Annotated in this window: 48 protein-coding genes (1 of these 48 running past the window's edge); 33 read left to right on the forward strand and 15 right to left on the reverse strand. The window is 43.0% G+C overall.

The genetic code is table 11. From position 1 onward, the window contains the following. Positions 1–9: 9 nt before the first annotated feature. From ACOSVQ_RS06585 to coxB, 4 genes are read right to left on the reverse strand one after another with little or no spacing between them, the layout of a single operon-like run. Positions 10–894 carry a cytochrome c oxidase subunit 3 gene (locus ACOSVQ_RS06585; protein ID WP_165313624.1) on the reverse strand — a complete coding sequence of 295 codons (885 nt, stop codon included), beginning with the start codon at positions 892–894 and terminating at the stop codon, positions 10–12. Further along, a complete protein-coding gene (locus tag ACOSVQ_RS06590) occupies positions 891–1502 on the reverse strand; it encodes a cytochrome c oxidase assembly protein (protein WP_491981734.1) in 612 nt (203 codons plus the stop codon). Before ACOSVQ_RS06590 ends, ACOSVQ_RS06585 begins: the two co-directional genes overlap by 4 nt. Before the next feature lie 19 nt (positions 1503–1521). Then, complete coding sequence (gene ctaD / locus ACOSVQ_RS06595; protein WP_491981735.1) at positions 1522–3180, reverse strand: cytochrome c oxidase subunit I; 1659 nt, start codon at positions 3178–3180, stop codon at positions 1522–1524. Continuing rightward, entirely contained in the window at positions 3177–4343 is a 1167-nt protein-coding gene (gene coxB, locus ACOSVQ_RS06600) for a cytochrome c oxidase subunit II (protein ID WP_491981736.1), read from the reverse strand. Before coxB ends, ctaD begins: the two co-directional genes overlap by 4 nt. A gap of 366 nt (positions 4344–4709) precedes the next feature. Between coxB and ACOSVQ_RS06605 the strand changes: the two genes are divergently transcribed. Further along, positions 4710–6416 (forward strand): phospho-sugar mutase, encoded by a 1707-nt coding sequence (locus ACOSVQ_RS06605; RefSeq protein ID WP_491981737.1) that lies wholly within the window; start codon positions 4710–4712, stop codon positions 6414–6416. 119 nt (positions 6417–6535) lie between these two features. Here the strand turns inward: ACOSVQ_RS06605 and ACOSVQ_RS06610 are convergent, their stop codons facing one another. Continuing rightward, a complete protein-coding gene (locus ACOSVQ_RS06610) occupies positions 6536–7012 on the reverse strand; it encodes a GNAT family N-acetyltransferase (protein ID WP_491981952.1) in 477 nt (158 codons plus the stop codon). A gap of 276 nt (positions 7013–7288) precedes the next feature. Here ACOSVQ_RS06610 and ACOSVQ_RS06615 point away from each other — a divergent pair, with 276 nt between their 5' ends. Beyond that, complete coding sequence (locus tag ACOSVQ_RS06615) at positions 7289–8605, forward strand: methyl-accepting chemotaxis protein (protein ID WP_491981738.1); 1317 nt, start codon at positions 7289–7291, stop codon at positions 8603–8605. Between the two features lie 107 nt (positions 8606–8712). Here the strand turns inward: ACOSVQ_RS06615 and ACOSVQ_RS06620 are convergent, their stop codons facing one another. Both ACOSVQ_RS06620 and ACOSVQ_RS06625 read right to left on the reverse strand, forming a co-directional pair. Next, a complete protein-coding gene (locus ACOSVQ_RS06620; RefSeq protein WP_491981739.1) occupies positions 8713–8913 on the reverse strand; it encodes a restriction endonuclease subunit S in 201 nt (66 codons plus the stop codon). A 73-nt stretch (positions 8914–8986) separates the two neighbouring features. After that, on the reverse strand, positions 8987–10903 hold the full coding sequence (locus ACOSVQ_RS06625; protein ID WP_491981740.1) for a methyl-accepting chemotaxis protein: 1917 nt from the start codon (positions 10901–10903) through the stop codon (positions 8987–8989). A gap of 313 nt (positions 10904–11216) precedes the next feature. Between ACOSVQ_RS06625 and ACOSVQ_RS06630 the strand changes: the two genes are divergently transcribed. The 11 genes from ACOSVQ_RS06630 (at position 11217) to ACOSVQ_RS06680 (ending at position 23799) form a co-directional block, all read left to right on the forward strand. Then, positions 11217–12173, forward strand: a complete 957-nt coding sequence (locus tag ACOSVQ_RS06630) for an AAA family ATPase (protein WP_491981741.1) — start codon at positions 11217–11219, stop codon at positions 12171–12173. 6 nt (positions 12174–12179) lie between these two features. Beyond that, positions 12180–13106, forward strand: coding sequence for a DUF58 domain-containing protein (locus tag ACOSVQ_RS06635; protein WP_491981742.1), 927 nt, complete (start codon positions 12180–12182; stop codon positions 13104–13106). Between the two features lie 10 nt (positions 13107–13116). Then, on the forward strand, positions 13117–13602 hold the full coding sequence (locus tag ACOSVQ_RS06640) for a DUF4381 domain-containing protein (protein WP_491981743.1): 486 nt from the start codon (positions 13117–13119) through the stop codon (positions 13600–13602). Next, a complete protein-coding gene (locus tag ACOSVQ_RS06645; protein WP_491981744.1) occupies positions 13589–14557 on the forward strand; it encodes a vWA domain-containing protein in 969 nt (322 codons plus the stop codon). The genes ACOSVQ_RS06640 and ACOSVQ_RS06645 overlap by 14 nt, the downstream gene beginning before the upstream one ends. Then, positions 14550–16400, forward strand: a complete 1851-nt coding sequence (locus tag ACOSVQ_RS06650) for a VWA domain-containing protein (RefSeq protein ID WP_491981745.1) — start codon at positions 14550–14552, stop codon at positions 16398–16400. Before ACOSVQ_RS06645 ends, ACOSVQ_RS06650 begins: the two co-directional genes overlap by 8 nt. 2 nt (positions 16401–16402) lie before the next feature. After that, the gene (locus tag ACOSVQ_RS06655; RefSeq protein ID WP_491981746.1) at positions 16403–18118 is read left to right on the forward strand and encodes a BatD family protein; all 1716 of its coding nucleotides are present in this window, start codon (positions 16403–16405) and stop codon (positions 18116–18118) included. Between the two features lie 111 nt (positions 18119–18229). Next, positions 18230–18445 (forward strand): DUF3820 family protein, encoded by a 216-nt coding sequence (locus ACOSVQ_RS06660; protein ID WP_491981747.1) that lies wholly within the window; start codon positions 18230–18232, stop codon positions 18443–18445. A 262-nt stretch (positions 18446–18707) separates the two neighbouring features. After that, positions 18708–20111, forward strand: coding sequence for an HD-GYP domain-containing protein (locus ACOSVQ_RS06665; RefSeq protein WP_491981748.1), 1404 nt, complete (start codon positions 18708–18710; stop codon positions 20109–20111). Positions 20112–20313: 202 nt separating this feature from the next. After that, on the forward strand, positions 20314–22710 hold the full coding sequence (locus ACOSVQ_RS06670; protein WP_491981749.1) for a putative bifunctional diguanylate cyclase/phosphodiesterase: 2397 nt from the start codon (positions 20314–20316) through the stop codon (positions 22708–22710). Between the two features lie 176 nt (positions 22711–22886). Then, on the forward strand, positions 22887–23306 hold the full coding sequence (locus tag ACOSVQ_RS06675; protein WP_491981750.1) for a GFA family protein: 420 nt from the start codon (positions 22887–22889) through the stop codon (positions 23304–23306). A gap of 148 nt (positions 23307–23454) precedes the next feature. Beyond that, entirely contained in the window at positions 23455–23799 is a 345-nt protein-coding gene (locus ACOSVQ_RS06680) for a YajD family HNH nuclease (RefSeq protein ID WP_491981751.1), read from the forward strand. Positions 23800–23936: 137 nt separating this feature from the next. Here ACOSVQ_RS06680 and ACOSVQ_RS06685 read toward each other — a convergent pair whose 3' ends face one another. After that, positions 23937–24269 carry a PBPRA1643 family SWIM/SEC-C metal-binding motif protein gene (locus ACOSVQ_RS06685; RefSeq protein ID WP_491981752.1) on the reverse strand — a complete coding sequence of 111 codons (333 nt, stop codon included), beginning with the start codon at positions 24267–24269 and terminating at the stop codon, positions 23937–23939. Between the two features lie 307 nt (positions 24270–24576). Continuing rightward, on the reverse strand, positions 24577–25800 hold the full coding sequence (gene trpB / locus ACOSVQ_RS06690; protein ID WP_491981753.1) for a tryptophan synthase subunit beta: 1224 nt from the start codon (positions 25798–25800) through the stop codon (positions 24577–24579). A gap of 313 nt (positions 25801–26113) precedes the next feature. On the opposite strand from trpB, the gene ACOSVQ_RS06695 reads away from it, so the two are divergent. Beyond that, positions 26114–26428: a hypothetical protein gene (locus ACOSVQ_RS06695; protein ID WP_491981754.1), complete on the forward strand. Its 315-nt coding sequence runs from the start codon at positions 26114–26116 to the stop codon at positions 26426–26428. 70 nt (positions 26429–26498) lie between these two features. Here the strand turns inward: ACOSVQ_RS06695 and ACOSVQ_RS06700 are convergent, their stop codons facing one another. Further along, positions 26499–28196 carry a GGDEF domain-containing protein gene (locus ACOSVQ_RS06700; RefSeq protein ID WP_491981755.1) on the reverse strand — a complete coding sequence of 566 codons (1698 nt, stop codon included), beginning with the start codon at positions 28194–28196 and terminating at the stop codon, positions 26499–26501. Between the two features lie 310 nt (positions 28197–28506). Between ACOSVQ_RS06700 and ACOSVQ_RS06705 the strand changes: the two genes are divergently transcribed. Further along, complete coding sequence (locus ACOSVQ_RS06705; RefSeq protein WP_491981756.1) at positions 28507–30438, forward strand: diguanylate cyclase; 1932 nt, start codon at positions 28507–28509, stop codon at positions 30436–30438. Positions 30439–30462: 24 nt separating this feature from the next. Here ACOSVQ_RS06705 and ACOSVQ_RS06710 read toward each other — a convergent pair whose 3' ends face one another. After that, positions 30463–31413, reverse strand: a complete 951-nt coding sequence (locus ACOSVQ_RS06710) for a LysR family transcriptional regulator (protein ID WP_491981757.1) — start codon at positions 31411–31413, stop codon at positions 30463–30465. A 141-nt stretch (positions 31414–31554) separates the two neighbouring features. Here ACOSVQ_RS06710 and ACOSVQ_RS06715 point away from each other — a divergent pair, with 141 nt between their 5' ends. The 18 genes from ACOSVQ_RS06715 to ACOSVQ_RS06800 all read left to right on the forward strand — a co-directional run bounded on the left by ACOSVQ_RS06715 (position 31555) and on the right by ACOSVQ_RS06800 (position 54452). Then, entirely contained in the window at positions 31555–32334 is a 780-nt protein-coding gene (locus tag ACOSVQ_RS06715; protein ID WP_491981758.1) for a transporter substrate-binding domain-containing protein, read from the forward strand. Positions 32335–32437: 103 nt separating this feature from the next. Beyond that, complete coding sequence (locus tag ACOSVQ_RS06720) at positions 32438–33154, forward strand: ABC transporter permease (protein ID WP_491981759.1); 717 nt, start codon at positions 32438–32440, stop codon at positions 33152–33154. Positions 33155–33164: 10 nt separating this feature from the next. Next, complete coding sequence (locus tag ACOSVQ_RS06725; protein ID WP_491981760.1) at positions 33165–33917, forward strand: ABC transporter permease; 753 nt, start codon at positions 33165–33167, stop codon at positions 33915–33917. Positions 33918–33994: 77 nt separating this feature from the next. Beyond that, a complete protein-coding gene (gene dgcN, locus ACOSVQ_RS06730) occupies positions 33995–35017 on the forward strand; it encodes an N-acetyltransferase DgcN (RefSeq protein WP_491981761.1) in 1023 nt (340 codons plus the stop codon). After that, positions 35010–35993, forward strand: coding sequence for an N-acetyl-D-Glu racemase DgcA (gene dgcA / locus ACOSVQ_RS06735; RefSeq protein WP_491981762.1), 984 nt, complete (start codon positions 35010–35012; stop codon positions 35991–35993). Before dgcN ends, dgcA begins: the two co-directional genes overlap by 8 nt. A gap of 542 nt (positions 35994–36535) precedes the next feature. After that, on the forward strand, positions 36536–37564 hold the full coding sequence (locus ACOSVQ_RS06740) for a GlxA family transcriptional regulator (RefSeq protein ID WP_491981763.1): 1029 nt from the start codon (positions 36536–36538) through the stop codon (positions 37562–37564). Between the two features lie 128 nt (positions 37565–37692). Then, a complete protein-coding gene (locus ACOSVQ_RS06745; protein ID WP_491981953.1) occupies positions 37693–38907 on the forward strand; it encodes a bifunctional succinylornithine transaminase/acetylornithine transaminase in 1215 nt (404 codons plus the stop codon). A gap of 10 nt (positions 38908–38917) precedes the next feature. Then, positions 38918–39931, forward strand: coding sequence for an arginine N-succinyltransferase (locus ACOSVQ_RS06750; RefSeq protein ID WP_491981764.1), 1014 nt, complete (start codon positions 38918–38920; stop codon positions 39929–39931). Between the two features lie 42 nt (positions 39932–39973). Then, positions 39974–41029, forward strand: a complete 1056-nt coding sequence (astA, locus tag ACOSVQ_RS06755; protein WP_491981766.1) for an arginine N-succinyltransferase — start codon at positions 39974–39976, stop codon at positions 41027–41029. Between the two features lie 158 nt (positions 41030–41187). Continuing rightward, complete coding sequence (gene astB / locus ACOSVQ_RS06760) at positions 41188–42528, forward strand: N-succinylarginine dihydrolase (protein WP_491981767.1); 1341 nt, start codon at positions 41188–41190, stop codon at positions 42526–42528. Between the two features lie 17 nt (positions 42529–42545). Continuing rightward, complete coding sequence (astE, locus tag ACOSVQ_RS06765; RefSeq protein WP_491981768.1) at positions 42546–43547, forward strand: succinylglutamate desuccinylase; 1002 nt, start codon at positions 42546–42548, stop codon at positions 43545–43547. Between the two features lie 848 nt (positions 43548–44395). Beyond that, the gene (locus ACOSVQ_RS06770; protein WP_491981769.1) at positions 44396–46345 is read left to right on the forward strand and encodes a methyl-accepting chemotaxis protein; all 1950 of its coding nucleotides are present in this window, start codon (positions 44396–44398) and stop codon (positions 46343–46345) included. A 113-nt stretch (positions 46346–46458) separates the two neighbouring features. Continuing rightward, complete coding sequence (locus ACOSVQ_RS06775; protein ID WP_491981770.1) at positions 46459–48267, forward strand: sensor domain-containing protein; 1809 nt, start codon at positions 46459–46461, stop codon at positions 48265–48267. 329 nt (positions 48268–48596) lie between these two features. Continuing rightward, entirely contained in the window at positions 48597–50501 is a 1905-nt protein-coding gene (locus ACOSVQ_RS06780; protein WP_491981771.1) for a putative bifunctional diguanylate cyclase/phosphodiesterase, read from the forward strand. 58 nt (positions 50502–50559) lie between these two features. Beyond that, the gene (locus ACOSVQ_RS06785; protein ID WP_491981773.1) at positions 50560–50913 is read left to right on the forward strand and encodes a hypothetical protein; all 354 of its coding nucleotides are present in this window, start codon (positions 50560–50562) and stop codon (positions 50911–50913) included. A 490-nt stretch (positions 50914–51403) separates the two neighbouring features. After that, on the forward strand, positions 51404–51883 hold the full coding sequence (locus ACOSVQ_RS06790; RefSeq protein ID WP_491981774.1) for a putative pterin-binding protein: 480 nt from the start codon (positions 51404–51406) through the stop codon (positions 51881–51883). Positions 51884–51914: 31 nt separating this feature from the next. Further along, the gene (locus tag ACOSVQ_RS06795) at positions 51915–53828 is read left to right on the forward strand and encodes a putative bifunctional diguanylate cyclase/phosphodiesterase (RefSeq protein ID WP_491981775.1); all 1914 of its coding nucleotides are present in this window, start codon (positions 51915–51917) and stop codon (positions 53826–53828) included. A 249-nt stretch (positions 53829–54077) separates the two neighbouring features. Then, a complete protein-coding gene (locus ACOSVQ_RS06800; protein ID WP_491981776.1) occupies positions 54078–54452 on the forward strand; it encodes a hypothetical protein in 375 nt (124 codons plus the stop codon). Between the two features lie 93 nt (positions 54453–54545). On the opposite strand, the gene ACOSVQ_RS06805 is transcribed toward ACOSVQ_RS06800, so the two are convergent. The 4 genes from ACOSVQ_RS06805 to ACOSVQ_RS06820 form a co-directional block, all read right to left on the reverse strand. Beyond that, positions 54546–55160 carry a 3'-5' exonuclease gene (locus ACOSVQ_RS06805; RefSeq protein ID WP_491981778.1) on the reverse strand — a complete coding sequence of 205 codons (615 nt, stop codon included), beginning with the start codon at positions 55158–55160 and terminating at the stop codon, positions 54546–54548. A 151-nt stretch (positions 55161–55311) separates the two neighbouring features. Further along, positions 55312–55737, reverse strand: a complete 426-nt coding sequence (locus tag ACOSVQ_RS06810) for a L,D-transpeptidase family protein (protein WP_491981954.1) — start codon at positions 55735–55737, stop codon at positions 55312–55314. Between the two features lie 293 nt (positions 55738–56030). Further along, positions 56031–57164, reverse strand: a complete 1134-nt coding sequence (gene rlmC / locus ACOSVQ_RS06815; protein WP_491981779.1) for a 23S rRNA (uracil(747)-C(5))-methyltransferase RlmC — start codon at positions 57162–57164, stop codon at positions 56031–56033. 143 nt (positions 57165–57307) lie between these two features. Next, on the reverse strand, positions 57308–57671 hold the 3' end of the coding sequence (locus ACOSVQ_RS06820; protein ID WP_491981780.1) for a DUF808 domain-containing protein. The gene runs 545 nt beyond the window's last position; only the last 364 of its 909 coding nucleotides appear in the window; its start codon lies off the right edge, out of view — the gene reads right to left on this strand; its stop codon occupies positions 57308–57310.

A 57671-nucleotide genomic window follows, 5' to 3' on the forward strand; every position in this document is an offset into this window, starting at 1 on the left:
AAGCCTTCGCTACAAGACATAGACAAAGACAAACAAGCACAACCACACCACGTCTACAAAGTGCCAATACCAACTGCCTGCTTGAAATGCGAAGTGGTCTTTGGGCGTGAAATGATCTTTCGCGATTCGAGCCAGTAATACGGTCAAGAACAAAGTTCCGAGGCAAACATGCAGCCCATGGAAACCCGTCAACATAAAGAAGGTGTTGCCGTACACGCCAGATTGAAGCGTTAACCCCATTTCGTGGTAGGCGTGTGCGTATTCAACCCCTTGGAAATACAAGAAGAAGCCAGCAAGCACTATGGTAATTTCCAACCAGACGATGAGCGCCATTCGTTGGTTTTTCTCTAGGCTAAGATGTGCCATGTGCAAGGTTATAGAAGACAACAAAAGAATAACCGTGTTCTTAAGTGGGATACCTTGCCAAGGCATCGCTTGAACCGTTTCTCCAGCAGGAGTCGTTAGCAAAGGCCAAATAGCTTCAAATCCCGGCCAAAGCAGTTCGTTGGTCATAGCATTATTGCTAGCGCCGCCCAGCCAAGGCACGGCTACCATGCGTGCGTAAAACAGCGCGCCGAAAAATGCCCCGAAGAACATGACTTCTGAAAAGATAAACCAGCTCATTCCCTGACGAAATGAACGTGCTATCTGTTTGGAGTACAGCCCTGCCAGTGATTCACCAATTACGTTACTAAACCAGCCCGCTAACATGCTGAGCAAAACGATAAAACCAATAATCAAAATGGCTTTGCCAAAAACACTTCCCGCGCCACCAGTACCAACATGCTGCACTGTTAAACCTGCACCTACCGCCACCAAAAACAGAGCTACCGCGCCAATAATTGGCCAACGGCTTTGAGCAGGAACATAGTAAGAATCGTGTTTGGTACTCATAGGTTTGCTCCTTGCGTTGGCTCATCCTTCACATGAGCACTTGAGCTAGTTTTCACCAATTGGGGCTCAGCTTTATCCGTGATGTTATATAGGGTATAAGAGAGCGTCAGCGTATGAATGGAGTCCGGAATGTCCGGTTCAATGTAGAAAATCAAAGGCATTTCAGCATCCGCTTGGGCAGATAAAGGTTGCTGATGAAAACAGAAGCACTCAATCTTGTTAAAGTAAGTGGCTCCCTGCCCCGGAGAAACCGAAGGCACCGCCTGCCCAACCAGTGCATCACTGGAAAAATTGTTGGCTAAAAAAGCAGTCTGAATAATCTGCCCAGGATGCACGTCCATGTGCGAAACTTTGGGAGCAAATTTCCACGGCATACCGTTACTGACATGCGCCATAAACTGCACGCGAATGGTGCGGGATTCATCAACTTTCATGGTCGTCGGCTGAACAGCTGCCACATCATTGGTTTTACCGTTAATACCTAATGTGTTGCACATCACGTCATATAACGGCACTAACGCAAAGCCGAAACCAAACATCAACACCGTACCAATCAAGAGCTTGGCAATCAGTTGGCGATTCTTGGTTTTAAGTGATTCATCTTCCATCTCACGCTCCTAATCCACCCTAATCTTCTACTTTTGGTGGTGTTGAGAATGTGTGGTGCGGCGCTGGGCTTGGAACTGTCCATTCCAAACCTTCGGCTCGTTCCCATGGTTTAGCGGGCGCAGGTTTTCCTCCTCGCACGCACTTAATCACTACCCATAGGAAAATCAGTTGCGACAAACCAAACGCAAAACCGCCTATGGAAACAATTTGGTTCACGTCAGCAAACTGTATCGCGTAATCCGGAATACGCCTTGGCATGCCCGCTAACCCTAAAAAGTGCATCGGGAAGAACAGTACGTTGACCGAGATGACTGAACACCAGAAGTGCCACAGGCTGAGCCTTTCGTCGTACATATGCCCAGTCCACTTAGGCAGCCAGTAATAGGCTGCGGCCATAATTGAGAACACGGCACCAGAAACCAAAACATAGTGAAAGTGCGCCACCACAAAGTAGGTATCGTGGTACTGAAAATCGGCAGGAACGATAGCTAACATCAACCCCGAGAAACCGCCTATGGTAAACAGCACGATAAAGGCAATCGCAAACAACATCGGCGTTTCAAAGGTGAGTGAGCCTCGCCACATGGTCGCAACCCAGTTAAACACTTTTACGCCTGTAGGTACGGCAATCAGCATGGTGCAATACATAAAGAACAGTTCGGCAAACACTGGCATGCCAGTGGTAAACATGTGGTGCGCCCAAACCAAGAACGAGAGCAGCGCGATACTACTGGTGGCGTACACCATCGAATGATAGCCAAACAGTTTTTTGCCACTGAAAGCAGGAACAATGGCAGAGATGATGCCAAAAGACGGCAGGATCATGATGTACACTTCCGGATGTCCGAAGAACCAGAAAATATGCTGGAACATAACAGGGTCACCACCACCAGCAGCATCAAAGAAGCTCGTACCGAAATACTTGTCGGTCAATACCATAGTGACCGCACCAGCTAGGACAGGCATCACCGCAATCAAGAGGAATGCTGTAATCAGCCACGTCCAGACAAAAAGCGGGAGCTTAAACCACGTCATGCCCGGTGCGCGCATGTTCACTATAGTTACAATCACGTTGATTGCGCCCATGATGGAGCTAATACCCATAATGTGAACCGAGAAGACAAACAGCGCTGTGCTGTCAGGTCCATAAGTAGTTGATAGAGGTGCGTAGAATGTCCAACCAAAGTTTGGACCACCACCCTCGGTAAACAAAGAAGCAAGAAGAATGAGAAAAGCGAAAGGCAGAATCCAGAAACTGAGGTTATTCATCCTTGGCAGAGCCATGTCTGGCGCACCAATCATTAATGGCACCATCCAGTTGGCAAGACCTGTGAATGCGGGCATTACCGCACCAAACACCATAATCAAACCATGAACCGTGGTCATTTGATTAAAGAATTCTGGCTCGACTAACTGTAATCCCGGTTGGAACAATTCCGCACGAATCACCATTGCCATTGCGCCACCAATTAAGAACATGGTGAAGCTAAACCAAAGATATAAGGTTCCTATGTCTTTGTGGTTAGTGGAATAGATCCATCTTGCGATGCCAGTAGGGACATGATGCTCATGATCGTTGTCTTTGTAGCTGTCATCAACGCTGCCGGATTCAGGATTTGAAACATCTGCATCCACCATCGGAGCCGATTTCACGCTATGAACGTTGGAAGATTTCATTGTCCCTCCCCGCTTTTTCCATTGCTTGCCTTGAATGCAAAGATATCCGATGCCTGAACCGCATCTCCTGTGTTATTGCCCCAAGCATTACGCTGATAGCTAATCACAGCAGCCAATTCTTGGTCACTCAACTGGTTACCAAACGCCTGCATTGCCGTACCAGAGCGACCATTAACAACGACCGCCAAATGCGCGCTAACTTCACCTGTTGCAACAGGGCTACCTTTAATGGCCGGAAACGCACCCGGAATACCTAACCCCGTGGGTTGATGGCAAACCGCGCAGCGCTCCATGTAAATTTTCTCCCCCATTACCATCAGTTCATCCAGAGACATTGAACTTAGGCGGGCTTTTTCTGCCTCTTGCTTAGCAACCGCAATTTCAGCTTTTTTATCCGCGAGCCATTGGTCGTATTGTTCGGGTTCCATCGCTTGAACAACAATCGGCATAAAGCCATGAGCACGACCACACAACTCAGCACATTGACCACGATATACTCCCGGCTCATCAATACGCGTCCAAGCCTCATTGATATATCCGGGAATCGTATCTTTTTTCACGGCAAACGCAGGCACCCACCAAGAGTGAATCACATCGTCTGAAGTCAGCAAAAATCGGACTTTGCGATCAGTTGGCAATACCAAAGGTTGGTCAACCTCAAGAAGGTAATGCGCCCCCTTGACCTCTTCACCATCAATCTGCTTTTGTGAGGTGGCTAAGAGGCTGTAAAATTCCACGCCTTGCTCGAAATAGCTGTAATGCCATTTCCATTGTGAACCCGTGATCTTAATTGTGAGGTCTGATTGAGAAGTATCTTCCATCGCAACCAAGGTTTTCGTTGCGGGTATGGCCATTGCGACCAAGATGACAATAGGAATAATTGTCCAAATGATTTCAACTTTGGTGCTTTCGTGAAAATGAGCCGCTACCGCGCCCTTCGACTTGCGATGCTTAAAAATGGCATAGAACATGGCACCAAACACCACCAGTGCTATCGCTACACAGATATAGAAAATAAGCATGTGCAGCTGATACACCTTACCACTGATTTCGGTAACACCCGGTGTCATGTTTAATACTCGTTCTGCAGAAAAAACCTGTGGAGATAAGCTGATTAACAGCCCAACTGCTGGCAGCCACAGATTGGTTACACATCTTCTCAAGAGTTCTCTCCTCTGCTTCGCTGTACTTCAACACCTCTCTGTACTTCAGTACCTTCTGTACTTAAACACAAAGAACGTGAATCGACACAAACAGCAAATTTGACTCAATTGTTATGTTTGTTAAATTTTTGTTATTTAAAATATTAACTAAAGGCTAGTTAGGGTTTTGGGTTTGTTCAAGGAATAATCAAAACAGATTTATAAAAGTGGTTCATAACAAAACTGTTCTAGAATAGTTTTGAATCTAGTGAAGACATTTGAATGTAACGGACGACGCTTAATACATGTTTTAGCGATTGCGCACTCATAAATGAGAATACATATCAATTATGCTGCGTACTCAAATCCATACACAAGGTGGCAATCATGATGGAAAAAGTCACACAATGGTTATCGGCAGACCCTGATCCTAAAACTCGGGAAGAACTGCAATATCTGATTGACCATAAGAAATATGAAGAATTAGAAGACCGCTTTAAATGCCGACTCGAGTTTGGTACTGCCGGTCTTCGCGGAAAAGTCGGTTGCGGTCCAAACCGCATGAACCGTTTAGTGATTCAACAAACCGCATTAGGTCTTGGTGAATACCTAGTGAAACAAGTCGACAATGCTAAACAGCGTGGAGTCGTGATCGGCTATGATGGTCGAACCGATTCTAAATCATTTGCACACGACACGGCTGCGGTGCTAACAGCTTTAGGCATTAAGGTTTATTTGACTCATAAAGTCGCCGCAACCCCAATAGCCGCATTTGGTGTCAAACACTTCAATGCTGCTGCGGCTGTAGTAGTAACAGCGAGTCACAATCCGCCAGAATACAATGGATTCAAAGTTTACTGGGAAAACGGCGCGCAAATCATTCCACCGCACGATTCTGGCATTGCAAAAGAAATTGATATCGCGGCCACTCGCATGATTCCACTGATGCCTCATGCCGATGCTGAACGTCAAGGTCTGCTGGTTTGGTTACGTGATGATTACTATCAAACCTATCGCAGCGCGATTAACAGCAACCCACTACTTTCAAATCACACCGACCCAAGCAGCATCTCTATTGCTTACACAGCAATGCATGGCGTTGGCGCAAACATGGCAGAAGACTTACTCCATGATGCGGGCTTTAAGAAAGTAATGAGCGTAAAAGAACAGCGCGAACCAGACGGTACTTTCCCAACGGTTAACTTCCCTAACCCGGAAGAAGCTGGCGCAATGGATATGGTCATTGAGCTTGCCGATTCTATCGAAGCGGAACTGGCTTGTGCCAATGACCCAGATGCCGACCGCTTTGCCGTTGCTGTACGTAAACCCGATGGAAGTTACCAGATGCTCTCGGGCGACCAAGTGGGTACTCTTTTCGGTAACTACTTACTGAGTAAAACCGATGCGAAATCTCAGTTAGTGGGTAATACCATTGTCTCTTCCAGTCTACTGAGCAAAGTAGCAAAAGCGCACGGCGCGAAGTATTACCAAACGCTAACGGGCTTTAAATGGCTAACCAACATTGCGATGCAAGAGCAAAGCGATGAACACAAGTTCCTGTTTGCTTATGAAGAAGCACTTGGTTACACAGTGGGTAACACGGTTTGGGACAAAGATGGTCTGTCTGCTTTGGTCGCGTTTGCTCAACTTGCAGCAGAACTGTACAGCCAAGGTAGAACCATTTGGGATCAACTGGAAGAGATCTACCGTGAACATGGCATGTACATTAATGCTCAACGTAGTATCGCGCTTGACCCAGATTACCCGCCAGTAGGTGAACTTTTACGTGCTGAACCACCGACTAAAATCGCGGGTAAAAACATCTTAGTTACTGAAGACTTAAAACTCTCTGTTCGCACGGATAACCATGGCAACAAAGAAACCATCAACCTACCAAGCAGTGATGTACTCATTTATCACTTAGAAGGCGGTTCTCGCGTGATTGTTCGACCTTCTGGCACAGAACCAAAACTGAAATGCTATTACGAAGTGGTAGGCAGTTTTGCTAACAATGAGAGCTTTAAAAGCGCTCAGGAACGAGCTGAAGAACAGATGGCTCTGCTGATTAGTGAACACCAACACAGCTTGAGATAAGCATTGAAGCTAACTCGGTATCATCCAGTTCTAGGAAGATAGCAGGATCAAAAAGAGACAAAAGCACTGTGTTTTGTCTCTTTTTATTTATCACTTTCACTGATGCACAAATAGCAGGTCTAGATTCTGTCTCCCACATTTCTGGCAATCATCAACACTTCATCTGCTGAATACAGATTCGAGATCGTACTCTCCACTTGCGCACCCAAAGTGTCTCGATATAACTGCTGAGCGAAGTTGTCTGCTCTTGTTGTGACCATAACATGCTTGAGCACTGAATCTTGCTGAGCAAGTTGTTGTTTGACCAAAGGTAAAGACTCAATAATTAGAGCTTTGCCAAACCCTTTGCCCTGGTATTCGGGCAACACAGCAAGTTGTTCTAGTTCTAAAACCGCTTCTGGTCTAAAACCACTTTTTTGTACCCAGATGATATAACCCGCTATGGTCAATTTTTCCTGTTCTTCAATCTCAGCGACATAAATTAAGTAGCGAGGAAATGCATTAAAATTACATTGCAACCATTCCAGTGAATGGCGCTGTCTGAGAAACGCAGACTGGTGCACTAACGCAGCTTTAGGTAAGTCACTTTCCTGCATCAAACGTACAATCAAAACTCTATCCTCATACCTAACAAACGACACCTAGTTGTAACATTAATGCCGTTATATTGCTGGTTTCAACTAACATAAACTTATGTCAATAAACCCAAATAATGAAAAACACCTAAGACCAGTAAATCGAAAATTAACTTTGACATACTCTAGTTTTAGACAAAATAATTAAATTTAATGATAACTATAATAATTATTCACCCAGCCGATAACTAGGTTATTCACATAATAAAACGGTGCTAAAACACAGCTAAGGTTACTATGTTTTTTAATCAGTCACTTAAGAAAGAAAATCAGCAATTAAAAGAGCAAATCTACTCACATGAACAGATACGTGAAAGCCTAGATCAAGACATGCTGAGGTTAACCATCGATCCTCAGGGCAAAATTGTATCCGCAAACGAAAACTTTGAAAAAGAACTAGGTCTTAAATCCGACGTAATTGCAGGTACTCATTTAACGTCATTAGTTCCGGAAAAAGCCAGACAGTCCAAACACTTCCAGCGAATGAAAAGCGCACTTGAGCAGAAGAAACACTGGAATGGCGCTTTACAAATTTCCAAAGCTAACCGACAGGAAGCTTGGCTGCGTATTATTCTTCAGCCCATTTTTGATGCTCAAAACAAACTGCTCAGATTTACGCTTCATGCAACCGAACTGACCAGAACAATCTCTGCATCACGTGAACACGAAGATATGCTTAAAGCCATAAACCGTTCTATGGCAGTGATTGAGTTCTCTCTAGATGGAACCATACTTCGTGCTAACGACAACTTTCTAAAAACCATGGGTTACAGCAGTAACGAACAGATTGCAGGTAAACATCACCGAATTTTCTGTGAATCAAGTGAAGTTAATTCACCAGCATACACTGAATTCTGGAAGAAACTGGGAAGAGGTCAATTCGTCTCAGAGCGCTTTAAGCGAATTGATAAACATGGACATGTTGTATGGCTAGAAGCTTCTTACAACCCTATTCATAACGATACTGGTGAGCTTTACAAAGTCGTGAAGTTTGCAACAGTGATTACTGATCAAGTGCAACAAGAACTTGCGGCTCAAGAGGCAGCGCAAATCGCTTTTAACGTATCAGAAGAAACCGGACGTCAAACGACTCAAGGACAAGAAGTCGTTACTGATATCATAAAGAAAATGGAAAATTTGGTGCGCCAAATGAAACAAGCAAGTGCTGATATCGAAGCACTCAATGCACACTCTAAAAGTATCAGTGATTTGGTTGGCAACATCAGTGGTATCGCAGACCAAACCAATCTACTCGCACTCAACGCAGCCATTGAAGCAGCTCGTGCAGGAGAACAGGGCCGTGGTTTTGCTGTGGTTGCCGATGAGGTAAGACAGCTGGCTTCGAGAACCAACAACACTACCGAAGAGATCGTTACAGTCGTTGCTGAAAACATGAAACTCACAGCCAAAGCCGTTGAACTTATCGCGGTGTGTCAGTCTCAAGCGGGCGATGCACTAGATCTTTCCACACAGGCAGGTCAAGTGATTGAACAAGTTGAACAAGGTGCAATTCGAGTCGTTGAAGCCGTCCGCCAGTTTAATCAGCAGTTGTAACTTGACTCAGTAACTGTAACTCAAACGCCTAGAAAAAAGGTCTAGCAACTTGCTAGACCTTTTATTTGGAATCTTTGACTCATCAATCAAGGATGAGAGGAAGCTTATTAGTGAATAGGCGCTTCGTTTTTCGCATTGAACTTACCAAAGTACTGCTCCAGAATTTCTGGTGTCAGCTTGCCTTCTGCTTCCAAACGCTTCAGCTCTGCAACTATCGCTTTTTGTTCATCAATACTTGGTAATGCAACCTCTGCTTCATTACCTGCTTCTTGAGTCATCTGCTCTAGTTCTTTTTCAAAATCGCTCATTACTCTTACCTAAACTTCAAAGTTCAAAATATCAAATTCTGGGGAGAAGTTTACCCAACTCCCCAGCAGGATACTAGAGTTTAAAGCTACCAACCATCTTATCCAAACGACCAGAAAGCTCACGAAGTTCTTGGCTAGCGCCTGCAAGCTCTTCAGCCGTACCCGTTGTGATTTCGTTGATAGCGTTAATTTCTTCAATGTTCATGTTGATAGTATGAACCACTGTCGACTGTTCTTCTGTCGCGGTTGCCACTTGAGTATTTCGGTCTGAAATATCATGGATACGTTCCGATATACCAATCAACACTTGAACCGCTTCGTCAGAGGAAGAAACACCCTCCAACGTCACTGATTTACCCGCTTCCATTGCCGACACAGCATCTTTTGCATCACTTTGTAGCTGGTTAATCATCTTCTGAATTTGCTCAGTCGAAGCTGCGGTACGACTCGCCAAATTACGAACTTCATCTGCCACTACCGCAAAACCACGACCTTGTTCACCAGCACGAGCTGCTTCAATCGCCGCGTTAAGTGCTAACAAGTTCGTTTGTTCAGAAATGCCGCGAATAACATCCAGTATCGAACCGATATCTTGAGTAGTCGATGCAAGCTGGCCAACCACCTGACCAATGTTTTCAATGTCATCGGCTAAACGAGCAATCGCGTCTTTTGCCTTATTCACCACTTTACGGCCGACTTCGGTGTTTGACGTCGCTTGGTTTGCCGTTTCCGCAGCAGTAGCAGCGTTAGAAGCAATCTCACTGATGGTCGCACCCATTTGGTTAATGGCTGTCACCACCTGAATAGTCTGGTCGCGTTGCTGCTGGCTGTTGTCATGAGTAGTATGCGCTTTGGTTGAAACTGTTTCAGCGGCGACTTGTAATGCATTACTGGTTGAAGCCACTTCTTTCATCGACTGATGGATCTTTTCAATAAAGCCGTTGAATCCAGTTGAAAGTTGAGCGATTTCATCGTTGCCCAAAACTTCAATTCGTTGTGACAAATCACCATCGCCCTTACCTAAATCCGTAAAACGAATCGCAATCTGACGAATTGGGTTAGCAATACTGCTTGCCAAAACCAAGCCCATCGCAATAAAGATGGCTGCGACAATTAGTGTGGTAATCAGCATGCGTTGAGCAACGTCGTTCAAGTCAGCGAACACTTCGTTAACTGGCACTGTACCGACAACAAACCAGTCCATAGACTTAACGTAGAAGCTTGCCACGAAAACATCGACACCTTCATGTTGCGCAGTAATCAGGTTGAAACCAGACTTGTTCAGCAACTTGTTGGTTTCCGCACCGAACAGTTGAGTCAGCGTTGATTTTGCCTTCGACTTTTCGCGGTGGATCTGAACTTCGCCTTTCGCGTTAGTCAGGAACACATAACCTGTCTGCTCAATCTTATAACCGTTTAGCAGCTTCACCATGTCATCCATAGATTTAGAAAGACCAGACATAGTATCGCCATTCACGTCCTGATAGTTGGCGAACATTTTCACCTCACCAGTCGCTTCTTGGAACATGCTTACCATGGTTGGGTTGCCGGAACTTACAAACGCATAAAACCAGCCATCTTGCTGCTTGTTCAGTTCACGAAGGAAACCATTTTGGTTCCAGTAATAAGCGGTTTTTCGGTTCGCAACAGAAGCATCGTTCAACTTGAACTGGGCGCGAATGTTGTTTAGTTGCTTAACCAGCATTGCTTCATCACCAGAATCGACATTCTTGGTGGCGATAGCCTTTTTAATAAATTCACTGTTGGTGATCTGTTGCGCAGCCAATAGAAGATGTGTCACTTCGCTATTGATTGAGCTGCTGATCTGTTCCAGCATCGATGGGAGTTCAATATCCACTAATCGATGCTCTAATACATCTCTTGCCTGACGTTGTGCCATGACCCCGACAATAATCGTCGAAGCCAGTACAGCGAAGGTAATCCCTGCGACTACCTTCGTCTTAATGCTGACATTGCTAAATTTGAGCATCTATTTTTTACCTATTTTGGCGACTTGTTTTAACGAACGTTGTATCGACTTTAAAGCATAATTCTTTATGACAAAACGGCAATTAATTCAGCAAATTTATCAATCAAATAAACCTAGTTTCATAAGGTGTATTTATTTCATTGAAAAGGTTTAGAAAAGTACCAAGTAACTCCATATGTTGATGATTAGGACACACATGACGATTAATTCGTTTGCTCAATAAACCATCAAACAAACGAATATCTCATCGTGTAAGGAACTTTTTCAGTTACAGGCTCACTAAGAACAAGATTATCAAGGAGAGTAGGATTTCATGCAGTCAGAAACCTTTCATTCGCTACAGCAGCATTTAAACCAGCAGGTTATTGGTCAATCCGCCTTAGTAGAGCAACTTCTGGTCGCGCTTTTGGCCGATGGTCACATTCTGGTAGAAGGGCCTCCGGGGTTAGCGAAAACTCGTGCGGTTAAATCATTGGCAGACTGTATTGAAGGGGATTTTCACCGTATTCAGTTCACTCCCGACTTACTGCCAGCGGATTTAACGGGCACTGACATATTCCGCCCTGAAACCGGTGAGTTTACATTCCAAGCAGGACCGATTTTCAACTCCCTCGTTCTTGCGGATGAAATCAACCGCGCACCAGCAAAAGTTCAGGCTGCGATGCTTGAGGCAATGGCGGAAAAACAAATTACCGCTGGTAGAAAAACGTATCGTTTACCAGAGCTATTTCTAGTGATGGCAACGCAAAACCCGATTGAGCAGGAAGGTACATATCCGCTACCAGAAGCTCAACTTGACCGATTTTTGCTGCATCTCAATGTGGATTACCCTGATGCCGAGCATGAGCTAGAAATCCTTCGTCTTAACCGTGGTGAAGCGAAAGGTGAAGCCTCGCAGACGCTGCCAAAAATTACTCAAGAGCAGATCTTTGCTGCGCGCCAAGAAGTACTGAATATTCATATGGCTGAAACCATCGAGAAATACTTGGTACGTTTGGTGATGGCAACGCGCAAACCTGAACAATACGACGCCAAACTGGCCCAATGGTTAGAGCTCGGTGTCAGCCCGCGCGCGACCATTGCCCTAGACCGCTGCGCACGTGCCCGTGCATGGTTGCAAGGACGAGACTACGTAAGCCCTGAAGATGTGCAAGCAATGGCGTTCCCAGTGCTTCGACATCGCTTATTGCTCACCTATCAGGCACAAGCCGAAGGCGTACAGCCTAACCAAGTGATTACCCACTTACTTGCTCTGGTTGGCAGTGCGTAAGGCAGCATGATGTCTCTGTCATTAAAACAGGCGTTACCTGCAAATTCTGATGGCGTTCACCTGTGCTTGGAAGAGCTACTTCCTTACAAACAACATACGGTGAAATGGCTACCACCTGCCAAAAGTTTATGGTCGCAGCTGTTAGGTCAGCACCAGAGCAAACAACTGGGGCGCGGTATGGATTTTGCCGAAGTTCGGCAATATCAGCCGGGTGATGACATTCGTGCGATAGACTGGCGCGTGACTGCTCGTACCGGAAAACCACACACTAAGTTGTTTTCAGAAGAACGGGAAAAACCCGTGATTCTGTACGTTGATTTAAGCGCGACCATGCAGTTTGGTTCGTCGTTGTTACTCAAATCTGTGCAAGCCGCTCATATGGCAAGTTTGCTGAGCTGGCTTTCCGTTGCAGAGAAAGACCGCATAGGCGCAGTGATTGATACAGGTTCTAACCTCGTCGAAATAAAACCAACCAGTCGTAACAAAGGCCCACTGCAAATCATTGCCCAACTTGTCGAGTGCCAACAACAGGCTCTTACACAAGCATCGGCACCCAGTTCCATGCAAACCGTACTAATGACATTGAACCGACTCTGCCCTAAAGGCAGTGAAGTGATAATGATCAGCGATTTTGTCAATTATGAGGATTCTTTTAGACCATTATTCAACCAGTTACGTAAGCATAACCGCGTGAAATTAGTCCATATTTTCGACCCATTAGAGCAAGGTGAGACACAATTTAGAGGAATTGAGAGAGTGAGTGATGGCAAAAATGCGCGCTGGCTTAACTTTTCGTCCAAATCTGATCGCCTAAGCATCAAAAAGGTCTTTGATTCTCAGAAATTAGAATTAGAATCATTGTGCCAATCTATGGAAATGGACTACCGATCTCTTTCTAGCGATATATCTTTGCTACAACAACTATCTGGATAATTTAAAAGATATGCAAGAATCATCAAATTTACTCAATCTTAGCGATTTGCATTTACCTGCAGTACCTTCATGGCTACCACTTTCTTGGGGATGGTGGGCGAGCCTATTGGCTATTATCGTGGTACTGGTCAGCATCGCATTAATTGTCCGTGCTAAGAAAAAACGTATGGCGCCGAAAAAGACCGCTTTACGTTTGCTCAACCCAGCACTCGGACATCAGACTCCGTCATCAGCGATTGAGTTAGTTCGTCAAGCAGCGTTATGTTATTTCCCACGTGAGCAGGTTGCTCATTTAACCGGTCCAGATTGGTATGCATTTTTGGATTCTCAAGTTGGTTCGCCTCTTTTCATGAAGAACGAAGAAACTTGGCAGAAAGCTTTATATCAAAAGCAGAAAGTCGAAAATGCTCAAGATTTGGTGGCGGATTGCTATCAATGGGTGAACACAGCGTTGCCGCCGCAAAAAAGGAGAAACTTGAGCGTTGGCAAACATTGAATTTGTATGGTGGTGGCTGGTCGTATTACTGCCACTACCGCTAGTTATTAATCGAGTTTTACCACCAGTAAAAGAGAGGGCAGCCATCCAGTTGCCCTATTTACCTCAACAACACTCTGTCGCACCACCAAAGCAGTGGTTGGCTAAATGCTTAGCTATCCTAGTCTGGCTTTGCCTGATTGCTGCTGTATGCAGACCTGTCTGGTATGGTGACCCAGTGACAACCTCGCCAAAACATCGAGATATGATGTTGGTCGTTGACCTCTCCTACTCCATGAGTCAAGAGGATATGAAATCCAACGGCGATTACATTGATCGATTAACGGCGGTTAAAAAGGTTCTGAGTGATTTTATCAGCAAGCGAGAAGGTGACCGATTGGGTCTGATCTTCTTTGCTGATCACGCGTATTTGCAAACACCACTCACCTTAGATCGCCAAACCATCAGCCAGCAGCTTAACCAAGCAATACTCCGCCTAATTGGTACCAAAACGGCCATCGGTGAAGGTATTGGTTTGGCAACGAAAACCTTTATTGATAGCGACGCTCCACAGCGTGTGATGATTTTGCTAAGTGACGGCAGCAATACATCTGGCGTGCTAGAGCCGATAGAAGCGGCAAAAATCGCCAAAAAATACAACGCAACCATCTATACCGTGGGTGTAGGTTCTGGCGAAATGATGGTGAAAGAGTTCTTCCTCACCCGCAAAGTCAACACGGCTCAGGACTTAGATGAAAAAAGCCTGATGGAAATCGCTAAGATTACTGGCGGTCAGTATTTCCGTGCTCGTGACGAAAAGGAACTAGCCACTATCTATGACACCATCAACGCACTAGAGCCGATTAGCCAAGCTACACAAACGTGGCGACCTCAAAGCGAATGGTTTGGTTATCCGTTAGCGCTGGCGCTGCTGTTTTCGGCTGTTTTATTTATCGTAAGGAGAAACCATGTCTGATTTCACCCTCCTTGCTCCCCTATGGCTTTTAGCGCTAATACCTTTAGCTGGTATCGTCTTTTGGTTGTCAAAACACAAACAAAGCCAAGGGCTGATTGCCAGTCATATTGCCAGTGCACTTGGTATTGAAAATCGTAATCGCACCAAAACTGTAGTTTTACTCATAGCGCTAAGTTGGCTTGTCGCAGTCATTGCTTTGGCAGGACCGAGCTTCGAGAAACAGACTCGCCCAAGCTATACCAACAGCAATGCGCGTATTTTGGTTATGGATATGTCTTTGTCACTTTACGCAACGGACATCAAGCCTAACCGTTTAACTCAAGCCCGTTATAAAGCGCTCGACTTACTCAAAGGTTGGAGTGAAGGCAGCACAGGCTTAGTCGCTTATGCTGGTGATGCGTACACAGTCAGTCCATTAACCAGTGACACGGCAACCATCGCCAATTTGCTGCCTAACTTGTCTCCCGACATCATGCCCTATCAGGGCTCTAATGCCGCCGCAGGCATTAAGCTCGCTATCGAGATGCTAAAGAACGCAGGTCTTGCCCGTGGTGAACTCGTTTTATTCGCTGACGATCTTGATGAAAGGGAGCAATCCGACATCGAAAGCGAACTTTCTGGCACTCACTTTAAGCTGGTGATTCTTGGTATCGGGAGTGCAGCAGGAGCGCCAATCACATTGAGCGACGGATCGCTTCTCAAAACAGATAATGGGCAGACGGTCGTTGCCAAGACTAACTTTGAATCGATGCAATCTTTAGCAAAAAGCGTCAACGGTGTCTTCACGCCCTATCTGGCAAACGGTCAAGACGTTGTGCGTATCCTTGCAGAACAGCAAGTGCAGCAAGATGTGAGCAAGAAAGACGATAAAAAGACGCTAACCGAGAACGTTAATAACGGCTACTGGTTATTACCATTGCTCATCGTTCCTGCTTTATTGCTTTTCCGCAGAGGGATGATCTTTGTTTTGTTACTCACCACCGGAATGACGGTCATGTCGCCGGATGCCAGCGCAGATACGGGACTCGACATTAGTTCACCTTGGAAAAACGCTAACCAACAAGCGATGGAAGCTTATCGAGCCAAAGACTATCAAAGCGCCAGTGAGCTATTTACCGATCCTGAATGGCAAGGTGTGGCTCGTTATAACAACAAGGATTTCAAAGGCGCCATCGAAAGCTTTTCGAAGGTAGATAAGCCATCATCAAGAACGCAATACAACCTCGCCAATGCTTATGCTCAAAATGGTGATTTGGACAAAGCTAAGGAAATCTACCAGCAGATTTTGCAACAAGATCCAAGCAACCAAGATGCAAAACACAACTTAGATGTTGTTGAACAAGCGCAACGCCAGCAACAGCAACAGCAACAGCAACAGCAACAGCAACAGCAACAGCAACAGCAACAGCAACAGTCTCAATCTGGCTCGGATTCTGGTCAATCTCAAGATGACTCATCACAACAGCCTGATTCACAGACATCGCAGCAAAATGACACTCAGCAATCGCAAGAGCAGCAACAAAACCAAAGCTCGCAGCAAGACAGCCACCAACAAGATGACAGTGAGCAAGATAACGATGAGGCTAAGGGCAAGGAATCGGATCAACAATCAGATGCTCAAGCCAAAGCGCAAGCTGGCAGTCAACAACAGCCGACTGAAAAAGACGATCAGTCCGATGCAGAGCCAAAAGTAGCATCAACGACGACAGAAAACATAGATCCCGAGCTGAGAAAGCTAGAGCAAGTCGAAAGCGCCCGAGATCCTAGTCAGCTATTGCGCGCACAACTGATTCTTCAGGCTCAAGGTAAAGAGCCTCCACAAACTCATGGTAAAAAGTGGTAACGATGAACGTATTACATTCTCCAATCGCTAACTTTCCGCGATTTACATACTTTCCGCGATCTACATACTTAGCTCGTTTTGGACGAATCGCTCTGTGCTTAGTTATTACAGCGCTAAGCTTCAATAGCTTTTCAGTTCAAGCCGCCTCCTTTTACGCCAGTGTCAGTAAGAACAAAGTCGTTAAAAATGAAGTCTTTCAATTACGCGTGGTTAGCGACGAAAAAGCCTCTTCTGACGATATTGATTTCACTGTGCTCAGCAGCGACTTCCTTTTAGGACGCCCTAGTTTCGGTTCTTCAATCAATATCATTAACGGCACTCGAACGAACAAAAGTGAGTGGACCATATCCCTCGCAGCAACGCACATAGGTATTGTCACCATTCCGAGCTTTGAACTTAACGGACAAAAGACTCAACCCATCGCAATTCAGGTTGCTCAAGATGAACAAGCCCCTGAAGTCAAAGATCTGGTTGAAGTGCAGACTCAGCTTTCTGCGTCAGAGCTCTACCCAAATGAAAGTGCGTTATTAAAAGCTCGCTTGATCATCAAAGCAGACCCACGTCGCTTGCAAAACCCAACGGTATCGCCACCAGCGGTTGAAGGGTTGGAACTTAAAGCTGCGAGTGAAGCAAATCAATATCAAACGGTACTAGACGGGGTGGAAGTGACCATCGTCGATCAGGATTTTCGTGTCACAGCAAAAGAGGCAGGCACTTACCAACTCCGTGAACCCGTGTTCAAAGGTACGATTGTTTATGGCAGCAACTATGGTGGCGGAACACGTCTGGTTCCTATCGAAACCAAAGCAAAAACGTACACTATTACTGTCAATGCAAAACCGACTAACTATCATGGTATTTGGCTACCAACGGATAAACTGAGCCTAACGCAGAAGTGGACAGATGCTCAGGGAAATACGATTTCCGGTAATAGCTATCAAACGCAGGTTGGCGAATCCATTACTAGAGAAGTAAATCTGCAAGTGTCAGGTTTAACCCAAGAGCAATTGCCGAACATTAAAGTGAGCTACCCTACTTCATTAAGTACTTACGATGAAAAACCGCAGTTCACCACTTTGGAAAATGGTGATGTGATGATGACGGTGAAACAAGTTCTCATCCCACGCCAAAGTGGTGAAATTGCATTACCTGAGATAACCGTCGATTGGTGGAACACCAACACCAAACAACAGCAAGCGAGCAAAATATCAGGTCTATCCCTAAATGTGACGCCTAATGATGCTCCGCTCGTTGCTACGCCGACGCCTGTACAACCGACAACAAAAGTCGAAACCATCACAGTTAATGATGCTAGTTTTTGGCCTTATCTAACCGGACTATTTGCTGCACTTTGGGTTATCACAAGTGTGTTTGCATGGCGTTTTAGAACTTCGCCAACGTTACAGAAAGCGACAGAACATGAGACAACAACGTCCAGTGAGTATCAGACGCTAAACAACCTCCTGTCCGCCTCGGATACTGGAGAAGTAGATGGTATTGCTGTTACTGGAGCCATAAAAGCATGGCTAAATACGGTTGAACTCGAAGAGGAAGAACAGATTGCCATCAACAAGGCGTTGAATGAGGTCAATCAAGCACTCTATTCATCGACGCCTCAAGAAATAAAAACAGGCGAACTGAAAAAACTCATCGAACGTATTCAGAAACAGCAAGCAAAGCGTCATAAAGTTAAACCAGTAACTCTTGCTAAACTTTAAGCAGCGTTTGGCTCTTCGCCTTGAAATTTTTTCATTAAAAGAAATGAGTATTGCGCCATCGAAAGGTGGCACAATACTCATCAATAACTCACACAGATTGGCCTTCCATCCATGTTAGAAAAAGAAAACCTGATCAAGCTAGCCCGTATTCAAATGCCATATGGAAAATATGCAGGACGAGTGTTGATTGACTTACCCGAAGAATATTTGCTTTGGTTTGATAAGAAAGGATGGCCTTCTGGCGAACTTGGTCAACTTCTTCAACTGTGTCTAGCACTGAAAATCGAAGGGTTGGACAGTGTTGTTAAGCCATTGAAAAGGATGTAATTGACATAATCAACGCAGGCCAAAACTTATACTTTATCTCCGATTCAAATATCTTTTAGCCCTTGTTATGGCTCTTTTGTGGGCTGACATCACCTAGAAGTTCAATCAGAGCTGGTGATTTCGGATGAGAAAATATATGGCAGACATTTAAGATAGTTACCATTGTTACTAAGCCACTAAAGTAATTTATTGTTTTATTGGCTATAAATTTATAGTGCAAGATTGCACTATAATTTCCGTTTACATATCGAAGTAGAGTGCGATGTTATTACAAGGTTCGAATCTCAATATGCCTCTGGCCGAGCTGGTTTCTTCGCTGACAGTAGCGTTAGATATGACAGAGGGACAACCCCCAGAACACAGTATGCGTTGCTGCTGGATTGGAATGCATATTGGTGAGCGAATGAACCTCTCATCATCAGAGCTCCATGATCTGTATTTTACGTTACTTCTCAAGGATGCTGGCTGCAGCAGCAATGCGGCGCGTATTTGTGAACTCTACGCCACCGATGATCTTACTTTTAAACAACGTTATAAAACGGTCGGTACAAGCCTGACGAGTGCAATTAATTTTGTCCTAAAAAATGCAGGCTCAGGAGAACATTGGCGCAAGCGTATCTCAACCACTATTGATATTTTGAAAAATGGTACAGACTACGCCCAAGAACTGATTCAAACACGTTGCACAAAAGGTGCAGAAGTTGCTCGTGAGCTTTTATTCAGTGAAAATGTGGCGCAGGGTATACGACATTTAGACGAGCACTGGGACGGTTCAGGACGACCTGATGGGCTGGTGCGTGAGCAAATCCCTTTATTTTCAAGAATTGCTCTTCTCGCTCAAGTAATGGATGTTTTTCAATGTGAGCATGATTTGAATACAGCATTTTCTGAGCTAGAAAGTCGTGCAGAAAACTGGCTGGATCCGAACCTAGTGGCCATCTCTAAGCAGTTGCAAAACAATCCTGATTTCATTAAGGCACTCAATGCCCCATCCATAGTCCCATTTGTGCTTGCTATGTCACCTGCCCAAGCGATGATTCCATTAGATGATGATTATTTCGATCGAATTGTGACTGCGTTTGGCAAAATCATCGATGCCAAAAGTCCTTTTACCTCCGGACACAGTTCCAGAGTGGCTGTTTTTAGTACACTCATCGCCGAAGAACTCAACTTAGACCAAGAGGATCGACTATGGCTAAAGCGTGCAGCACTGTTACATGATCTGGGTAAACTCGGAGTAAGTAATACTATCTTGGATAAACCTGGGAAACTGGATGATGACGAGTGGGCACAAATACAAAATCACGCGGTGTTTACCAGAGAGATCATTGAACGGATATCTCCTCTAAAACAATTTGCCAAAATGGCAGCTGCTCATCATGAAAAATTAGATGGAACAGGCTATCCCGATAGACTGGTTGCCGATGAAATATCTATGATGACTCGGATTATAACCACAGCGGATATTTTTGATGCCATTACGGCTGAGCGACCTTATCGAGGTGCTATCCCAATTCCCAAAACTTTAGAAATCATGGAAGAAAATGTTGGTACAGCCATCGACCCAGTGTGCTTTGATGCTCTAAAAGCGGCACTAAATAAATTACCTGAGAAGTATATGAAAGATATTGGTACGAGTGGAGTTCCTTCATCACCGATACTCTAAATTAGTTTGCAAACACATTGTCTAGATTAGATTTGTCTCTCCAGTAGGTGGGTTATGAAAAGTCCAATATCACAGATCTGATCAGCTTCCCTTTTTCAAATGTCTCTTCGTGTTTAATTGACAATTAGCTTATTATTGTAAAATCAGTAACCCACTGACCAATCAAGTAGAAAATAAAATTGCCCCTCTAAAGGAAGCCAGTATGCTAGGACTGTTTGTTGGCCAAATTGCTTTATTCTCACTTTTCCCACTATATTTTTCGCGCCTAGACCCCGGTATACGTCGAACCTCTTTTTATATTTGCATCTCTCTTTACCTGTTAATTGGCGGCTTTTTTGGCAACGTTTATTCCTTACCTATAACTGAAACCATCAATATTTCCGGAGGCAACCTCTGCTACGGCGCATTTATGATGACATCAATACTTTGTGTGTTGGTGGAGCGTGATGTTTTTATTCTGCGTCACCTCATCCGCTTGGTGATTATTGTCGATCTATTTAACGTACTGTTTGCAGGGTTAGCTGAATACACGCTAAAACAAGATGTCGTGAACCCACACAGCATTCCTGCTGAATTTTTCCACATATCCACGCCTTTTATTATCTTAGGTGGTGTATTGATTATCACCGAATTGGCTTTGCTTTTCTTTTTGTTTGAGAAGCTCAAAAATCTGAAATTGCCAATGTTTGCTTCTGCACTGGTTTATCTTTTGGGGTTTATCTGCGTGTTAGTTGCAGATGGAATCGCTTTCCCATTAATAGCCTTCGGTGTGAGTGAGCCAGTAGTAAATATAGTGATCGGTGGGCTTGCAGGTAAAGTGCTGATGGCCTCAGCCTTTAGCGTACCACTCGCATTGTACATATTGATTAAGCGCCGTGAATTTACCCAATATCTCCAAAGTGAACCTTTAGATTGGAAACTGATGTTTCGTTCGAGTCGTGATTTGATGAAGGAAATTGAGGACAAAGAGTATGGCTTAAAGCAGGCTGAAACAGTATTTGAACACAGCAATGATGGATTAGCGGTAATTGATAATCAGGGAGTTGTTCTACGCTGTAACTCTGCTTTTGCTCAATTCACCGGTAAATCTGTTCAATCGATTACCTCAGCATCGAAAAGGTTAACATCGCTTCTCAATTTGGAACCGTCATTTGTGATGTCGTTAGATGAATCATCGAGTGAGCAAAAAATCGAGATTGAATTTCAAGGACACCACGGCTTGCTAACAGTAACAAATGTTGAAAAGACGAAGGGTCGCAGTGCATTAAAGATCGTTTCGCTTACTAATATCGACGATCTCATGGCAGCCCAAGACCAGCTTCACTATTTGGCAAGTCACGATATCTTGACGGGGCTACCAAATCGCAGAGTGTTAGATGAAGCACTGAGTCATGATGGCCTTACACACAGTGCTCTCATCATGTTTGATGTAGACCATTTCAAAGACATCAATGATAGTTACGGACATGCCAGTGGTGACGCTCTGCTTAACAAAATCGCACAAATGCTACCTAAGGTGAGTGATGAACAGTTTGGTCATGATGGCTATGTTTTGGCTCGCACTGGCGGAGATGAGTTTGCTCTATTAATTAAGAATGCTGATTTACCTGCGTGTGAGGCGCTGTGTCAAAAAGTACAGAAATTGATGACGCGTCCATATTATTTAGGCAATGACATCCATGTTTACTCCTCTTTAAGCATGGGGATTGCGCTGCAACAGAGCGTTGAACTTGAAGACCTTTTTCAAAGTGCAGATGCGGCGATGTATGTGGCGAAACATGCCAAACGTGGCAGCTATAAGTTCTATGAGCAGTCGTTTACTGATGCTAGCCAACGTACGTTGATATTGAGTAATCGCCTAAGAGAAGCACTCGAAAAACAAGCTCTTGAAGTCTATTACCAACCTCAAGTGCATGCGGGAACAGGAGGTATGATTGGTGTAGAAGCGTTGGTGCGCTGGAATGATGGTGGAAACTGGGTATCACCAGCCGAGTTTATTCCTGTTGCTGAGCGTTCTGGCCTTATCGACCAACTAGGAATGTATGTACTTGAAACCGCGTGCCGTGATGCGCAAATTTGGTTCGCAAAAACAGGCGTGGAAACGCTGAAACTATCGGTGAATGTATCTGCGCATCAGCTGCGTTTTGATCAGCTATATGAACAAGTGACTTCAGTTTTAAATAAAACGGGATTTCCAGCAAAAGCATTGCAATTAGAGCTGACAGAATCTGCATTCCTAGAGCGTGAGCAAGAGGTGATACCGCAGCTTGAAAAGATTCGTGATTTAGGGGTGAGTTTGGCGATTGATGATTTTGGTACTGGTTACTCATCACTGTCTTATTTACATGCTCTGCCAATTTCGACGCTCAAAATTGACCGTTCTTTCATTAGTCGATTACCTGCAGACACGACACAGCAGCAGCTTTGCCGAACGATTGTTCAATTAGCAACGAACTTGCAGCTTAGCGTGGTTGTTGAAGGTATCGAAACAGCTGAACAGCGTGATTTTGTGGTAGCAGAAGGATGCCAAGTGATTCAAGGCTATTTCTATTCAAAACCGGTAAGTTGTTCGGAAATCACCAACATGCTTCTTAATTAGTGCCGAAAAGAGACGCCATTGATGTAATGCCAATCGGTTTAGCGAAAAATAACTGATTGAACGTTCCTCCGAAGATGTTTGAATCCGAGTGTTAATCTTGCACTCGGATTTTTTGTTATCGATACTTTTACGGGCATGATAAAACTACCTGCGTAATAAAAAGTAAGGAGGTTTCTATGACCAACAAACATCAAGGTTCATGTCTTTGTGGCGAAGTGAAGTATGAGCTCTCAGGTGATTTCCAATCTTTCTTTTTGTGTCACTGCACTCGTTGCCAAAAGGATACTGGTTCTGCGCACGCTGCGAATCTATTTGCTAAAGCGAGCACACTAACTTGGCTGCAAGGTGAAAGTTACGTTAAGACCTATCAGCACCTAAATACAAAACATGAAAAAAGCTTTTGCCAAAACTGTGGCTCTGCACTTCCTACCATTGCCGAAACTATCAATTGCGTAGTCGTTCCAGCTGGTAGTTTAGATAGCCCCATTTCAATTGAACCAACCGCTAAAATCTTTATGAGTCGTTGTGCAAGCTGGTCTAAAAACGTAGGTAATGTGCCTAGCTATGAAGAATTGCCTAATCAAACGGAGAACTAGACAACTTAATACGTTTAGAGCTCGTTAGCCTTTTATCTAAATGAATACCACCTAATTGCGGATACCAACGAGAGTCGTAACAATGGTCACTTTTCCCAATGTGTGCTCGTGATAGCATTTATGCCTAAAGACTATTTAGGGTACAAAGATGTCATCAGACCATAACGGAACTAGTGCCAACTACGCACGTAAAGAAGCAGGTTATCGAGAGAAAGCACTAAAGCTCTATCCTTGGGTTTGCGGAAGGTGCGCAAGAGAGTTTGTATACTCAAACCTGCGTGAACTGACCGTTCATCATAAAGATCATGATCATACGAATAACCCAGAAGATGGCAGTAACTGGGAATTATTGTGCCTCTACTGCCACGACAATGAGCACAGTAAATATTTGGAACATGAACTTTATGGTAATGAAATCAAGCCTGGTGAAGACGAACATAAAGGCGCGACATACAATCCCTTTGCTGATTTAGCAAAAATGATGAAGAAGTGATTCCAGAGTCGTTGAGTAATGATTGGTGCAGAAGTTAAAGAGGTAGAGTTATCAATGCCCTTAACTCACCACCCAGATAACCTTTGCATATTACAAAAAAACCGTCGGAAGACGGCTTTTTTGTAATTATCGAATGCTTAAGCGCAGCACTTTTTGTACTTTTTCCCACTGCCACAAATGCACGGATCATTTCGATTTGGGGTTTTATCAATGGTAACGGCTTTAGGTTTGTTTAAAAGAGTATCCAGCTCAACGGTGTTTTCTGGTTGGCTTGAATCTACGACAATATGAGCCACTATAGAGTGCTCAGAAAGTAATGCTTCGATCTCTGCTTTACGCACTTCAGTTGGTACGACAACATTGATTGGAGCTTCTTCAGTGCCTGCTTTTACATCACGTTTTACGTTGTAGCCTGAAATGACGTGGTTTTGCCTAGCATCGATTCGACCTTTGAAAAATAGTTTGGACATTTGCAACTCACTGATGATTGATGTGGTGTAATTTGGCCGCGATTATACGGAACTATAGCAATTGATAAAGAAGTTCCTACCATTAGCCCAAAACAAACATCTTAGTTCTCTCCCACTTGTCTATTTCTCACGGTCTACACATGTCAGCACACCAAGATCTTGGCTGAACTCAGCTACGAAGTGGCATTTTGAATCGACGTTTAAATCGTGATTTAACCACCCTTCGTTTTTGATAACAGAGATAAAATAAAGCCACCTCTTACCAATTAAGAAAGAGATGGCTTTTATGCTTTTATATGACGAGTTATTACGTCAAAGACTCGATACCGTATTTCGCACCATAGTTTTCAACCACAAAATCGATATCTTTATCACCACGGCCAGATAGGTTAACCAGTATTGAACCTTTTAGCCCTTGTTTAGCTAACTTTGTTGCATACGCCACAGCGTGAGCAGACTCAATGGCAGGAATAATCCCTTCTTCACGGGACAATTCAAAGAATGCTTCGATCGCTTCTTCATCGGTTACTGTTCCATAGCTCACACGACCAATATCTTTCAGATAGCTATGCTGCGGACCAACCGAAGGATAATCGAGACCACTTGCCACTGAATACACTTCTTGTGGCTCACCGTTTTCATCTTTCAGCATGTAAGACTTAAAGCCATGCATGATACCCGGTTCACCTTTTGACAAGGTAGCAGCATGTTCACCCACTTCTTCCAAAGAGCGTCCCGCGGGCTCAACACCGTGAATAGCTACGTCTTTGTCTTCCAAGAATGCGCTAAATAAGCCCATTGCGTTTGAACCACCGCCGACACAGGCGACCAAATTATCCGGCAAGTTACCTGTCATTTCCTGAAACTGCACTCGAGCTTCGTTACCTATGATTGACTGAAAATCACGAACCATTTTCGGGAATGGATGTGGACCAACAACCGAACCGATGGCATAAAGCTGAGTGTGTGGATCTTTTAAATAGGCTTCGAACGCCGCATCAACGGCTTCTTTTAGAGTCTTGCGACCATGTGTTGCTGGAATAACGTTCGCACCTAAAATACGCATACGTACAACGTTTGGATGCTCTTTCGCAATATCCACTTCACCCATGTAGATATCACACTCCAAACCCACTAATGCTGCTGCTGTTGCTAATGCTACACCATGTTGACCTGCACCCGTTTCCGCGATTAACTTCGTTTTTCCCATCTTCTTAGCCAGAATAGCTTCGCCTAAACAGTGGTTAATTTTATGTGCACCAGTGTGGTTGAGATCTTCACGCTTAAGATAAATGTCAGCACCGTATTTGTTGGAAAGATTCTGCGCATGAAAAATAGGGCTTGGGCGTCCCACGAAGTGTTTGTATAAGCGTGCTAGTTCAGTTTGAAATTCCAGATCGTTGCAGCACTCTTCATACGCAGCGTTGATTTCCTTCATTATTTTTTCGAGTTCTTCTGGGATGAAACTGCCGCCATATTCACCAAAGTAACCATCGCTATTTGGCATCGGGTGATTAAAAGAGTTTTTCATTTGATACATCCTTGTCGTTTATTCAGTGGAATATTTATACCTAAACTTCTTTAGTCTTTGTGTAACCAGTTGCTTAATTCGTGATTGCGATCTCGCGAACTAGTTTGATAGTACAAACTTTACAAATAGAACCGAAAATCAGTGAATAGCATTCAACTTTATGAGGGGGAAGTGAGGAAATTATTCGCTAATGAGGCAAATGAAACGAAAGTTTAAATAACAAAATTGTTAACATGAACCGATAATTACCCCTTCAATCAAAAAGCTTTGCCTATACTTTAGCTATGTTAGAGCATCGAATATGGATATCTTGATGGCAGAACAAAATATTGGGCAAATTCTACAAGCTTTTAACAGCATTGAATCTAAGATTCGCGAACAAACCGGCTTGTTGAAAGATCTCACCGCTCAAGTGAAAGCTCTCGAAGGGCAGAACAAACAATTGGTACAACTTGTACACCAATTAAAGTCCCCTCCTTCAGCACCTCCTGCTGAACCATTTGACGCGCTCAAAGCTGAGTTTCAAAACTCGGTAACCAAAAGTCTAAAATCGATTGAAGAACAATCGAAGAAAACCATGGATCTGATTAAAGCGAGTAGCGGCGGGAAAAAGCGAGCTTGGCCGTAACTGACTATTGATACCAGCCTAAAGCCAATCTAATTCATCAGATTTTAGGTATTCTATGTTTGCCAATCTCTTAGTCAAACGGCTTAATATCATTGATGTAGAAGCCATTTCTTCCATTTTCTTTCGCTTTATATAGAGCTTGATCAGCGTTTTGCAGCAAGGTATCGATGTCCTGACCTTGCACATACAGAGATCCACCGATACTCACACTAATCGAAAAGCTGTCAGAGAACTTATGGCTAGAGATTTGGGAGCACAAACGATCTGCAAGTTGAACTAAATCATCCTCTTCAACGTTGACTAGCAGAACAAGAAACTCGTCCCCACCCCAGCGAGCGGCGACATCGTAAGAACGAATAGTTTGTTTAATAATTTCCGCCATGGCTTTCAACGATTCGTCGCCAGCCGCATGACCATAGGTATCATTGATATCTTTGAACCAGTCAATATCTACCCATAATAGACCTAGTTGTATATCTTCTCGGCTAGCTCGAGCAAGGTTCACTTCAATTTGCTCTGCCATACCACGACGGTTATACAGTTCTGTTAATGGGTCTATTTGAGTAAGACGTTCTAACTCTGCCGTTCTTTCCTGAACTTTACGTTCCAACTCTCGCTTGGATTGCAAAACCGTTTCAGCCATCTGAATAAAATGACTGATAACACGACCAAGTTCACCACGTCTGCGAGTTGTGATTTCCGAACTAGGATCCTGCCCTTTTTCAAACAGTACTAGAGCTTTATCGAGTTCGCTGATTGGGTTTAAAACCAACCTGTTTAGCACCAAGTTCATCAACAATAGCGCTACCAATAAGGTTATAACAAACACAACGACAATCTTGGTGAAATGCGAAATGGGAAGAAAGATGCTCAAATCGATAAGTGTTATTTCGTACCAATCTATTTCAGGCAAATAAACCAAACCGACTAAATGACGTGAATCTTGGATATCAACAAAAGCCGTAGCGACTTGCTTTTCACCCGCTTCTAACTCACGCATCAATCTATAAATGTTACTTAAATCACTGCTGTTTTCGAAAATCAGGTCAATCGTTTTATGTGCTCCGCGAGTTTTTGTCACGGTACCAAAATCTATCATTTCTTTATCGCGATGAAGTTGAATTGCGCCAGAGTGATCGACGAATAAGCTGTGTATGCCCGGCTCATCCTCTTCGACAACATTCTTAAGGAATGAGGTTAAATCCAAACCAGTTCCTACCATGCCCAAGATTTCATCACCGTCTTTAATCAAGACATCTATCCACATCTTTGTTATTCCCAGCTCAACATCTGGGTTCACGTTGATGTGAATTTCCCTCTTCTGTTCAATGAGGTTGTAAAACCAACTGTCTGCGGGTTTATTCGGGTCCAAAACGTAGCGAAATTCGTTACCTTTGAACTCATCTTGTTGGTTGTTATGGTAATAATGCCCGTTACTTAACAAAGCAACGAAGTAGCTTTTGTCTTGGAAGTTTTGGCGGTAGTTTTCGAGCTCATCGAGCGCAACATCTTGCAGCGCTTCATTATGAGGATAATGAGCCCACTGTTTAATAACGTTTGACGTGGCAAGCTGGCGAGAAAGTGCAAGCTCTCGCAAAATAGGCTGTAGTGTACGGCTTTTGTCATAAAGGGTTTGTTTGGTAATAAAACGCGGAGCCCATTGTTCAATGATTCCCTCTGCCAGCGTACGAACTGACCAAGAGACAGCGCCTGCAGTGACAATAAACACCAGAGCAGTAACTAACATAAACTGAGGCTTTAACTTCATTACCTTCTCCAGTGAAACATTAATACTTGTACAACCACATCAAAAGCTTTAGCCAACGCTAATAAAACAATATCAGATGATTGGGATGCTAATCATCCATTAATTGCATAGATTGTGAAATGCAATAATGTTGCTAAATGAAAGTGGAATCTACGGCATATTTATATGCACTAGCTAACGTAATCTTTCCCAAAGTAATCATTATTCGACGAAGGTTGAATAACTCCCGCCCAAATAAACCGCATATCATTCAGGCAACATCTTAATAACTGACTATCTTTATAGAACAGGCAAAAATCGGAAACCGTAGATGCGACTACACAGTAGCCTTCCAAAACTTATATTTATCCTAATAACGTTTGGGGCGCTTGTCGTCGTAACCGAGTTCTTGACCAGAGAAGTGATATTAGAGGGACAAACCGAAACTATTGCTCTAGTCAACGCAAAACAAAAAACCAAAGAAAGAGAAGACTTAATTGCTCACTTCTTTGTTGATTCGCAGAATACCATCAATGCAATAAGAGCAAGCTCAATTTTTAATCAGTTTCTAGATAATCCCATAGCCTATAAGAAAAGCTTTGAACAAATGGCTTTGACTATCGTTCAAAGCCAGGACGATATAATGAAAATCCGTTATATCGACAGCACGGGTAAGGAAGTCGTCAGAATTGACAGGGACAACCTAGGTGCACCAGTAAAAATCGTTGAAGAAAGCAAACTTCAGAATAAATCTCATCGCTATTTTTTCTACGATTCAATAGAGAGAAAAGCCGACCAAATCTGGTTTTCTAACCTCGATTTGAATGAGGAAAATGGACGCGTTGAAATTCCCTATAAACCGACAATGCGCGCGGTTATGCCCCTCTCCTATAAGAACAACTTTAACGGAATTTTAATCGTTAACTATTTCCTCAAACCGTTGTTTGACACCTTTGCGAATGCTCCGCTGTATCATTCAATATTGGTCGACAGTGACGGAGAAATCTTGATTCACTATGACAGAGCACGCAATTGGAGCCGCTACAGTGGCAATAACAATATCTACGTAGATATTCCTCAATTCAACGAAGTACTTGCTAACGATACTTATGAAACCTCCACTTTCTATTCGCGCAAGTTGAATCTTCCTATTCCACAGAAATTGATTTTAGTTCTATCGCTAAATAGTACGTATACAAATTTGCAGGAATCATTATCGAGAAAAAGTTTTATCTATAGCTCCACAATAACCTTAGCCATAACAGTGTTATTTGGTTTTATTTTTGCCAGTGTTTTGAATAAATTTTTTACCGATTACACCAATCGCGGGAATTATATTGAAAAATTAATGGATCTTAATCTGCGCATTAATAACTTACATCAGAAAAACAAAATATATATGGATATGGCAAGCGACGGCATACATGTACTCGATAAACAAGGAAATGTGGTTGCTTTTAGTCATTCATTTGCAGATTTACTTGGATACTCAGAAGAGGAAACTGCAAAACTTAATGTTAGGGATTGGGAAGCAAAACTACGCCCTGAAGAAATTGCTGCCGCAATGGCCACCTTTGGTACAGAGTCTAAAAAACTAGAAACCCAGCATCGAAGAAAGGACGGTTCTATCATTGATGTCGAGATCAATGCAAAGTGGATCTCCACCAGCGATGGCGAATTTTTCTATGCTTCATCGCGGGACATCACAGACCGTATTCGTTTAGAAAATGAGTTGCATAAACTCGCAACGACAGATGCACTTACTGGACTTCCGACACGCCGTGTCTTTCTGGAACAACTCACCAATGAATTGGAACGCTATCATAGAAAACAATGTGACGCTGTCACAGTAATTTACCTCGACTTAGACCACTTTAAGAATATTAACGACACCTACGGTCATGGTGTGGGTGACAAAGTTTTGGTTGCTGTAGCGAATATCCTCAGCGATGAAATACGTAAAGTCGATTCTGTTGGTCGTTTGGGTGGTGAGGAATTTGGATTGATATTGACTGGAACGACAGCCGAGCTCTCCGCTCATTTCACTAATCGTATTCGCAAGCGGATAGAAGAATGCCCAATAGTATCGGAGCATGACATCATTCATTGCACAGCCAGCATGGGCATAACCATGCTCAACCTGCTTGATACAGATGTAGATAAGGTACTTGAGAGAGCAGATAAAGCGCTCTATACAGCCAAACATCTAGGTAGAAATAGAGTGGAAGTGTACAAAGAGCTGACTCAGGTTTCGTCCAAGTAAAAATACGCTTGCCACATACGATGTTTAGACATTGAGATTACTTCTCACTAGAGCCTGAGTATTCTGCTTTAGCATTTGAACAAACTTTGATTCGATTTCATTCAAACTCACTGTATCTGGCGTTACCAAATACATGTCCGTAACCGGCAGTGATTCATAGGGAGGCAATGCCCACAAAAGCTCTTGTGCAACAAACGGCTTGGCACTTTCCACGGTTAACGCTCCAAAGCCGATTCCGGTCATGATTAAACGACGCACCTCTTCAAGGTTTGAAGATACCGCCACCAACTTACCCCAGAACTGTTTTTGATCTCGGAACTGCGCGATAGCATCTAAGCCTTCTCCGGGCTGGTCGCTTTCAAATGAGATGTATGGCAAGCCACGTATATCTTCTAGCGTCAGATCTTTGCGACCAAAACATGGGTGTGCTCGACCACAATAAAAGCCCATCTGTTCATAGCCGATAAAATCGCATCTCACACCTGTTTTAGCGATTTTCTTGTTGCTTAATCCGATATGTAAAACACCTTCGGTCACATGGCTGACGATATCGGCACTTGGAAACGTATTGATATTGAAAATCACGTTGGGGAACAAGTTATGGTACTGAGCAAGCGTAGTATCAAACGCCGGGCATTGAAGATGGCTGGCAATCTCAATCGTTAGCTCTCCTTGAATGTTATCGGTCTGGTCAACGAACTGATCCGCCATTGTTCCGACAATACGCCCGACCGATGATGCGTATTCGTACACTCGCATACCATGCAACGTAAGGGTGAATACACCTTTCTTACGCAGTATTAATCGCTTATCAAGATGATCTTCTAATCGCTTGAGAGCATTACTCACACTTGGTTGGCTCAAGGATAATCGACGTGCAGCGGCACTAATCCCCCCTTCATTCACAATCGTTAAAAAGGTATAGAGCAGATTCCAATCCAGATTGCGAAGTAATCGGTCTTTAGCGTTCAGCATTTCGTCATCCCATTGAGTGATTTATCCATAGCGACAGGCTATGTATATCATATTTATTCATCATTATGGATATTAACTAACTTTGCACATACTCAATAAACAGCAATTTAAATCTGCAACCATTACGAAAAGGACATCACAATGGCAAAAGCAAAACTACTCAGCACTCTGCTTGCTTCAGGTATCGCACTTCTCGCATCTACTGGCGCATCAGCAGAAACACTCAAAATCGGTACTGAAGGCGCATACCCTCCATTCAACTACTACACGCCTGACGGTCAGTTAGCAGGCTTTGATATTGAGATTGGTAAAGCACTGTGTGCCAATATGAAAATTGATTGTGAGTTCGTTGCTCAAGACTGGGATGGTATTATTCCCGCGCTATTGGCTGGCAAATACGATGTGATTCTGGCTTCGATGTTCATCACTGATGAGCGCAAAAAACAGGTTTCGTTCAGCGCACCTTATCAAGCATCAGCAATGACTTTCGTTGTTGATAAAAATTCAGGCATCAAAGACGTTTCCCCTTCCGCATTGAAAGGCATGATCATCGGCGCACAAAGCTCAACCACGCAAGCAGAATACCTTCTTGCACAATACCCAGATTCTGAAATCCGCTTATATCCGACTCAAGATGCAGTCAACCTCGACTTAGCAAGTGGTCGTATTGACGCACAAGCGGGTGACATTATGCCGATGACAGATTGGATTAACTCTGACGACGGCTCTTGCTGTCAAAAAGCAGGCAACTTAATTACTGACCGCGCTTATGTTGGCGACGGTGTAGGCATGGCACTGCGTAAAGAAGATAAAGAGCTACTAAAGCGCTTAAACCAAGCTCTAGCCAACATCATTGCTGACGGTACTTATAAGAAAATTAACGATGAGTACTTCTCCATCAACCTGTTAACGCTTCAATAAGCACTAACTTGAGCACTAACTAAAGGCGCTTGAAATAGCAGTATAAAGGGTGGCTTTGTGCCACCCAGTCAGAGCGGAAAGATAACTCAAAGAGACGCGTGTAATGGACTATCTGATGTACCTCAGTTTTGGTGACCAAGGTTGGGGTGATGAATTACTAAAAGGCTTAGCCATCACATTAGGACTTGCCCTGTGCGCTCTACCTGTCGGTATGGTGATTGGCACTGGTGTCGCCGCGCTATCAGTAAGTCATCGCCCTGCTAGCCGTTGGTTTGCTACAACGTATACCACGGTATTGCGAGGTCTACCTGAGCTGCTCACACTGTTCATCATTTACCACGGTGTTGGGCTATTGATAAACAAAACACTGAAATGGCTTGACCCAAGCAATGGCTTTTTTGAGTTAAATCCTTTCGGTGCTGGTGTGATTGCTTTAGGTCTAGTGTTTAGTAGCTATGCAGCTGAAGTACTGCGTGGTGCTTGGAAAGCGATCGATAAAGGTCAACGTGAAGCAGGCTATTCTCTTTCGATGAGCCCTTGGCTGATTTTCTGGCATATCGAACGTCCTCAGCTATTGCGCCTTGCTCTACCGGGGTTGGGCAACCTCTGGATTAACTTGCTAAAAGATACCGCACTGGTTTCCGTTATAGCATTGAACGATCTAATGCGCGCCGCCAACATCGCCGTTGGAGCAACGAAAAAGCCGTTTCTGTTCTATCTGACAATCTGTTTGGTTTATTGGGCAGTGTGCGCATGTTGCGAACGCTTGCTATCAAACATGGAAGCACATTCTAAACGTGGTATCCGCGTAAGCCGTTAAAGGAGGGACAATGCTAGAGTTCATTGAAAAAATAGCACCTATGCTCCTAATCGGCGCATGGTTGACCATCAAGATCACCGTGATATCTGTTGTTATTGCAGCACTATTGGCATTACCCGCTTCGATATTGCGCATTCAGAAATCAAGACTGTACCGGACACCTGTGCAGATTTTCATTTCTTTTTTTCGTGGTACTCCACTGATTGCTCAACTGTTTTTGGTTTACTACGGTTCTGGTCAATTCCGTCCGTTTTTGATGGAAATGGGATTGTGGCAATTTTTTAGAGACCCGATGAACTGCGCTTTGCTCACTTTCACGCTCAACTCACTGGCGTATCAAACAGAAATTATGCGTGGTGCAATTCAATCCGTTGATGCTGGCGAAATTGAAGCTGCAAAATCAATGGGCATGAAAAATAGCCTGCTGTATCGACATATTGTTTTACCCCTCGCCTACCGAATTGCGTTCCCCGCTCTGGGTAACGAGTGCATTTTAATGCTCAAAGGTGGCGCGGTCGCAAGTGTTATTACCGTGATGGATTTGATGGGACAAACTCGTCGAGCGTTCTCGCAGTCTTTCGATATCACAACATATTTTTACGCCGCTGCGATGTATTTGGTGATAACCACCAGCTTTGTTATCGCTTGGCGTTTTGCTGAACGTTATCTCTACCGACACCAAGTTCAGCGGTCACCAAATAAACCGTCGGTTCAAATAAACAATCGATCCATAAACGATCGCTCCAAAACGGCAACAACTTAATTTTTAAATCAACTAACAATTATCTACAGGGGCTGACGCTCTTGGGGATTCGCTTTACCTGAACAAGGACTTAAACGATGAATACAATTGAATTGAAAACACCTTATTTAGTATTTCTTGGTGACGCAAATGATCTCCTTATGGCTAAAGTAGCAAAAGGTGTTGCCCACTGGCGTCCAGAAAAGTGTCTTGCTCAATATCGTCTTGCTGGCGCAAAAGCCGACCTAGGTCTGCCTGAGATGAATCCTCGCGAAGCCGCTGCATGTGGTGCGAAAACCTTTATTCTTGGCTTAGCACCTGTTGGCGGCACGCTGCCTTCTGAGTGGATTGATCTTTTAATCGATGCCATGGAAGCGGGCTTGGATATCGCAAGTGGTCTGCATATGCGTCTTAATGACATCCCACGTTTGGTAGAAGCCGCTGAACGTACGGGTCAACAATTGCTAGATGTGCGTGTTCCACAAGGCCAAATGGTCTGTGGAACCGGCCTACCTCGCACTGGTAAACGACTACTCAGCGTGGGTACTGACTGCTGTGTAGGCAAAATGTTTACTACCCTTGCTATTCATCGTGAAATGCAAAAACGTGGCATCCCTGCAACGTTTCGTGCAACAGGTCAAACAGGCATTCTGATTGAAGGAAACGGCGTACCGGTTGATGCGGTAGTGTCGGACTTCATCTCCGGTATGGTTGAAACTCTAACGCCAGATAACGCGCCAGATCACTGGGATATCATCGAAGGTCAAGGTTCTCTGCTTCACCCTGCTTATGCTGGTGTAACCTTAGGTCTGCTTCATGGCGCACAGGCTGATGTCATCATCGTTTGCCACGAAGCTGGTCGTGTTCAAATGGATGAAATGCCTGGTTTTACTGTTCCAGATCTACAAACCATCATCGACATCAACCTAACTATGGGGCGCGTAACTAACCCGAATATTCGCTTAGGCGGCATTGCGCTTAATACTGTTAATCTAAGCCAAGAAGAAGCACTGGCAGAGATTGCTCGTGTAGAGAAACAGTTCGGAGTGCCTGTTGTCGATCCAGTTCGTACTGGTGTGGCTTCCATTGTCGATCAGCTTGAAGAGGTTTGTTATGCGTAAGATGTCGATTAGGGTTGAACAGTGGCCACTGCACGAACCTTTCGTCATCTCTCGCATGGCTCCGATGCTGCACGGCGAAGTTGTCGTGGTAGAAGTCGAACAGTCTGGTTGTATCGGCCGTGGTGAATGTGAACGTATGGATGTATTCGAACCCGAATATCCAGACGTTCTCGCTATGGTTGAGGCATTCCAAGCCGAAGTGGAATCTGGCATAAGCCGAGACACGCTTCGTGAAATCATGCCTGCAGGAGCTGCGAGAAACGCTATTGACTGCGCACTGTTTGAACTAGAAGCAAAACTGAACAAGCAAACAGCGTGGCAAATGGCAGGTTTTGCACAAGCACCAAAACAAGTCACAACGGTGTTTACTCTGTCTCTCGACACACCTGAAAAAATGGCGAGAGCGGCAGCGCTGCAAAAAGATCGTCCAATTCTCAAACTCAAGCTGGGTCGAGAAGGTGACTTAGAACGTGTTAAAGCTGTTCGTGAAGCTGCTCCAAATGTGCGTTTGGTGATTGATGCAAACACCGGATGGAGCTTTGAACAGCTAAAAGCCTACTTACCAGAGCTTGCTAAATTGGGCGTAGAGATGGTGGAACAACCATTGAACGATCAGGAAGAACATCTGTTGGAAACCATCACGCCAGAGTTACCGATTACCGCTGATGAATCTTGTATCGATCGTTCGTCACTTTCGAAGTTGAAAGGTCGCTATCAGGCCGTCAACATTAAGTTGGATAAAACTGGTGGAATGACAGAGGCCTTAGCTCTGCTAGAAGAAGCACAAGAGATGGGGTTTGAAATCATGGTCGGCTGTATGATCGGCACGTCATTGGCGATGGCTCCTGCCCTACTTTTGGCTCAACAAGCACGCTGGGTAGACATTGACGGCCCTCTGCTGTTATCGAAAGATCGCTCACCAGCCCTTAACTATCATCAAAGTCAGGTTGAGCCCAACCCTGCTGTTTGGGGATAAACTCCCTTCCATTTACTACTAAAACGCTCACTCTGTGTGAGCGTTTTTATTCACCCTGTTTTTACGTTCATTCTTTATATTAATACCTAAATACCTATGCTCAAAACCAGATGAATTAGATATAAATTCATAATTTTCATATTTATATATCATCAACAATAAACCGCACTTTATTCGTCACCCCAACCAAAACCGAAAAAATGAAAAATAAATTAATCGTTAATTTTCATTGTGTTATAAATTAAAAAGTCTGTGTTCATGTTTCCAATTTGTTTCATTTGTTGGCTTTTGATTATGCTATGAATAATCTTTTGCGGTAAAATCGTTCAACAAACAAAATGGTCAATAATGTTATTTATTTTATTTAGCCACAACCAATGAATATATTTTCATCATTTAAATATCTTGGTGATTATTTATTCGAAATGAGCTGGTTTAGGAAATTTCATTATCGGCACTTATTGACCTAAAATTCGAATGTAAGCTACTTCTGCTAACGTCAGATTGAGTAGTTAACTTTAGTTGGAAGCGCTGACATAAGTATGCCTAACATTTCTTCACAGCACAGAATCGGGATTTACATCCCTAATCAATGCTCTTTGCTAACGCTAGGAGCAATCACTGAGCCTTTTGCTCGAGTGAACCAGATGCTAGGTGAAGAAAAGTTTCAGCTTATTTATGTGGGTGAACAAGCAGGGGTCAGCATCCCTCTTAGTAGTTCAGCTCCGACTCTTGCATCACCAACGCTCTCATTACCATCGATTTTATTACCATCGCTTTTATTAACAACACAGGCAGCACTTAAAGACATCAACGATTACGATGCGCTTATTATCGCTGCCGAGCAGTTACCTCAATCTTCACCAGCAACATCGACCATTCAAGCGCTGCAAAACTACTATCAACAAGAGCATTCATTCGTAATAAGTCTAGATGCAGGGTGGTTCTGGTTATTGGAAAGTGGTATTGGACACGATGATTCATGGGCAATCCATTGGCGCTGGGAAGATGAAGTTAAAGCCAAATATCCGCAGTTGAAAGTTCAATACGAACGCTTCCGCCATTGCGAAAAATTGGCCAGCTGCGCAGGGTATTCGGACTGTTTAGACTTTCTTTTAGCTTATTTAGCCACACATGAAAATGACGTGGCAGCACGTACCGTCGCAGATGAGTTGTATATCGAAAGAGATAAACAACAAAATGAGCCAGTAAGTGATGCAGTCACACACGGCGAACTGCCGCCAAGGTTGGAAAAAGCCATCTCGTTGATGGAGAGCAATCTCGAAGAACCTTTGTCTGCAGATATGATCGCTGACCTCGTTCACGTATCGAGACGTCAGTTAGAGCGTCTTTTTAAACGCTACCTCGACACCATGCCAGCACGTTACTACTTGCAACTGAGATTAAAGAAAGCAAGAGAGCTATTACAAACCACCAACTTGTCGGTAGTGCAAATCGGGCTGAGCTGCGGTTTTTCTAGTGGCCCCCATTTCTCTTCTGCCTATAAATCGTTCTTTGAAATCACGCCAAGGGAAGAGCGTTCAAAGCGTTTATATGCAACTAGGAGTTAATGTGAAAAAGCGACCTTATTTGTTAATGGAAGGTGAAAATATATAAAAACAGGTCGTTTTTACGAACGTAATATCGTAACTCGTCGCGTATTCTGAAAATAATGGAACTATACACAGAGGCAATCAAGATGACGCTTACACCAAACAGAACTGATTTTGACCAATACATGATCCCTATGTTCGCTCCGGCACCATTCATTCCTGTAAAGGGTGAAGGTTCTACGGTTTACGATCAGTCTGGTAAACAGTACATCGATTTTGCGGGCGGCATTGCCGTTAACGTTTTAGGTCATGCTAATCCACTTCTTAAAGCTGTTCTTACTGAACAAGCCGACAAACTTTGGCACCTCGGTAATGGTTACACCAACGAACCTGTACTTGAGCTAGCTCGTACACTGGTCGAAAACACATTCGCTGATAAAGTGTTTTTCTGTAACTCAGGTGCCGAAGCAAACGAAGCAGCATTAAAGCTGGCTCGTAAATACGCGTTAGATAACCACGGTACACACAAGAACGAAATCGTGGCTTTTCGCAATGCATTCCACGGTCGCACGCTGTTCACGGTAACAGCTGGCGGCCAGCCTAAATACTCACAAGATTTCGCACCACTTCCGGGCGGTATTCATCATGTGGATTTCAATGATTTAGAAGCCGCTAAGAAAGTGATTGGTCCACAAACTTGCGCAGTAATCGTTGAGCCAGTGCAAGGTGAAGGTGGTGTGATTCCAGCGACTCCAGAATTCTTAGCAGGCTTGCGTCAGCTATGTAACGACAACGACGCAGTGCTGATTTTCGATGAAGTTCAGACAGGTGTAGGACGTACAGGTCAACTTTACGCATACATGAACTACGGTGTAGAACCAGACGTTCTGTCAACAGCGAAAGCTCTGGGTGGCGGTTTCCCAATCGGTGGCATTCTAACCACTGACAAGTTTGCAAAAGCACTCTCTGTGGGCACACATGGTACGACTTACGGTGGTAACCCACTTGCTTCAGCGGTTGCCAATGCGGTTCTTAGCCAAGTTAACAACACTGAGTTTTTGCACGGTGTAGCCGCAAGTCATGATCGTTTCTTCACTCGTCTAGCTCAAATTAACCAAAAACATTCTGTATTCAAACAAGTGCGTGGTATGGGTTTGTTGATTGGCTGTGAGTTGGCAGAAGACTATGTGGGTCAAGCAAAAGCCATCAGTAACATTGCCGCAGAGCACGGTTTGATGATTCTGATTGCTGGGCCAAATGTGGTGCGTTTTGCTCCGGCGTTAAATATTTCTGAGCAAGAAATCGACTCTGGTCTTGATCGTTTTGAGCAAGCATTAGAAGCGTTCTTAAATACAAAATAAGGTTAATACCATGATTGTATTACGTCCTGTAAAACTGACTGACTTAAGTAACATTGAACGACTTGCGGTAGATAGTGGGCCAATGGTGTGCACATTACCGGCTAAACGCGATCACCTGTTGCAAAAGATTGAACAGTCAATTTACTCATTCGAGCAGGACGTATTCTGCCCGGGGGAAGAGTCTTACTTCTTTGTGTTGGAAGATACGAGCTCCGGGCATTTGTTGGGCACAGGAGCCATCAACGCTTTAGCAGGATATCGTCAAGCGTTCTATTCGTTCCGCAATGACATCATTATCCACTCCTCGCGAGAGTTAAATGTTCACAGTCGCATTCATGCACTCACGCTGAATCACGATTTAAGTGACCACTCTCAACTGTGCTCTTTTTACATTGATCCTTCGCAGCGCAGCACCTTATCTCCAGCACTAATTACGCTAGGACGTCTAATGTTCATGAACGCGTTTTCTAATCGATTCGCGAATGAATGGATGGCTGTGCTCCCAGGTATTGCAGACACCAATGGCCGTGCTCCTTTTTGGGAACACGTCGGCCGCAAGTTTTTCGGCATGGATTACAACCAAGTCGAATATTACAACGGCACCCGCGACAAAGCGTTTGTCGCAGAACTGATGCCACATTATCCGCTTTATGTACCTCTGATTGATGAAGAGGCACAAGCGGTAATGGGTCAAGTTCATCAAGATGCTGAGCTTCAATATCAGCTCTTAAATGACCAAGGTTTTGAGCCAGATAAGTATGTGGAAATCTTCGATTCTGGCCCAATTTTGACAGCTCCGCACAATGCGTTGCCTATCTGTCTAAATATGAAAACCGGGTCAGTGGTCGGTGAACCTCTTCACGCTGACACTAAGCAATATTTGGTTGGTTACCAAGGAGCCAAAGGCTTCTGTGCGTTTATCGCCACTGGTCACCACACAGAGGATCAACTGATCATTACTAAAGAATTGATGGAAGAAGTGGGATTAAGTGCGCACCAGAAGGTGTGGTTCTTAGCTCTGTAGTCTCTTCTCTCTTTTCAGGAAAAATAACAAGGAATTTAAACTATGATGGTAATTCGCCCAGTAACTAGGGATGACAAGCAAGCTCTATTGAAACTAGCGACTAAAACCGGTGTCGGTTTTACTTCTCTACCAAACAATGAAGCGCGATTGGCAGCACGTATTGAGCGTATGATCGAAACATGGGAAGGCAAAGCCCCTATTCACGATCAAGGCTATCTATTCGTATTAGAAGATTCGGAAAGCAAAGAAGTTGTTGGTATCAGTGGCGTTGAAGTTGCGATTGGTCTAACAGAACCTTGGTATGATTTCCGAGTTGGCACTTTGGTACATGCGTCAAAGGAGCTTAACGTGTATACCCAAATGCCAACGCTTTTCCTAAGCAATGACCATACAGGCTACAGCGAACTATGCACGCTGTTCTTAGACCCTGATTACCGCAAAAACAAAAATGGTCACTTGCTGTCGAAAAGTCGCATGCTATTTATGTCTACCTTTGAAGACAAATTTGCAGACAAATTGATCGCAGAGATGCGCGGTGTGTCTGATGAAAATGGTAACTCGCCATTCTGGGAAAGCTTGGGTCGTCACTTCTTCTCCATCGATTTCAGTGAAGCAGACTATTTAACAGGTATTGGACAAAAGGCCTTTATCGCAGAGCTAATGCCTAAGCACCCGATGTATGTAGATTTCTTGACTGAAGAAGCGAAAGCAGTCATTGCAGAAGTGCACGAAAACACACTTCCAGCACGTAAGATCTTAGAAAGTGAAGGTATGCGTTACGAAGGCTACATCGATATTTTCGATGCAGGTCCAACTCTGGAAGCATACACCAAAGATTTACGTATCGTTCGTGAGAGCGAAACTCGTAAAGTTCTGATTTCAGACACTTATCGTGAGACTCACTCTACGCTGCTGGTCGGAAACCTAGATTACCGCAACTACCGCGCAATCATTGGTCGCCAGCCTTGTACTGCAACAGAAATCACTCTGTCTCCAGCACAAGCTGAAATCTTGAATGTGGCGAATGGTGACTTGATTCGAGTTGCACCTCTATTTGCAAAAGAAGAGCATCGCCAAGAGCTTTCTCAAACCGAGTAATTGAATATTCATGGCAGAAATACCCTCTCGGCTCACCATCAGACTAATGCAAATACTGATATTGAGTTGTAAGGGTAAACAAACAATAACAACGTACCCTGCCCAACTATTTACCTCGCATACTCTGCCAAAGAGTAGGCAGATAGGAGTCTAAAATTATGTCAGCTTATGAAGTTAACTTTGACGGTCTTGTAGGTTTAACGCACAACTACGCAGGCCTTTCGTTTGGTAACGTTGCGTCTACTTCAAACAAAAATGCGGTAGCAAACCCGAAACTGGCTGCTCTCCAAGGTTTAGCAAAGATGAAAAACCTTGCAGATTCAGGTTTCAAACAAGGTGTGCTTCCTCCACAAGAGCGTCCATGCGTTCATACGCTACGCACTTTGGGTTTTACTGGCACTGATGCAGAAGTTATCGCTCAAGCGGCTAAAAAAGCACCTCAACTGCTTGCAAACGTCAGTTCAGCATCGTCAATGTGGGTTGCAAACGCGGCAACCGTATCTCCTTCAGCGGACACTGCGGATGGTAAAGTTCATTTCACTGTTGCAAACCTCAACAACAAGTTCCACCGTTCAATTGAAGAGCAAACTACCAGCAACGCGTTAAAAGCCATTTTTGCAGATAACAAGCACTTTGCTCACCATGCAGCACTGCCACAACAAATGTTATTCGGTGACGAAGGTGCAGCTAACCACAACCGTCTGTGCCGTAGCTACGGTGACAAAGGTGTTGAAGTGTTTGTATATGGTCGTCAGGCATTTGGTGGTCAGGTTGAACCTAAGATCTTCCCTGCTCGCCAAACGCGTGAAGCGAGCGAAGCTGTAGCTCGTCTACATCAGTTAGACGAGTCACAAACCGTTTTCTTACAACAAAACCCTGATGTGATTGACCAAGGCGTATTCCACAACGACGTTATCGCAGTAAGCAACGGCCCAGTTCTGTTCCATCACCAAGAAGCATTCATCAATCAAGCTCCTGTGTTTGACGAAATTCGCCGCAAGCTAGGTCAATTTGACTGTGAGTTTACCCCAATTCAAGTACCAACAAACAAAGTGTCGGTACAAGATGCAGTAGGTACTTACCTGTTCAACAGCCAGCTTCTAACCAAAGCTGACGGCAGCATGGTGATTGTGGTTCCTGAAGAATCACGTAAGAACGAACGTGTTTGGACGTACCTCACTGAGCTAACGCAAAGTGGCGGTCCGATTAACGAAGTGAAAGTATTCGACCTACGCGAAAGTATGTGTAATGGTGGTGGCCCAGCTTGTCTGCGTCTACGTGTTGTTCTTACCGAACAAGAGCTTAACGCAGCGAATCCAAATGCACTGATGAACGATGCTCTGTATGGTTCTTTAACTCAGTGGGTGAACAAGCACTACCGTGATCGTCTGACGGAAGCTGATTTGGCAGACCCACAGTTACTGATTGAAAACCGCACTGCGTTGGATGAGCTGACTCAAATCATGAACCTAGGTTCAATCTACCCATTCCAACGCTAAGCAAGGATTTATTGGAAATGGACTTTTTAAAACAGACACTTTCGGTGGAAGCCTTTTCCCCGTCATCAGGTGAAACTGCGACTTTGCGTTGGACTTGTCCAGCGCAAGGTATTATCGCTTTTGAGCCTTTAGCGTTCTCAGATAGCCCACAATCGAAAAGTGTGGTTATCTCTGCAGGCATTCACGGTAACGAAACCGCACCTATCGAGATCGTTTCTGAGTTGGTTCAAGATTTTCTGGCAGATAAACGTTCTTTGAATGTTCGCTTGCTAGTCATTCTTGGCAACCTCGAAGCGATGCGCACAGGTGACCGCTACCTCGAAGTAGACATGAACCGTCTATTCAGCGGTAAACATGCCAATTACCAAGTTTGTGAAGAAACAAGACGCGCTCAGTTTATTGAACAGCAAGTTATTGAGTTCTTTGAACAGCAACCGAGTACTCAGCGTGTTCACTTCGACCTACATACCGCAAGAAAACCGTCATTCCATGTACGATTCGGTCTGCTTCCTTATGTAGAGTCAGGCAAATACCAACCTGAAATGATCGAATGGCTGCGCTATGTGGGCTTAGAAGCACTGGTGATAAACCATGCTCCAGCAGCAACGTTCAGCTATTTCAGCAGCCAAACTTGCGGTGCCCAAAGCTGCACTTTAGAGCTAGGTAAAGCATTGCCATTTGGTGAAAACGATCTCTCTCAGTTTGTTGGCATCAAAGAAGGCTTAATTTCACTTACCACAGGTACTGCTTGTCCTGATAATAGCGCAGCAGAAATGCCCGTATACAAAGTCAGCCAAGAGTTAACTAAACTCACTGAAGCGTTTGAACTGAATTTTGCCGAAAGCGTTCAGAATTTCACCGCGTTCGAAAAAGGAAGCTTACTCGCAACAGACGGTGAGAAAGAATACCGCGTAGAACAAGATCAGGAGTGGCTAATTTTCCCGAACAGCGGCGTTCGCCCTGGTTTGCGCGCAGGTTTGATGTTGACTCAAACAGCACTCAATAACTGGGTAGCCTAATAAGCAATACCAGTTTCAATTAAGCGCAATTTGTTCGTTCTGAATAGATTGCGCTTGGTTCAATACCAAACAGATGTGTTGATGATTTCACAACACCAAGATCTAGGGCTTATTGAAGGAGCTAGTCTCTGAAACATAACCTTGATAGTTGAATCTACAAGCTTGTCAGCAATGAAATGCTTCCCCAGAAAATGAACTAAATACTCCCTTCTTAAAAGCATTCAAACCACCCGCGTTTCATTCACTTTTCAAATCACAAGACCAAGTCAAATTTCTTTCAACAGTTAGTCCAATTTCGAGATAAAAATCACTAGATAACAATAAAAACATAGAGCTTTGACTCTAATTATTTAGTTTTCCACTATTTAGCTTCACTCACCAATCAACCGACAACACATCAAAATCGCATACTTATATCTCACATTTGAATTAATATGGTATAAAAATCAACCACAATATGTGATACACATTTTCTAAAAATATATAAACAGCATGATTTTTCAGAATTTAATTCTATGCATAAAACTAAATTTATTATTTATGTTCATGATAATCACATTAGAAAGAATATTGAGATAACTACAAGTTGTATTACAGGTTTATGTGCTTCGACAATATTTTCAACAAAAGGCTTTACTATCATTCCTATCAATAAAAAACTGGTTGCACTATTAATTATCACAATGCTAGCCTGCTCACGCTTTTCGTCATGGGTCAATTAGATAAAGCTGAAAGTATGATGCTCTTATTAATTTTTGGGTTCCCCATTTATTGAAGGTTCTCAATACGGCCAGTTAGATCTAGTAAGGCTATTAATAATAAAAATATATTCGAATTGAGGATCTTTTATGCTCAATAATCTTGGCTTAGGTAAAAAGATAGGATTTGGCTTCAGTACTATTTTAGTTATTTTAACGATCGTATTAACGATTAGTGTCATCTCGCTTAAAAAAGCTGATTCGGGAATTGCTAAATATCAAGGTTTCGTTTATTCGACAAATACTGTCGGTAGACTACAGTCCGAAATGTTGAACATGAGAATTAGTGTAATTAACTACTTCAATACTGCAAGCACGACTGATCAAGAGAAATTTATAGCGTCACTCCGCTCTATGAGGTTACTAATAGACAGAGTCGAAAGTGAAATAGAGAACAAACAACAAATATCAAAAATATTGCAAATCGAAGATCTTATTTCGACATATGAACAAGCATTCAATAGAGTTGTAACCTTGACACAAGAGATTGCAAACATTACCAACGAACAGCTTGCGCCTAGCGGTTTAAAAATGACCGCCACCATAGAAAATATTTTAAAATCCATGGATTCAGATGAAGAAAGCAATAATATTTATCGCGTAAGCCTAATCCAAAATAAAATGTTTTCTGGTCGAATATTCGCCTCTAAGTATTTAAGAACAAATAACAGTGATGACTTTGATAGTGCCATTGAAAAAATGGACAAAGAGTTAAATATTGCAATTACTAACCTTGATAATGCTGAAATAAACCATCAAAGCAAAAATTTGGAAAGTGAATTTAAAGAATCTCATATTCAATATCTAACTGCACTGCAAAAAATTCATAAGCTAATAGATGAAAAAAATAGCATCGAGAATGACACTTTGCGTTCGGTCGGTCCTATGGTCGCGACTAATGTTGAAGAGGTAATTAGTTCAATTATAAGCGAACAAAAAGTTCTAGGAACTGAGCTTAAATCCTCCACTGATAACAGTATACAACTTACGTTAGCGCTGTCTGTACTAGCTATTCTAATAGGAATAACTGCCGCTTATTTTCTCACAGCAAATATTGTTAAACCTATACATAAAGCTGTTGACGCTGCTAATCAGTTGGCTAAGGGTGACTTAACTGTAAGCATTAATCACTCAAGCCGTGATGAGACTGGCATGTTACTTGAGGCGATACAAAATACTGCAAACAACCTCAAAAATATGATTTCAACCATTTCTTCTGCTAGCGATGAACTGGCATCAGCTTCTGAAGAGTTAGCGGTGGTAACAGACCAAAGCACGGCCGGAATTGCCCAACAAGAAATCGAAACTGAGATGGTAGCAACGGCAATGAATGAAATGACGACTACTGTTCATGATGTCGCCAATAACGCCGCAAAAGCTGCGGAAGCTGCTAATCAGGCAGATAAAGAAGCACAATCAGGAGCAGAAGTTGTTAAGCAAACTATTCAATCGATTAACTCACTATCGCTCAATGTGAATGAGTCATCAGATAGACTAAATGATTTACAGCAGCAAGTATTGAATATCAGTTCAATACTCGAGGTAATAAAAGGAATCGCAGATCAAACCAATCTGCTTGCTTTGAACGCAGCAATAGAAGCGGCAAGAGCTGGTGAGCAAGGGCGAGGCTTCGCCGTTGTCGCTGATGAAGTTCGCTCTTTGGCTGGAAAAACTCAAGGCTCAACCTCTGAGATCCAAAGCATTATTGAAAAACTGCAAGTGGGTACTCAAAATGCTGTTGATGTAATGAATAATGGTAGAGAACAAGCGAAGAACTGTGTAGAGCGAGCGAGCAATACTGGGGTGGCTCTTGGAAACATTACGTCCGCAATCAATGTGATTAACGATATGAATTTGCAGATTGCTAGCGCTTCTGAGCAACAAAGCTCTGTTGCAGAAAGCATCAATGAAAATGTTTTCAACGTTAAACGTATTGCAGAAGAAAACTCTGTAGTATCAAATCAAACTCGCAGTTCAAGTTCAGAGATTGCTCGCCTAGCTGTCCAACTTAACCAGCTCGTTACAAGATTTAACGTGTAATAAGTTCAGCACAAAGATATGTGTTCATTAATAGTGGTGAACACATATCAAATAAATAATTATACCTACATGTCAATAATTCCTTTGTAGTTTATTTACTTGGAAATAACAAAATGACTAGTTTAAATAATCTTGATTTGCCATTTAAATCGAAACTATTAGATGTTGTTCGCGGAAATATACGCTTAATACCTTCATTACATTCACCCTCACTTCGTCATGGAAATATATCTTCCATGACTATTGATGAAAAATATTTGCTTTATTTTTCCATAGTTAACCACAGTTCGAATGCAGTACTTATTACAGATGACCAAAAACGTATCATTTATGTTAACGAAAAGTTTGAAAAAATAAGTGGTTACTCCGCAAAAGAGGTCCTTGGGAAAAACCCAAAAATTTTGAAGTCGAATAGAACTTCGAACGATACATATAAAAACATGCATGAAACTCTACATCGTAAACAAATATGGAAAGGAGAATTCTTCAACGTACGCCCAAATGGTGAAGAATATGTAGAAGAAGTAATTATATCTCCGATTATAGATAATGAGGGTAAAGTTGCATGTTATCTGGGAGAAAAAAAAGACATCACTCTACAGAAAGAAGCTGAGATGATGGTAAATAAACTCACATATACAGACACTTTAACTAATATATATAATCGTGCTTATGTTGTAGAAAAAGGTAGAGAATTAACCAAATTGCCACAAATGAGAGAAAATCATTTCTCAGCAATATTCATTGATTTAAATAGATTTAAGAAAATAAATGATATTTATGGTCACCTTTCAGGTGATAAGGTATTAAAAGTAGTAGCAGAACGTTTGAGAAGTTTGCTAAAAGAAAGCGACTTCGTTTCGAGAGTTGGTGGTGACGAATTTCTCGTAATTCACAAATGTGCTACCGTCGAAAGTACATATATACTCTCGCAAAAAATTGTAAGTTCGTTTTACTCTCCTATCCTTGTCGACAATCATGAACATTACTTAGGCGCTAGTCTTGGCTCTGCTATATGGCCCCAAGATGGAGAAACACTCTCTCAAATTTTTTCCCGTGCCGACCTAGCAATGTATGAAGCCAAAAACTCTAGTGATTGTTACAGCCCATATACTCTCGAAATTGGTGATAGATACTCTAGGGAATTTGAATTAAGCCAAAAGCTAGAATTCGCGGTTCTACACAATCAATTACAGCTGGTTTATCAACCTAAGGTTGATCTTAAGACGGGTGAAATTCATGGTCTTGAGGCTCTATTGCGTTGGTACGATTCAGAGTTAGGTGCGATAAGCCCTGTCGAATTCATAGCAGTCGCCGAAAAATACAAACTGATGACAGCTATCGGTAATTGGGTAATAAAGGCAGTATGTAAACAGTTAAATATATGGAAAAAGCAAAATTTAACATTCAATGGAAGAGTTTCTATTAATTTATCTGTTCAGCAAATAGAGTATTTTAATTTCTACCAAGAAATAATATCCATTTTTCTCAACGAAAGAATATCTCCTAACGAAATAGACTTCGAGGTGACAGAATCTCTATTAATAAGCGATCCAGATAGAGTAATTACTATTATTTCTCAGTTAAAATCCGTGGGATTCAGTATATCTATTGATGATTTTGGCACAGGATATTCCTCACTATCCTATTTGCACAAATTGAGCGTCAATACTTTGAAAATAGACCGCTCTTTTATCGAGAGAATCACAACAGATCTTCACGAGCAGGCAATAGTAAAATCAATGATTGAACTGGGGCATAGTTTAGGTCTATCAGTCGTCGCTGAAGGCGTTGAAACTCTGGAACAAACAGAATATTTGCGCTCTCTTGGCTGTGATTATGCTCAAGGTTTCTTTTTCTATAAACCTGTCGATGGAAATAAATTATTCCCAATAGTTAGTGGGGAAATGAAAATTTTTTGAATTAGAAATAAACGTCTCATTTGAAATATATTTAATTTTAAATAGACAAAATTACCTTTAGATTTTGTCTACGCCGAAAGCTAAAGCCATCAAGATTTACAATAGTACAAATTTCGACCAAAACATCCCGCAATTCATCATTACGTAATGATAAATATAACGCATACTATATTGTCATTACGTAACAGAGTGTTACATTACATATGTTTTATGAATGAGTCATATTACCTATAGCACTGAATACATTAGCTTTTGCTTATAAAAATAAGTGTGCTTACTTGAGTTGCAGTATTGCAAATCTTATAACTTAATTTCAGAGAATATTATCGATGTACAAGTATCAGCGGTTGTTGATTTTATCTACAAATCTTCCTGTGTTACTAGCAATAAATATAGTGATTGCGTGTACTTTAGTAATTAGTGATATGTATGGTCCTGCTTCAAAACAGGCAAAAATAACTTGGTTGGCTATTCTCGCTGCTGTGACTGCATATCGATACTTTGTTCATTTATATTTTTCAAATAACAACAAACATAAGCTGGACTTGCATTTAGTTGGGGTCGTGATTGCTGGCGCTGTATGGGCTTTTTACCCATATATGTTCCATCAGAGCATGTCGACCAAAGAGATTATGCTAACGTTGATTATTTTCTGTGGTATGTCAGGCGGTAGTGTAACCTTGCTTTCTTGCGATCTTCGCTCCGCCATCGCGTATGTTTCACTCACCGTTTTCCCCTACAGCCTTGTTCTCATTACATCTGGAGACTCTAGCTTAGAAAGTCTTGGGTTTATGGGAATAGTCTATGGTGCTGCCCTATGTATTACCGCCGTTAAAAGTGCTCGAATCATTTTTTCACTTATCGATAATCAGGCGAAAGTAGAAGCGATTGCATCAGATTTGGAAGTCGATGCTTATACCAAAGATCAAAAGATATCCATGCTGGAACAGCGTGACATGTTGACCGGTTTACTTAACCGAAAGAGCTTCATGTCAGTAGTGACGTTGATGAAAGCTAAAAAAAGTAACCAGTGCTCCCTAAATGGCTTTGTGCATATAGATATCGAAAAACTGCACAACATTAATCAGAACTACGGGCACCAATACGGCGACCATGTGATTACAAAGGTCGGTGAGGTACTCAAGAACATTGATAAGTTCTACGGTACGTGTTCAGCTCGTTACGGTAACGATGAGTTCATCATGCTTATCAATGTAAGCTCTGAGGAGGAAATCCTTGAGCTTATCGGTACCATAAAAGACCAATTAGCAGTTTACTTTCAACTCGATAATATCCGCGTAAAGCCCGATTATTACATTGGTTACTACCTTGGCGATGATAGTATCTCGACCAGTCAAGCAATGAGAAACGCTTATCTAGCCGTAACTCAAGGAAAGAAGAGCAATATTCGAGTTTGCTGTTTCGATAAAAAGATTCAAGAAGGACAGCAAAGAAATCAGTATCTGCGCTATCACCTTAAAGCAGCCATCGATGCAGAAAACTTTTTCATGAATTTCCAACCCATAGTACGTTGCAGCACTCAAGAAGTGCATTCGTTCGAAGCTTTGGTTCGCTGGGAATTAGAAGGTCAACGAGTCTCTCCCGACGAGTTTATATCGGTAGCTGAAGAGCATGGATTGATCATCGAATTAGGTCAGTTGATCTTGAAAATGTCTATCGAGGCTCTGGCGGAAATGAACAAAACCTATCCTAAGGTTTCTATCTCGATTAACGTTTCCGTAATCCAGTTAGAAGATGATGACTTCATCCGCTATCTACAATTCCTGATAAATCGATACTCTATCAATCCAGCGAATGTTCATTTGGAAATAACGGAAACGGCGATGATTTCAAATATCGAAAAACTAACGCATCGTATCATTCAGGCCAAAGATGCTGGTGTGATGATTTCCGTTGATGACTTTGGTACAGGCTTTTCGTCCATCGCAGTGCTTCGAAATCTACAGATTGATTACATTAAAATTGATAAATCTTACATTGATGATATTTGTTCTTGCGAGAAAGACGAAAGCATTGTTTCTGCCGTCACCAAGATGGCTCACACCATAGGCACAAGAGTGATTGCAGAAGGTGTAGAAACGAATAATCAACTCGCATTACTTGGGCAGAGCAATATCGACTTTTATCAAGGCTACTTGTTTAGTAAACCCGTCTCATTTAAAGAAGCAATCCAGCTATTAGAACACCATAAAAATCAACAAAAGAGAGCTTAGACTCATAGCTGATATCGAAAATGAAGAGTATTGAAATTTCTAAGTACGGAGATCGAATGTGTCTATTACCAATAAAACTGACGATGAAATTATAGCGATTGCGCTACCGATGATTGATGTGGTGATTAATGCGTCAAATCGCAAAGACTGGGATTCTTTTTGTCGCTTTCAAACAGAGCAAGAAGCTCAGGATCCTAAGAATAAAAGCCACGTTCTTCAACTTTGGGAAGAGAATGCTCTATTTACCTCTTTGAATCCCGAAAGAGAAATATTGGCTGTTCTGCGTAATGATGATGTTGCTCAAATCGTGTGGAAACAGACCAGCTATAAAGTATCAGGTGAATTCTTAGCCCGTTACTTCATCAAAGAAATCGAAGCTCAAGTAAAAGAAGTGGGGTTCTGGATCACTTAACAGGTTAAGTATTTCTAAGCACAGTACAACCAGCTTCAATCTTACTGAGCAAAACCAAATTGGTACTCTGTGACTAGCTTGGTTTTTTGCACCTTTTTATATGTATGCCCTTTCTTCTGTAATGTTTTTGTTCCCTTACGACCAAAAACTGCCAAACCAAGCAACGAAACTTATTGATACCCATCACATTAACTAGTCAGACCAGCGACGTTCATACAACGTTCGCGGAGTGCGTTCTTTTTCAATTTAGGAATAACACTACTATGACGGTCATAGGGTTATCTCTTCCAATTCTCGTTGTGCATGTTGCTTCGCAAATTGCAAATAAATATTCATTAAAATTCAACAAATTATAACTAATACCTCTTTGGGATTAGTGACCTATGCCCCCTCTTGTAGTTCTTTCCCAATCTTTTTATATCTATACAGAACGCTAAATTTTGGAAGCAACATCTCACTTAAACACCTTTTAACTGATGAGGGATAGTCCATGTTTAATCACCTGATTTCTCGCAAAACTACCGTTTTACTGTTGTGGTTTACCTCGATGTCTGGTTTTGCCAACAGCGATACCGTTCTCACTGTGGACAACCATGGTCATAAAGCGCAGTTCAGCCTAGAGCAATTACTTGCCCATGCCGACAAAGAGATTGTCACTGATACACCTTGGACCGAAAACAACACCAAGTTTGTTGGTGTCTCAGCCAAAGCACTACTGAATATGATCGGTATAGAGAAAGCCGATTTAAAAGTCATCGCACTGAACAATTATTGGTCAACAATTCCCTATGACGACATTGAAAAATATAACCCTCTATTTGCGTTAAAAAAGAACAATGACGAAATGAGCGTTCGTGATAAAGGACCTATTTGGGTGATTTACCCGTTAAGTGAGTTTAATGAAGTGAATAATGAAGTGCTGCACAGTCGTATGGTGTGGCAAGTCAGCCAAGTGGAAACGCAGCAGTAACCTTCGTCAAACGCTGAGTATGTAGGTGTCTATGAGCCGCAATATCGCAATCTTCATCATGTTTGTTTTTGGACTTTTTATCTTTTCCTTGTGGACATTGGTAAAGTTCAACGACACCTATAATATGCTGACAAAACATACTCAGTTATCTGCTTGGGCGTTAGCTCAGTTAGAAATAGAAACGCTAGACTTTTCTTCTCAGCTTGAAACCTATCTGATCAACGACTCCCGCTCTCCACGCAAACTCAATCTGAAATACGACATACTGTGGAACCGCTACGATACGTTTCTCAATAGTGACGAAACCCGTGGGATTCGCTCGCAATATGGCTCAGCTAAAGTTATTTCCAACGCCTTTAATGTGCTGCGTAAATACGAAAATGCTGTCGTTAAATCCAACCTTGCTGAGCTCAAAGCGTTCTCTGACGAGTTTAAAAGCTTGTTGCCTGATATCCGTAACCTGATGATCGTCAATTTCACTGGCGAAGAATCGGTTAAAAACAGAGCCATTATCGAAGCTAATAAACGGACTGTGTTGTACGACATGGTATTGATCTTAGTGGTGCTAGGTTACATTTCGATCCGAGTCTATCAAGACGCTAAATACCAGCAATTTATGGCTTGGCACGATCCGCTTACAAAGCTGAAGAACCGCAACTATCTACTCAAAGAAATACAAAGTTTGAGTAAGAGTGAAAATGACCACACATTAGTTTTGGTTGATATCTGTCATTTCAAGGAGATCAATGACATCGTCAGCTACGAGTACGGTGATAAAATCCTGACTGAAATCAGTATGCGAATCAAAGCAAAGTGCGACCAATTCCATTTTCTATGCGCGCGTGTCGGTGCAGATGAGTTCGCAATTCTCATCAACCGTTGCGATTTCAATTTTGAATTTTTCACTAAGGCGTTACTAAGTGAACTGCATGCTGTGCTAAATCGTCTCGACCCTTCCAAAAGAATGACACTGGCAACGGGTATCGCCATGAGTAACGAAATGAGCGAATACAGCAAAGGTTATCTCAAGAAATCATCGGTGATCCTCAACAACGCCGATCTGGCACTGAATATCGCCAAGAAGAATCATGCCGAACCTATGGTGTACTACAGCAAAGAGATTGAGATTGCTCACCGCAAAAAACGTAAACTGTCCGAAGAGCTGGAAGCGCTGATCCAAGACACTAAGCAAAAGCAGCTTTATATGGCTTTTCAGCCGATTATTTCTCCGCAAAGTGAACGACTTGGCTGCGAAGCCCTAATTCGCTGGAACCATCCAAGTTACGGTTTCATCAATCCTGAATATCTGATTGAGATTGCAGAAGAATCAGGTTTAGCCAAAGAGCTAGGACGTTGGATCATGCGCCAAGTTTATCAAGCCCTATCTGTTGACTGGAGAGCGTTCCATTCACGGATTGAGGTTGCCATTAACTTGTCTGATTCGCTATTTGATGAAGACTTACCTGCAATGGTATCGGACATTTTCAGCACCGATTTTAACTACCTCGATGCCATCGTATTAGAAATCACTGAAACCATGACGCTGGATGAAATTGAACGCAGCGTTAACATTATTCGTCAGCTCGAAGAGATCAATATTCGCTTGTCTCTGGATGACTTCGGTACAGGTTGGTCGTCGCTATACAACCTCAATCATCTACGATTTAACAAACTGAAAATCGACAAGTCGTTTGTTCGCGACCTAAATAGCTTAGAGCAACAAAAGTTCTTTATTTCTGCGATCGTAACTCTTTCACATCAACTTGGTATTAAAGTGGTTGCTGAAGGCGTCGAAGATGAGGTTCAACTTATTCGATTGAAAGATTTGGGAGTAGATGAGTTCCAAGGTTATTACTTCTCCAAACCCATCACCAAAGAGGAGTTTGCTCACTTTAGCCATGAATATTTTGCCCAACAAAAACCAGTACTCAGCGCGGTAGAGTGATTCCAATTGGGCATATAGTAGTGATGCCCTTTGCCCATCTAGACAACTTCATTTTGTCTTCGTGACTTTGAGACTACAAACCTGTCACCACACTATCCGAGTATCGACTTGCTGCGCTAACTCTAGATCATTAATACCAATCTAGCCCTCGATGGCATTTGAGATGTCTTTTGAGATGTCTTTTGAGATGTCTTTTTGCTAGAAAACGCGCATAATCCGGCAATACAAAACTCAAAGAAGAAATTACCTATGACTGATTTTCAATATTACTTTCATCAACTGCCTTGTTTTAACTGTAAAAAAACTACAGTGAGTACTGACTTAGGTTGGTTAACAGCTGCGATGAAAGAAGATGTTTTAGCGCAAGTGGCTGCAATCATCGAGCAAGGCGATGTTGAACCTGACCTTTCTGTAAACGTGACTTGCACTAAAGACGAAGCTCGCGATTACTTGCTGTTGAATTTCTACGGTTATTCAGAAGAAGAGCTTGAAAGCCAAGTTGAAGCGGAAGATGAAAAAGAAGTCGCAGATGAAATTGAAGAGCTACTTGCAGAAAGCAACGGAACAGTAGTATTCGAACACGAAATCGCACTACAAAGCTGTACTGATTGCGACGTTGAATAATCAAACTGAGTGTAATCATTACGCTTAAATAATTACCAAAGGCGTTAACAGGTGCAAACTTGCTAACGCCTTTATCAATTCTGTGGTGTTCAGTTAACCACGACTTCTAGCTAGCAACTGGTTTACTTGCCCTTTTGTTGTCTTACTAAGAGTTTGCATAAACTCGAAACTCGGTTGGACGATGCCTGACTGTTCCAAATCTTCTACCATTTGAATCCAAAGTCTAGCGGTCATCTGTGCATCAGCTAGTGCTCGGTGAAACACTCCGTCATTTTCGATATTTTTGTAACGCACAAGATCTCCGAGTTTGTGTGAGGGAGCATCTTGAATGAGCCTTCTTGCAACTAACAAGGAACACGCAAATTCACCAGAGTAAGCTCGATTAATTCTTTCAAGCTCTGCGTCTAGAAACCGTTTATCAAAGGAAGCGTTGTGAGCGATAAGGTTTTCATCGGCAATAAACTCACTAAATGATGCCATCACCTCATCACAGCTTGGTGCGGTGCGTAACATGTTGTTGGTGATGCCTGTATAGCTTTCGATAAATGAACTTACTCGAAAGCCTGGATTCATCAGTTGCTGAAAACTATCGACTATCTCACCGTCAACTAACTTAACCGCACCTATCTCTATTGCGCGATCGCCTAGATTAGGCGAAAGACCTGTGGTTTCAAAGTCGAGTACCACCACGGTATTGGCTTGGCTCATAGCGTTTTCCAACTAAAAATAATGTGAAAGAGTATGTTAGAAACAGAGTGTAAAAGAAAGACGAATGCGCCCATGTGGTGGAAGGCTGTTTAATTTACTTACATGTAATATGAAGGCAAGAGTTAACCCTCTCCCCCTCATTTACTTTCAATCACCATTCAATCTCTATCGGTGTCCCTATTCGCACAAGACTGATGAATTCATCCATTTCTTCGTTGGTTAAGGCAATACAGCCATTTGTCCAATCAAAGCTCTGAATAAACTGCGGGTCACCTGAAAAGCCACCTTTTAAACCGTGCACTTTGATTTCACCACCGGGATCGATGCCTGCGGCTTGTGCTCTCAATTTATCTCTAAGGTTTGGATAGCTAATACTCATCGAACGGTAAAACTGGGAACTAGGCATGATGTCATCCAGATAGTAGCGCCCTTCTGGAGTCCTTTGATCGCCTTCTTGCTGTTTGTGGCCTCGCGGGGATTTGCCCAAAGCAATACGATATTCTTTTACTACTTCACCTTTTGCGACCAAATACATACGGCGTTTTGACTTATCCACTTTCACCAAATCGACTTTCATCGAAAGTGTTTTGTCTTGCGTAGGTTTTCGCAGTGGAGCACGTAATGCATCACTCTGCGCAAAAGCCGCCCAGCTAATTAATAATGAAAGAAGTAGAACCAGAATTTGTCGCATTTTTTCTGCTGTGTTTGATGAAACTCTATTATTGGTGAGTCATTATTAACCACTATCAACTCACACGCCTAATCGACATTATCTATCAATAATAGCCAGACTTTACTCAGACTGTGGAGCGTACGCAATACGCAGCCCGAGTATGCAAATTGATCAAAACGACATTGCAGTTGCGCGGTTTAAATGACTTTCTCTAGAAGTGCGAGCACCTCAGCGTGGTTGGTATGTGGGAACATATCAAACCATTGAACTTTAACGACTTTGTAGCTTGGTAAGTTCTTCACATCCTCGTTCATGGTGTGAGAATTACAGCTTGAGTAGACAATATGCTTAGGCGCAAGCGCTTCCAATTGCTCGGTCAAGCTTGAGCCCAGCCCACGACGTGGCGGGTTAACCAATACCAAATCAGGCGCAGCATCTTGAGAATGTGAAAACTGGGCGGAATCCAACGCAGCAAAACTTAAGTTCTCAATACCCATTTCCTGCGCAGAGCGTTTCGCACTGGCGATCGCCTCCGGCTCAATCTCGATACCAATTACTTCAGTCGCTGGCGTTGAACAATGCAGCGCAAAGCCACCCACACCACAGAACAGATCCCACATTTTACTTGGCGCAATCTCTCTTACCCAATCTCTTGCCGTCGCGTAAAGCGCCTGAGCAACCTTCGGGTTAGTTTGGAAAAAGCTCTTAGGACGAATAACCAGTGGTACATCGTTGAAGAGCTCAATCAGATACTCTTGTTCAGTCAAGAAGATCTCTTCATCCCCTTCCAAACGTGCCATGTGCACAGGCTGAATGTTGACTGACACCACTTCAATGGCTGGGAAATCTGCAAGCAAACGCTGCAAATTGTTGGTAATACGCGGTAATACCTCTTTGCTTCGCGCAACAAAACGCAACATGAACTTTCCATCGTGCTCACTGCGAGTTAGCAAGATGAACTTCAGCTCACCTTTCTTTTTGTTTTTGTTGTACGGAGGGATGCCTGAAATACGGATCCAGTTTTCCAAATAGGTCAGCAGTTGCTGTGTATCTTGCGGATACAACGGGCAGTTCGTTAATGAAAGCGGCTCACCATTAAGCGTATTTTCGATACCAAGAATAGGCGCATGCGCTGCACCAAGCACCACCATTTTGGCTTTGTTTCGGAAGCGAGTTTCACTGCTAGTGACAGGCGATAACCACTGCTCTGGATTGAGGTCAGCGAGCAAATTCTTCAACTCGGTATCTTTAACAGAAACCTGTTGTTCATAAGGCTGAGCGCAATTCGTGCAGGAAGTACATAATTGCTGAGTAAAGAACTCGCATTGCATAACAGTGGTCACCAAATTTGGAAAAGCGCTAGTCTATTCGCCTCGCGACAAATCGCCAAATAAATATTTCACTTAAATACTCAGGCGTCGCCGCGAGGCAAACAAGTCTAGCCTAACGCTGCAAACGCAAGCTGTATGTGAGCTTATTTACCACGCACCTTATGGATGATTTCCATACCCGCCACAACAATCAAACCAGCAACAACGCCGATAACGCCATTCAGTAAAGTGGGAACCAAAGCGTTAACTAAAGTTAAGTCTGGCAACTTCATAATGATAGGTTCCACCCAGTGATGTATGAATGGCACGTTATGGACGACAATACCGCCGCCGACCAAAAACATGGCCGCAGTACCGACAACGGTCAGCCCTTTCATTAGCTTAGGAGCAAACGAAACCAGTACGCCTCCCACTTTAGCTAACAGCCCTTCGCCTTTGGATTTTCTTTCCAAATAGAACCCAAGGTCATCAAGTTTCACGATTCCAGCCACTAAACCGTAAACCCCA

The organism is Vibrio sp. HM8-C, assembly GCF_058630515.1.

Excerpts from the sequence above, each read along its gene's own strand:
- ACOSVQ_RS06680 (WP_491981751.1), top strand. The coding sequence starts at position 23,455 with ATGTCATCAGACCATAACGGAACTAGTGCCAACTACGCACGTAAAGAA.
- ACOSVQ_RS06685 (WP_491981752.1), bottom strand. The coding sequence starts at position 24,269 with ATGTCCAAACTATTTTTCAAAGGTCGAATCGATGCTAGGCAAAACCAC.
- ACOSVQ_RS06775 (WP_491981770.1), top strand. The coding sequence starts at position 46,459 with ATGACTAGTTTAAATAATCTTGATTTGCCATTTAAATCGAAACTATTA.
- ACOSVQ_RS06620 (WP_491981739.1), bottom strand. The coding sequence starts at position 8,913 with ATGAGCGATTTTGAAAAAGAACTAGAGCAGATGACTCAAGAAGCAGGT.
- ACOSVQ_RS06635 (WP_491981742.1), top strand. The coding sequence starts at position 12,180 with ATGATGTCTCTGTCATTAAAACAGGCGTTACCTGCAAATTCTGATGGC.
- trpB (WP_491981753.1), bottom strand. The coding sequence starts at position 25,800 with ATGAAAAACTCTTTTAATCACCCGATGCCAAATAGCGATGGTTACTTT.
- ACOSVQ_RS06650 (WP_491981745.1), top strand. The coding sequence starts at position 14,550 with ATGTCTGATTTCACCCTCCTTGCTCCCCTATGGCTTTTAGCGCTAATA.
- ACOSVQ_RS06795 (WP_491981775.1), top strand. The coding sequence starts at position 51,915 with ATGAGCCGCAATATCGCAATCTTCATCATGTTTGTTTTTGGACTTTTT.
- ACOSVQ_RS06805 (WP_491981778.1), bottom strand. The coding sequence starts at position 55,160 with ATGAGCCAAGCCAATACCGTGGTGGTACTCGACTTTGAAACCACAGGT.
- ACOSVQ_RS06585 (WP_165313624.1), bottom strand. The coding sequence starts at position 894 with ATGAGTACCAAACACGATTCTTACTATGTTCCTGCTCAAAGCCGTTGG.
- ACOSVQ_RS06590 (WP_491981734.1), bottom strand. The coding sequence starts at position 1,502 with ATGGAAGATGAATCACTTAAAACCAAGAATCGCCAACTGATTGCCAAG.
- ACOSVQ_RS06750 (WP_491981764.1), top strand. The coding sequence starts at position 38,918 with ATGATTGTATTACGTCCTGTAAAACTGACTGACTTAAGTAACATTGAA.
- astE (WP_491981768.1), top strand. The coding sequence starts at position 42,546 with ATGGACTTTTTAAAACAGACACTTTCGGTGGAAGCCTTTTCCCCGTCA.
- astA (WP_491981766.1), top strand. The coding sequence starts at position 39,974 with ATGATGGTAATTCGCCCAGTAACTAGGGATGACAAGCAAGCTCTATTG.
- ACOSVQ_RS06745 (WP_491981953.1), top strand. The coding sequence starts at position 37,693 with ATGACGCTTACACCAAACAGAACTGATTTTGACCAATACATGATCCCT.
- ACOSVQ_RS06700 (WP_491981755.1), bottom strand. The coding sequence starts at position 28,196 with ATGAAGTTAAAGCCTCAGTTTATGTTAGTTACTGCTCTGGTGTTTATT.
- ACOSVQ_RS06740 (WP_491981763.1), top strand. The coding sequence starts at position 36,536 with ATGCCTAACATTTCTTCACAGCACAGAATCGGGATTTACATCCCTAAT.
- ACOSVQ_RS06660 (WP_491981747.1), top strand. The coding sequence starts at position 18,230 with ATGTTAGAAAAAGAAAACCTGATCAAGCTAGCCCGTATTCAAATGCCA.
- ACOSVQ_RS06625 (WP_491981740.1), bottom strand. The coding sequence starts at position 10,903 with ATGCTCAAATTTAGCAATGTCAGCATTAAGACGAAGGTAGTCGCAGGG.
- ACOSVQ_RS06655 (WP_491981746.1), top strand. The coding sequence starts at position 16,403 with ATGAACGTATTACATTCTCCAATCGCTAACTTTCCGCGATTTACATAC.
- ACOSVQ_RS06780 (WP_491981771.1), top strand. The coding sequence starts at position 48,597 with ATGTACAAGTATCAGCGGTTGTTGATTTTATCTACAAATCTTCCTGTG.
- ACOSVQ_RS06810 (WP_491981954.1), bottom strand. The coding sequence starts at position 55,737 with ATGAAAGTCGATTTGGTGAAAGTGGATAAGTCAAAACGCCGTATGTAT.
- ACOSVQ_RS06665 (WP_491981748.1), top strand. The coding sequence starts at position 18,708 with ATGTTATTACAAGGTTCGAATCTCAATATGCCTCTGGCCGAGCTGGTT.
- ACOSVQ_RS06630 (WP_491981741.1), top strand. The coding sequence starts at position 11,217 with ATGCAGTCAGAAACCTTTCATTCGCTACAGCAGCATTTAAACCAGCAG.
- ACOSVQ_RS06615 (WP_491981738.1), top strand. The coding sequence starts at position 7,289 with ATGTTTTTTAATCAGTCACTTAAGAAAGAAAATCAGCAATTAAAAGAG.
- ACOSVQ_RS06770 (WP_491981769.1), top strand. The coding sequence starts at position 44,396 with ATGCTCAATAATCTTGGCTTAGGTAAAAAGATAGGATTTGGCTTCAGT.
- ACOSVQ_RS06640 (WP_491981743.1), top strand. The coding sequence starts at position 13,117 with ATGCAAGAATCATCAAATTTACTCAATCTTAGCGATTTGCATTTACCT.
- dgcN (WP_491981761.1), top strand. The coding sequence starts at position 33,995 with ATGAATACAATTGAATTGAAAACACCTTATTTAGTATTTCTTGGTGAC.
- ACOSVQ_RS06790 (WP_491981774.1), top strand. The coding sequence starts at position 51,404 with ATGTTTAATCACCTGATTTCTCGCAAAACTACCGTTTTACTGTTGTGG.
- ACOSVQ_RS06710 (WP_491981757.1), bottom strand. The coding sequence starts at position 31,413 with ATGCTGAACGCTAAAGACCGATTACTTCGCAATCTGGATTGGAATCTG.
- ACOSVQ_RS06705 (WP_491981756.1), top strand. The coding sequence starts at position 28,507 with ATGCGACTACACAGTAGCCTTCCAAAACTTATATTTATCCTAATAACG.
- ctaD (WP_491981735.1), bottom strand. The coding sequence starts at position 3,180 with ATGAAATCTTCCAACGTTCATAGCGTGAAATCGGCTCCGATGGTGGAT.
- rlmC (WP_491981779.1), bottom strand. The coding sequence starts at position 57,164 with ATGCAATGCGAGTTCTTTACTCAGCAATTATGTACTTCCTGCACGAAT.
- ACOSVQ_RS06675 (WP_491981750.1), top strand. The coding sequence starts at position 22,887 with ATGACCAACAAACATCAAGGTTCATGTCTTTGTGGCGAAGTGAAGTAT.
- ACOSVQ_RS06715 (WP_491981758.1), top strand. The coding sequence starts at position 31,555 with ATGGCAAAAGCAAAACTACTCAGCACTCTGCTTGCTTCAGGTATCGCA.
- ACOSVQ_RS06720 (WP_491981759.1), top strand. The coding sequence starts at position 32,438 with ATGGACTATCTGATGTACCTCAGTTTTGGTGACCAAGGTTGGGGTGAT.
- ACOSVQ_RS06800 (WP_491981776.1), top strand. The coding sequence starts at position 54,078 with ATGACTGATTTTCAATATTACTTTCATCAACTGCCTTGTTTTAACTGT.
- ACOSVQ_RS06725 (WP_491981760.1), top strand. The coding sequence starts at position 33,165 with ATGCTAGAGTTCATTGAAAAAATAGCACCTATGCTCCTAATCGGCGCA.
- dgcA (WP_491981762.1), top strand. The coding sequence starts at position 35,010 with ATGCGTAAGATGTCGATTAGGGTTGAACAGTGGCCACTGCACGAACCT.
- ACOSVQ_RS06610 (WP_491981952.1), bottom strand. The coding sequence starts at position 7,012 with ATGCAGGAAAGTGACTTACCTAAAGCTGCGTTAGTGCACCAGTCTGCG.
- ACOSVQ_RS06670 (WP_491981749.1), top strand. The coding sequence starts at position 20,314 with ATGCTAGGACTGTTTGTTGGCCAAATTGCTTTATTCTCACTTTTCCCA.
- ACOSVQ_RS06605 (WP_491981737.1), top strand. The coding sequence starts at position 4,710 with ATGATGGAAAAAGTCACACAATGGTTATCGGCAGACCCTGATCCTAAA.
- astB (WP_491981767.1), top strand. The coding sequence starts at position 41,188 with ATGTCAGCTTATGAAGTTAACTTTGACGGTCTTGTAGGTTTAACGCAC.
- ACOSVQ_RS06695 (WP_491981754.1), top strand. The coding sequence starts at position 26,114 with ATGGCAGAACAAAATATTGGGCAAATTCTACAAGCTTTTAACAGCATT.